This window comes from Janthinobacterium lividum (genome assembly GCF_034424625.1).
Taxonomy (GTDB): Bacteria; Pseudomonadota; Gammaproteobacteria; order Burkholderiales; family Burkholderiaceae_D; genus Janthinobacterium; species Janthinobacterium lividum.
The window spans coordinates 3,426,083-3,481,623 of record NZ_CP139976.1 but is presented as its reverse complement, the minus strand read 5'-3'; the positions used below and the strand labels follow the sequence as shown (position 1 = coordinate 3,481,623).

Annotated in this window: 58 protein-coding genes (2 of these 58 running past the window's edge); 36 read left to right on the top strand and 22 right to left on the bottom strand. The window is 63.8% G+C overall.

Annotated elements, in window-relative coordinates; translation table 11 throughout:
- The 3 genes from U0004_RS15685 to U0004_RS15675 all read left to right on the top strand — a co-directional run.
- On the top strand, positions 1-867 hold the 3' end of the coding sequence (locus U0004_RS15685; RefSeq protein ID WP_070254443.1) for a heavy metal translocating P-type ATPase. 1,437 nt of this gene lie to the left of the window's left edge; only the last 867 of its 2,304 coding nucleotides appear in the window; its start codon lies off the left edge, out of view; the stop codon is at positions 865-867.
- An 85-nt stretch (positions 868-952) separates the two neighbouring features.
- A complete protein-coding gene (locus tag U0004_RS15680; RefSeq protein ID WP_081345504.1) occupies positions 953-2,416 on the top strand; it encodes an alpha/beta fold hydrolase in 1,464 nt (487 codons plus the stop codon).
- 9 nt (positions 2,417-2,425) lie between these two features.
- Positions 2,426-3,478 (top strand): alpha/beta hydrolase, encoded by a 1,053-nt coding sequence (locus U0004_RS15675; RefSeq protein WP_081345503.1) that lies wholly within the window; start codon positions 2,426-2,428, stop codon positions 3,476-3,478.
- A gap of 4 nt (positions 3,479-3,482) precedes the next feature.
- Here U0004_RS15675 and U0004_RS15670 read toward each other — a convergent pair whose 3' ends face one another.
- Together U0004_RS15670 and U0004_RS15665 are read right to left on the bottom strand one after the other, a co-directional pair.
- Positions 3,483-4,970, bottom strand: a complete 1,488-nt coding sequence (locus tag U0004_RS15670) for an MFS transporter (RefSeq protein WP_269462264.1) — start codon at positions 4,968-4,970, stop codon at positions 3,483-3,485.
- Positions 4,971-5,098: 128 nt separating this feature from the next.
- Positions 5,099-5,683, bottom strand: a complete 585-nt coding sequence (locus U0004_RS15665; RefSeq protein WP_070254441.1) for a GNAT family N-acetyltransferase — start codon at positions 5,681-5,683, stop codon at positions 5,099-5,101.
- A gap of 97 nt (positions 5,684-5,780) precedes the next feature.
- On the opposite strand from U0004_RS15665, the gene U0004_RS15660 reads away from it, so the two are divergent.
- The 3 genes from U0004_RS15660 to U0004_RS15650 all read left to right on the top strand — a co-directional run bounded on the left by U0004_RS15660 (position 5,781) and on the right by U0004_RS15650 (position 7,477).
- Positions 5,781-6,662 carry a LysR family transcriptional regulator gene (locus U0004_RS15660; RefSeq protein WP_070254474.1) on the top strand — a complete coding sequence of 294 codons (882 nt, stop codon included), beginning with the start codon at positions 5,781-5,783 and terminating at the stop codon, positions 6,660-6,662.
- 100 nt (positions 6,663-6,762) lie between these two features.
- Entirely contained in the window at positions 6,763-6,999 is a 237-nt protein-coding gene (locus U0004_RS15655; protein WP_070254440.1) for a DUF6434 domain-containing protein, read from the top strand.
- Positions 7,000-7,018: 19 nt separating this feature from the next.
- Entirely contained in the window at positions 7,019-7,477 is a 459-nt protein-coding gene (locus tag U0004_RS15650; RefSeq protein WP_115057492.1) for a hypothetical protein, read from the top strand.
- A gap of 3 nt (positions 7,478-7,480) precedes the next feature.
- Here U0004_RS15650 and U0004_RS15645 read toward each other — a convergent pair whose 3' ends face one another.
- Positions 7,481-8,536: an NAD(P)/FAD-dependent oxidoreductase gene (locus U0004_RS15645; protein ID WP_070254439.1), complete on the bottom strand. Its 1,056-nt coding sequence runs from the start codon at positions 8,534-8,536 to the stop codon at positions 7,481-7,483.
- Between the two features lie 16 nt (positions 8,537-8,552).
- On the bottom strand, positions 8,553-9,098 hold the full coding sequence (locus U0004_RS15640; protein WP_070254438.1) for a GNAT family N-acetyltransferase: 546 nt from the start codon (positions 9,096-9,098) through the stop codon (positions 8,553-8,555).
- A gap of 100 nt (positions 9,099-9,198) precedes the next feature.
- Here U0004_RS15640 and U0004_RS15635 point away from each other — a divergent pair, with 100 nt between their 5' ends.
- The 8 genes from U0004_RS15635 to U0004_RS15600 all read left to right on the top strand — a co-directional run bounded on the left by U0004_RS15635 (position 9,199) and on the right by U0004_RS15600 (position 13,766).
- Positions 9,199-10,383 carry a citrate synthase gene (locus U0004_RS15635; protein ID WP_081345507.1) on the top strand — a complete coding sequence of 395 codons (1,185 nt, stop codon included), beginning with the start codon at positions 9,199-9,201 and terminating at the stop codon, positions 10,381-10,383.
- A gap of 134 nt (positions 10,384-10,517) precedes the next feature.
- The gene (locus U0004_RS15630; RefSeq protein ID WP_070254436.1) at positions 10,518-10,892 is read left to right on the top strand and encodes a hypothetical protein; all 375 of its coding nucleotides are present in this window, start codon (positions 10,518-10,520) and stop codon (positions 10,890-10,892) included.
- 81 nt (positions 10,893-10,973) lie between these two features.
- Positions 10,974-11,456 carry a MarR family winged helix-turn-helix transcriptional regulator gene (locus U0004_RS15625; RefSeq protein ID WP_052140589.1) on the top strand — a complete coding sequence of 161 codons (483 nt, stop codon included), beginning with the start codon at positions 10,974-10,976 and terminating at the stop codon, positions 11,454-11,456.
- Positions 11,457-11,487: 31 nt separating this feature from the next.
- On the top strand, positions 11,488-11,940 hold the full coding sequence (locus U0004_RS15620; RefSeq protein ID WP_034787481.1) for a PaaI family thioesterase: 453 nt from the start codon (positions 11,488-11,490) through the stop codon (positions 11,938-11,940).
- Positions 11,937-12,374 carry a GNAT family N-acetyltransferase gene (locus U0004_RS15615; protein ID WP_070254435.1) on the top strand — a complete coding sequence of 146 codons (438 nt, stop codon included), beginning with the start codon at positions 11,937-11,939 and terminating at the stop codon, positions 12,372-12,374. The genes U0004_RS15620 and U0004_RS15615 overlap by 4 nt, the downstream gene beginning before the upstream one ends.
- Before the next feature lie 209 nt (positions 12,375-12,583).
- Positions 12,584-12,823 carry a hypothetical protein gene (locus U0004_RS15610; protein ID WP_071653635.1) on the top strand — a complete coding sequence of 80 codons (240 nt, stop codon included), beginning with the start codon at positions 12,584-12,586 and terminating at the stop codon, positions 12,821-12,823.
- Between the two features lie 75 nt (positions 12,824-12,898).
- Positions 12,899-13,312 (top strand): hypothetical protein, encoded by a 414-nt coding sequence (locus U0004_RS15605; protein WP_070254434.1) that lies wholly within the window; start codon positions 12,899-12,901, stop codon positions 13,310-13,312.
- An 82-nt stretch (positions 13,313-13,394) separates the two neighbouring features.
- Positions 13,395-13,766 (top strand): hypothetical protein, encoded by a 372-nt coding sequence (locus U0004_RS15600; protein ID WP_070254433.1) that lies wholly within the window; start codon positions 13,395-13,397, stop codon positions 13,764-13,766.
- A gap of 22 nt (positions 13,767-13,788) precedes the next feature.
- Here U0004_RS15600 and U0004_RS15595 read toward each other — a convergent pair whose 3' ends face one another.
- Positions 13,789-14,808, bottom strand: coding sequence for a tyrosine-type recombinase/integrase (locus tag U0004_RS15595; RefSeq protein ID WP_081345500.1), 1,020 nt, complete (start codon positions 14,806-14,808; stop codon positions 13,789-13,791).
- 221 nt (positions 14,809-15,029) lie between these two features.
- Between U0004_RS15595 and U0004_RS15590 the strand changes: the two genes are divergently transcribed.
- Positions 15,030-16,040, top strand: coding sequence for a DNA-binding protein (locus U0004_RS15590; RefSeq protein ID WP_231958253.1), 1,011 nt, complete (start codon positions 15,030-15,032; stop codon positions 16,038-16,040).
- A gap of 130 nt (positions 16,041-16,170) precedes the next feature.
- Here the strand turns inward: U0004_RS15590 and U0004_RS15585 are convergent, their stop codons facing one another.
- Genes U0004_RS15585 through U0004_RS15570 form a run of 4 tightly spaced genes read right to left on the bottom strand, consistent with a single transcriptional unit; the run spans position 16,171 to position 18,239 of the window.
- Positions 16,171-16,617, bottom strand: coding sequence for a GNAT family N-acetyltransferase (locus U0004_RS15585; RefSeq protein WP_081345499.1), 447 nt, complete (start codon positions 16,615-16,617; stop codon positions 16,171-16,173).
- A gap of 3 nt (positions 16,618-16,620) precedes the next feature.
- A complete protein-coding gene (locus tag U0004_RS15580) occupies positions 16,621-17,172 on the bottom strand; it encodes a hypothetical protein (protein ID WP_070254431.1) in 552 nt (183 codons plus the stop codon).
- Positions 17,169-17,600, bottom strand: coding sequence for a DUF1801 domain-containing protein (locus tag U0004_RS15575; protein WP_070254469.1), 432 nt, complete (start codon positions 17,598-17,600; stop codon positions 17,169-17,171). Before U0004_RS15575 ends, U0004_RS15580 begins: the two co-directional genes overlap by 4 nt.
- 30 nt (positions 17,601-17,630) lie before the next feature.
- Positions 17,631-18,239, bottom strand: coding sequence for a hypothetical protein (locus tag U0004_RS15570; RefSeq protein ID WP_139144095.1), 609 nt, complete (start codon positions 18,237-18,239; stop codon positions 17,631-17,633).
- Between the two features lie 196 nt (positions 18,240-18,435).
- Between U0004_RS15570 and U0004_RS15565 the strand changes: the two genes are divergently transcribed.
- Together U0004_RS15565 and U0004_RS15560 are read left to right on the top strand one after the other, a co-directional pair.
- A complete protein-coding gene (locus tag U0004_RS15565) occupies positions 18,436-19,344 on the top strand; it encodes a VirK/YbjX family protein (protein ID WP_070254429.1) in 909 nt (302 codons plus the stop codon).
- Between the two features lie 138 nt (positions 19,345-19,482).
- Positions 19,483-20,847, top strand: a complete 1,365-nt coding sequence (locus U0004_RS15560; RefSeq protein WP_081345498.1) for a serine hydrolase domain-containing protein — start codon at positions 19,483-19,485, stop codon at positions 20,845-20,847.
- A gap of 3 nt (positions 20,848-20,850) precedes the next feature.
- On the opposite strand, the gene U0004_RS15555 is transcribed toward U0004_RS15560, so the two are convergent.
- The 3 genes from U0004_RS15555 to U0004_RS15545 all read right to left on the bottom strand — a co-directional run bounded on the left by U0004_RS15555 (position 20,851) and on the right by U0004_RS15545 (position 24,357).
- Complete coding sequence (locus tag U0004_RS15555; RefSeq protein WP_070254427.1) at positions 20,851-21,204, bottom strand: hypothetical protein; 354 nt, start codon at positions 21,202-21,204, stop codon at positions 20,851-20,853.
- On the bottom strand, positions 21,201-22,769 hold the full coding sequence (locus U0004_RS15550; protein ID WP_070254426.1) for an EAL domain-containing protein: 1,569 nt from the start codon (positions 22,767-22,769) through the stop codon (positions 21,201-21,203). Before U0004_RS15550 ends, U0004_RS15555 begins: the two co-directional genes overlap by 4 nt.
- A gap of 91 nt (positions 22,770-22,860) precedes the next feature.
- Positions 22,861-24,357 (bottom strand): MFS transporter, encoded by a 1,497-nt coding sequence (locus U0004_RS15545; RefSeq protein ID WP_070254425.1) that lies wholly within the window; start codon positions 24,355-24,357, stop codon positions 22,861-22,863.
- A gap of 63 nt (positions 24,358-24,420) precedes the next feature.
- Between U0004_RS15545 and U0004_RS15540 the strand changes: the two genes are divergently transcribed.
- Complete coding sequence (locus tag U0004_RS15540; RefSeq protein ID WP_070254424.1) at positions 24,421-25,317, top strand: LysR family transcriptional regulator; 897 nt, start codon at positions 24,421-24,423, stop codon at positions 25,315-25,317.
- Positions 25,318-25,319: 2 nt separating this feature from the next.
- On the opposite strand, the gene U0004_RS15535 is transcribed toward U0004_RS15540, so the two are convergent.
- On the bottom strand, positions 25,320-25,889 hold the full coding sequence (locus U0004_RS15535; protein WP_070254423.1) for an XRE family transcriptional regulator: 570 nt from the start codon (positions 25,887-25,889) through the stop codon (positions 25,320-25,322).
- A gap of 80 nt (positions 25,890-25,969) precedes the next feature.
- Here U0004_RS15535 and U0004_RS15530 point away from each other — a divergent pair, with 80 nt between their 5' ends.
- Positions 25,970-26,500, top strand: coding sequence for a GNAT family N-acetyltransferase (locus U0004_RS15530; protein WP_070254422.1), 531 nt, complete (start codon positions 25,970-25,972; stop codon positions 26,498-26,500).
- 27 nt (positions 26,501-26,527) lie between these two features.
- Here the strand turns inward: U0004_RS15530 and U0004_RS15525 are convergent, their stop codons facing one another.
- The 3 genes from U0004_RS15525 to U0004_RS15515 all read right to left on the bottom strand — a co-directional run bounded on the left by U0004_RS15525 (position 26,528) and on the right by U0004_RS15515 (position 29,508).
- The gene (locus U0004_RS15525; RefSeq protein ID WP_370452837.1) at positions 26,528-27,712 is read right to left on the bottom strand and encodes a low temperature requirement protein A; all 1,185 of its coding nucleotides are present in this window, start codon (positions 27,710-27,712) and stop codon (positions 26,528-26,530) included.
- Between the two features lie 55 nt (positions 27,713-27,767).
- Positions 27,768-28,718: a 2-hydroxyacid dehydrogenase gene (locus tag U0004_RS15520; protein WP_070254420.1), complete on the bottom strand. Its 951-nt coding sequence runs from the start codon at positions 28,716-28,718 to the stop codon at positions 27,768-27,770.
- Between the two features lie 112 nt (positions 28,719-28,830).
- Entirely contained in the window at positions 28,831-29,508 is a 678-nt protein-coding gene (locus tag U0004_RS15515; RefSeq protein ID WP_139144094.1) for a hypothetical protein, read from the bottom strand.
- A gap of 233 nt (positions 29,509-29,741) precedes the next feature.
- Between U0004_RS15515 and U0004_RS15510 the strand changes: the two genes are divergently transcribed.
- The 9 genes from U0004_RS15510 to U0004_RS15470 all read left to right on the top strand — a co-directional run bounded on the left by U0004_RS15510 (position 29,742) and on the right by U0004_RS15470 (position 40,425).
- Positions 29,742-31,949 (top strand): TonB-dependent receptor, encoded by a 2,208-nt coding sequence (locus tag U0004_RS15510; RefSeq protein ID WP_070254418.1) that lies wholly within the window; start codon positions 29,742-29,744, stop codon positions 31,947-31,949.
- Between the two features lie 98 nt (positions 31,950-32,047).
- Positions 32,048-32,923: a hypothetical protein gene (locus U0004_RS15505; RefSeq protein ID WP_070254417.1), complete on the top strand. Its 876-nt coding sequence runs from the start codon at positions 32,048-32,050 to the stop codon at positions 32,921-32,923.
- 67 nt (positions 32,924-32,990) lie between these two features.
- Positions 32,991-34,148, top strand: coding sequence for a sensor histidine kinase (locus U0004_RS15500; RefSeq protein WP_115057490.1), 1,158 nt, complete (start codon positions 32,991-32,993; stop codon positions 34,146-34,148).
- Between the two features lie 128 nt (positions 34,149-34,276).
- Positions 34,277-35,731, top strand: coding sequence for a circularly permuted type 2 ATP-grasp protein (locus U0004_RS15495; protein WP_070254416.1), 1,455 nt, complete (start codon positions 34,277-34,279; stop codon positions 35,729-35,731).
- Complete coding sequence (locus U0004_RS15490; protein WP_034787425.1) at positions 35,725-36,669, top strand: alpha-E domain-containing protein; 945 nt, start codon at positions 35,725-35,727, stop codon at positions 36,667-36,669. Before U0004_RS15495 ends, U0004_RS15490 begins: the two co-directional genes overlap by 7 nt.
- Entirely contained in the window at positions 36,669-37,478 is an 810-nt protein-coding gene (locus U0004_RS15485; protein WP_070254415.1) for a transglutaminase family protein, read from the top strand. Before U0004_RS15490 ends, U0004_RS15485 begins: the two co-directional genes overlap by 1 nt.
- Positions 37,479-37,569: 91 nt before the next feature.
- On the top strand, positions 37,570-38,448 hold the full coding sequence (locus U0004_RS15480) for a peptidase (RefSeq protein ID WP_034787421.1): 879 nt from the start codon (positions 37,570-37,572) through the stop codon (positions 38,446-38,448).
- Positions 38,449-38,556: 108 nt separating this feature from the next.
- Positions 38,557-39,897, top strand: a complete 1,341-nt coding sequence (locus U0004_RS15475) for an alpha/beta hydrolase (protein WP_070254414.1) — start codon at positions 38,557-38,559, stop codon at positions 39,895-39,897.
- 102 nt (positions 39,898-39,999) lie between these two features.
- Positions 40,000-40,425: a Fur family transcriptional regulator gene (locus tag U0004_RS15470; protein WP_034787417.1), complete on the top strand. Its 426-nt coding sequence runs from the start codon at positions 40,000-40,002 to the stop codon at positions 40,423-40,425.
- A 12-nt stretch (positions 40,426-40,437) separates the two neighbouring features.
- Here the strand turns inward: U0004_RS15470 and U0004_RS15465 are convergent, their stop codons facing one another.
- The 4 genes from U0004_RS15465 to zigA are packed head-to-tail and all read right to left on the bottom strand — an operon-like array spanning position 40,438 to position 44,059.
- Positions 40,438-40,956: a GNAT family N-acetyltransferase gene (locus U0004_RS15465; protein WP_070254413.1), complete on the bottom strand. Its 519-nt coding sequence runs from the start codon at positions 40,954-40,956 to the stop codon at positions 40,438-40,440.
- Positions 40,957-41,000: 44 nt separating this feature from the next.
- Complete coding sequence (locus tag U0004_RS15460) at positions 41,001-41,789, bottom strand: HoxN/HupN/NixA family nickel/cobalt transporter (protein ID WP_070254412.1); 789 nt, start codon at positions 41,787-41,789, stop codon at positions 41,001-41,003.
- Entirely contained in the window at positions 41,786-42,814 is a 1,029-nt protein-coding gene (locus U0004_RS15455) for a CobW family GTP-binding protein (RefSeq protein WP_070254411.1), read from the bottom strand. The genes U0004_RS15460 and U0004_RS15455 overlap by 4 nt, the downstream gene beginning before the upstream one ends.
- An 18-nt stretch (positions 42,815-42,832) precedes the next feature.
- Positions 42,833-44,059 carry a zinc metallochaperone GTPase ZigA gene (zigA, locus tag U0004_RS15450; protein WP_070254410.1) on the bottom strand — a complete coding sequence of 409 codons (1,227 nt, stop codon included), beginning with the start codon at positions 44,057-44,059 and terminating at the stop codon, positions 42,833-42,835.
- Positions 44,060-44,213: 154 nt separating this feature from the next.
- Between zigA and U0004_RS15445 the strand changes: the two genes are divergently transcribed.
- The 7 genes from U0004_RS15445 (at position 44,214) to U0004_RS15415 (ending at position 51,662) form a co-directional block, all read left to right on the top strand.
- The gene (locus U0004_RS15445) at positions 44,214-44,870 is read left to right on the top strand and encodes an ABC transporter ATP-binding protein (protein ID WP_070254409.1); all 657 of its coding nucleotides are present in this window, start codon (positions 44,214-44,216) and stop codon (positions 44,868-44,870) included.
- Positions 44,867-46,063: an ABC transporter permease gene (locus tag U0004_RS15440; protein ID WP_070254408.1), complete on the top strand. Its 1,197-nt coding sequence runs from the start codon at positions 44,867-44,869 to the stop codon at positions 46,061-46,063. The genes U0004_RS15445 and U0004_RS15440 overlap by 4 nt, the downstream gene beginning before the upstream one ends.
- A gap of 10 nt (positions 46,064-46,073) precedes the next feature.
- Positions 46,074-46,541: a DUF3299 domain-containing protein gene (locus tag U0004_RS15435; protein ID WP_070254407.1), complete on the top strand. Its 468-nt coding sequence runs from the start codon at positions 46,074-46,076 to the stop codon at positions 46,539-46,541.
- Positions 46,538-46,993, top strand: a complete 456-nt coding sequence (locus tag U0004_RS15430; RefSeq protein ID WP_081345496.1) for a TlpA family protein disulfide reductase — start codon at positions 46,538-46,540, stop codon at positions 46,991-46,993. The genes U0004_RS15435 and U0004_RS15430 overlap by 4 nt, the downstream gene beginning before the upstream one ends.
- Before the next feature lie 83 nt (positions 46,994-47,076).
- Positions 47,077-49,179, top strand: coding sequence for a bifunctional 2',3'-cyclic-nucleotide 2'-phosphodiesterase/3'-nucleotidase (locus tag U0004_RS15425; RefSeq protein WP_070254406.1), 2,103 nt, complete (start codon positions 47,077-47,079; stop codon positions 49,177-49,179).
- A gap of 56 nt (positions 49,180-49,235) precedes the next feature.
- Positions 49,236-49,928 carry a tetratricopeptide repeat protein gene (locus U0004_RS15420; protein WP_081345495.1) on the top strand — a complete coding sequence of 231 codons (693 nt, stop codon included), beginning with the start codon at positions 49,236-49,238 and terminating at the stop codon, positions 49,926-49,928.
- A gap of 297 nt (positions 49,929-50,225) precedes the next feature.
- Positions 50,226-51,662 carry a catalase gene (locus U0004_RS15415; protein WP_070254404.1) on the top strand — a complete coding sequence of 479 codons (1,437 nt, stop codon included), beginning with the start codon at positions 50,226-50,228 and terminating at the stop codon, positions 51,660-51,662.
- Between the two features lie 89 nt (positions 51,663-51,751).
- On the opposite strand, the gene U0004_RS15410 is transcribed toward U0004_RS15415, so the two are convergent.
- Together U0004_RS15410 and U0004_RS15405 are read right to left on the bottom strand one after the other, a co-directional pair.
- A complete protein-coding gene (locus tag U0004_RS15410; protein WP_070254403.1) occupies positions 51,752-52,099 on the bottom strand; it encodes a hypothetical protein in 348 nt (115 codons plus the stop codon).
- A gap of 170 nt (positions 52,100-52,269) precedes the next feature.
- A complete protein-coding gene (locus tag U0004_RS15405; RefSeq protein ID WP_231958252.1) occupies positions 52,270-53,451 on the bottom strand; it encodes a S1 family peptidase in 1,182 nt (393 codons plus the stop codon).
- A gap of 256 nt (positions 53,452-53,707) precedes the next feature.
- On the opposite strand from U0004_RS15405, the gene U0004_RS15400 reads away from it, so the two are divergent.
- On the top strand, positions 53,708-55,541 hold the 5' portion of the coding sequence (locus U0004_RS15400; RefSeq protein ID WP_081345494.1) for a serine protein kinase. The gene runs 131 nt beyond the window's last position; the window shows 1,834 of its 1,965 coding nt (coding positions 1-1,834); the start codon lies at positions 53,708-53,710; its stop codon lies off the right edge, out of view.

Sequence of the window (55,541 nt, the reverse complement as noted above, 5' to 3'; positions counted from 1 at the left end):
GAAGGCAGCAGCCGCGACGCCATCCTGCTGCTGGCCGCCAGCCTGGACGCCAATTCCGCCCACCCGCTGGCCGCCGCCATCGTCAAGGCCGGCCCGCCCGCCGGCAGCCATTTGCCCGTGACCCAGTTTGCCGCCCTGCATGGACGCGGCGTGCAAGGCACGATCGCCGGCCAGACGTATTACCTGGGCAATGCGCGCCTGATGACGGAATTGAATGTCCTGACGCCGGCATTGCAAGCCGTCCTGGCGCGGCTGGAACAGCAAGCCTACACGGCCATGGTGCTGGCTACTTCAAGCGGCGCGCTGGGCGTCATCGCCGTGGCCGATGTGCTGCGCCCGACGGCCGCGTCCGCCATTGCCAGATTGAATGCGCTGGGCGTGACCACCGTGATGCTGACGGGCGACAACCTGCTGACGGCGCAGCGCATTGGCGATGAAGTCGGTGTCAGCCTGGTCAAGGCGGAACTGCTGCCGGAAAACAAGCTCGATGAAATCAAGGCCTTGCAGCAGCAGTTCGGCGTGGTCGCCATGCTGGGCGACGGCGTCAACGACGCCCCGGCCCTGGCGCAGGCCGACATCGGTTTTGCCATGGGCGCGGCCGGCAGCGATACGGCCATCGAAACGGCGGACGTGGCCCTGATGGATGATGAGCTGGGCAAATTGCCCGAATTCATCAGCCTGAGCCAGCGCACGCGCAGCATCCTCGTGCAAAACATCAGCTTTGCCATCGGCATCAAGGCCGTGTTCTTCGGCCTGGCCCTGGCCGGCATGGCGACCCTGTGGATGGCCGTGTTCGCCGACGTGGGCGCCAGCCTGCTGGTGGTGGCGAACGGCCTCAGGTTGCTGCGCGGCAGTAAAGCCAAATAAATCCACGTGGAAAACTTTCCATCTGGACAATTGCTGTAAAAAACGCTACTTTGGCGGCTGATCTCCACCTCTGCCAAAGTAGCCGATGACCTTCCTGCCCCGCTTGACCCTGCTGGTAGTAACGCTTGCCAGCGCTTCCCTGCATGCCGAACCGATGTTTTTCACGCCCTGTTCCGATACGGCCGCTCCCGGCAGCCTGTGCTCGGGCTTGAACGTGCCTGGCAGCTACGATACCCAGGGCCGCGGCATCGGTGATCCGGACGCCATGCACGTTTTCGTGCGCAAGTTTTCGGCCGATGTGCCTGTCGGCAAGCCCGCCAAGGGCACCCTGTGGCTGGTGGCGGGCGGTCCCGGCGAATCGGGCGCTTCGTTCTACAACTTGCTGCCCACCTTGCGCCGCAGCTTTCCCGGCTTTGAATTCCTCATCCCCGACCACCGCGGCACGGGCAATTCTTCTCGCCTGTGCAAGGTGGAAGAGTCGGAACAGAGTCCCGGCGGCCGCGCCCTGGCTGGCGCCGAATGGGGCAGCTGCTTTGCCGGCCTCAACCTTGTACCGGAATACGCGGGCCAGTTTTCCATCACGATGGCGGCACGCGACTTGCAAGCCCTGATCGAAGGCGAACGCAAGGCCAAGGGCAAACAGCCGCCCGTGTATGTATACAGTGTGTCGTACGGCACGCAGCTGGTCTTGCGCGCCTTGCAACTGGGGCCGCTGCCCGTCAAGGGCGTCATATTCGACTCGCTGGTGCCGCCGCAAACGGATGCGCGCTGGGACTTGAGCCAGCGTTCGCACGTGGTCAACACGGTCGGCATGCAGGTGTTGGCCCGCTGCGACGCGGACCCGGCTTGCCATGCGGCGATTGCCGAACCGGCCGCAACCCTGTACCGGCGCGTGCTGGACAAGACGCAAGCCGATCCCGCCCTGCTGGTGAAGATTCCTGGCAAGAACCTGAAAAATTTCCTGGGCGGCATGCTCGACGTGCCGGCCGCCCGCGCCCGCATCCCGTATCTGTTGCGCGAGCTGGACCAGGGCAAGGATGGGGAACTGGCGTCCGTGCGCGCCACGTTGACGCAGGCGGCGGCCAGCCTGGGCAGCTATCCCCAGTCGCCGCTGTCGATTCCGCTGGTCAGCATCATCAGCAATTCGGAAAACACTCTGCAGCCATCGTTGCGCCCCGGCTGGGCCGCCACCGACATCGACCGCGACGAGGCGGACTTGCTGTTTACCAGTCCCCTGCCCCGCATCCTGCTGGGCGGCGGCTTGCCCACCTACCCGCGCGATGCCTTTTTCGGCACCTTGCCGGCGAAAATGCCGCCAACTCTGGTTCTGCAGGGAACCCTGGACCCGAAAACGCCGTACGCGGGCGCGCAGGCGCAGGTACAGGCTTTGACGCAGAGCAAGGCCGGCAAGGTGGCCCTGTCCACCGTGCAGAACGCCCCGCATTTCCTGTTGTGGACGGCGCCCGCCTGCTTTGCACAGGCCAGTACCCGCTTTATCGCCGGCAAGCAGGCGCAGGATTGCACGCTGCAGTTCCCCCCAACTATATAAGAGGACGATATGCGCATCACAGGCCTGGCATTGCTGCTGTTATCTTGTTACTGCGTGGCGCAAGCGGCGCCGCCCGTCTCGCCGTCCATCTGCGCCTCGCCCGCACAGTCCGTCCGCGAGCAAGGCTATGTGCCCATCAATGGCATCGAGCAATGGATCACGATCACGGGCGCCGCCTGCGGCAATCCCGTGATCCTGTTCATCCACGGCGGCCCCGGCAATGCGCTGAGTCCCTACGCGGATGCCATCTATGCCGGCTGGGAACGCCACTACACCCTGGTGCAGTGGGACCAGCGCGGCGCCGGCATGACGTATGCGAAACAGCAGCCCACTGAAGATGTGCGCTTGACGGTGGAACAGATGCGCGACGACGGCATCGCCGTGGCCCGCTATATCGAACAGCATCTGGGCCAGCGGAAAGTCATTTTGATGGGCAGTTCCTGGGGCTCGATCCTGGGCGTGCACATGGCCAAGGCGCAGCCAGAACTGTTCCACGCGTATATCGGCACGGCGCAAGTGGTCAATGCGCGCGACAACGAGAGCGGCATGTACCGGGAAGTGCTTGCGCTGGCGCAAGCGGCCGGCGATACCGCCACGGTGGACAAGCTGGCGGCGCTCGGTGCGCCGCCATGGACCGATCCGCGCAACTTCGGCATCCTGCGCCGCTTCGACCGCAAATATGAGGGATTGGCAACGGATGCGCCGCCCAAGCACTGGTGGCAGCCGGCGCCGTTCTATGCCACGCCGCAAGCGCTGGCCGATGCCGAGGGGGCCGATGACTACTCGTACATCCAGTTCATCGGCATGCAAGGGGACGGCATGTTCGCCAAGGTCGACCTGCCCGCGCTGGGCACGCGCTTTGACTTGCCCGTGTTTTTCATCATGGGCGAAGCGGATCTGCTGACCTCGCCCGCCATCGCGCGCACCTACTTCGACAGCATCACGGCACCGGCCAAGGATTTTACCGTGGTGAAGCGCGCCGGACACGACCCCAACCAGGCCGTGCACGACGCCCAATGGACGGTCTTGCGCGACAAGGTGGCGCCGCAGCTGGTGCGCTGAACTATCAAATCGCGCAGACCGCGCGGCGCGCCCGCAGATGCAGGTGGCGGATGGTGGCGGCTGCCAGCATCAAAATGGCGGACGCCGTTGCCAGCACGACAATAAACGCCTTGTCAAAGGCCGAGCGGGCCAGTTCCGACACTTGCAAGCCCAGTTCGGCCGGCAATTGCTCGGCGGCCAGCAGCGCCGCATCGAGGGTGTCATGGGCATTCGGCAACAGGCCCGCGCTTTCCGGGATCACCAGCGTGGCGCTGTAGACGGCCGACAAGATGGTGCCCAGCACGGTCACGCCGATCACGGCACCCAGCTCATACGACACTTCCTCGATCGAGGCGGCCATGCCGGCTTGCTGTGGCGCCACGTTCAGCATCACGGCGCTGGACGCGGCCGTCATGACGGCGCCCAAGCCCAGACCCAGGATCACCAGGCTGGCCACTTGGGCCGAAACGGCGGCGTCATGCAGCACCAGATACGATGCCATGCCGATACCGGACAGCAGCAGCGAACCCCACAGTACCTTGGCTTTGTCGGCGCGTGGCAGCATGAAACCCGTCAATGGCCCGGCAAACACGGACGCCAGCGGCAGCGGCAACAGCAGCAAGCCCGCTTCCAGCGGCGACAATTCACGTACCAGCTGCATGTGCTGGCTCAGCGCCAGTTCCATGCCGATCAGGGCGGCCGAGGCCACCATGGCGGCGGCCACGGCGCTGGAAAACGGCAGTTCGCGGAACAGGGCAAAGTCGATCAGCGGCTTGGCCTGGCGCTTCTGGCGGCGCACGAACTTCAGCATGAAGAAGGCGCCCACGGCAAACGAGGCGGCGGCCAGCGCATACGACGGCTGCGATTTGCCCAGCTCCTTGATCGCATATACGCCACCAAGCAGGCCCATCATGATTTGCAGCGAGCCCTTCAGATCCCACGGCTTGTCGCGGTTACCGGCCCGTTTCGGCAGCACGACGGCGGCCAGCACCAGGGTCAGCAGGACGATGGGCACGTTGATCAGGAAGACGGAACCCCACCAGTAATGTTCCATCAGGAAACCACCGAGCACGGGGCCAAACGCGGCGCCGCCGGAAGCGATGGCCGCCCACACGCCGATGGCGAACGAGCGCTCGCGGTTGTCCGTAAAGGTCAGGCGGATGATGGACAAGGTGGCCGGCATCATCAAGGCGGCACCGATGGCAAGCAGCACACGGGCAAAGATCAGCCATTCCGGCGCGGGCGAAAATGCGGCGCACAGTGAGGCGATGCCGAACACGGCCAGGCCGGCAAGGAAAACGGGTTTGTGGCTCAAGCGGTCACCGAGGGTGCCGAGGCCGGGCAGCAGACCGGAGACGACCAGCGCGTACACGTTGATGATCCACAGTTTTTGCGAAGAGGATGCCTGCAAGTCGCGCGTCAGCGCGGGCAAGGCGGTGTAGAGCACGGTCATGTCGACCACGATCAGGAACAGGGCGCTGGAGACGATGGCCAGCGTCAGCCATTTTTTCATTGGATGCATAAACAACTCATGGATTTTAGTATAACTTTTAACAACTATCGGTTTGGATGAATTTGGTGCTGCGCAAATATTTACGTTCCAGGCTGCCACGGGCCTGGGCTTGGCGGGGGCGGCGGGCGTCAGCCACGGTCGCCATCCTTGTCATCCACGGCGGCGGTTACCGCTGGCACGTCGAGTTCGCGCAGCATGACGACGGACACTTGCTTGAAGCCGCGTCCCTTGAAGAAGGTTTGCGCCGTCAGGTTGTGCGCGCCGCATTCGAGGAACAAACGGGCGATGCCGTGGCTGCGCAATTCGCCTGCTACCCACTCCACCAGCTGGCTGCCGATGCCGCTGCCGCGCACGGAGGGCAGCAAGACCAGGTCGTCCAGCGCGGCGAACGATTTCGAGGCGCGCTGGCGCGTATCGATGGAGACCAAGGCCATGCCGACGATGGCGTCACCGTCGGTGGCGACAGCCAGCAGGGTCGAATCGCCATGCGCCCAGTCATGCGACAGGGCGGCGCGGATTTCGCCGCGTATGACCTCAGGCAAGTCCGCGCGCCAGTTGCCGGGCGCATCGGCGCGCTCGCCCTGCAGCTCCGAATGGGAGATATAGTCGGCGCTGACGTTATCAAGGTAGAGCTGGCACAGCGCATCTTCGGCGGTGGCGTCGTGACACCAGCTGAAGCTGATGGCGGTTGAATTGGCTTGGGCGTTTTTCATGGCGGATCTCGTGTTGTTGAAAATGTAAATGCATTTTATGTCGCCCCTGAATGGCATTCAAGTTAAAATCCATCTGTAAAACAGATAGGTGGATGCCATGCAATGGACTTTGGAACAAATGCGCTACTTCGAGGCGGCCGTCGCGGCCGGCTCTTTCTCGGGCGCGGCACGCCGGCTGGGCCGCGCGCAATCGGTGGTCAGCACCTCGATCGGCTTGCTGGAAGCGGAATTCGGCGTGGAACTGTTCGACCGTTCGCGCCGCAGCGCCGTGCTGACGGAAGCGGGCAAGGTGATGCACCTGGAAGCGTGCGAATTGCTGCGCCAGGCCGAGCGATTGCAACTGCGCGCGCAGCTCTTGAGCGAGGCGCCCGAAGCGCAGCTGACCCTGGCCCTGGACGAAGCCCTGCCCTACCTGGCCATCGGCACCCTGGTGAAAGAATTGGCGGCGCGCTACCCGGCGCTGGAACTGGTGATGCTCAACGCCACGGCGTCGGAGGTGGCGCAATACGTGGAACAGCAGCAAGCCGATGTGGCTTTTCACTTCGACCGCGGCCCCATCTCTCCCGTGCTGGAACAGCAGCACATCGGCAGCGTGGCGCAAGGCGTGTTCGTGGCCAAAGGCCATCCGATGGCGCACGGCCAGGAAGTGAGCCGCAACGAGCTGACCCGCTACCGCCAGCTGATCATGGATTCCGAGCTGAACCGCGAACACGCCTTCAGCCCCGCCGTCTGGTTCTCCGACAGTTTCTACAGCATCGCGGAAATGGTCGCGGACGAGCTGGGCTGGGCGATTCTGCCTCTGAACATCGCCAACTACGACAATTACAAAGGGTATTTGCAGGAAGTGCCCTGCCCTGCGCTGGCTTTATCCAGGCTGCCGGTGCGGCGGCTGTCGATCCACGGCAAGAAGCTCAGCGAGACGAGTTTGTGGCTGACGACGAGGCTGGCGGAGTTGTTGGCGGATGGGCCGCGGGGCTAAGGCGTACTGCGGTCGTCCTGGCCATTAAATGAAGGAAAAGCTGGCGCGGGCATTTCGATGGCATGAGAATATAGCCAAAAGATGAAATAAAGGGAACAGCATGGATTTCAATTGGCACGGCGGCGTCCTTAACCGGCACACGGTCGTCGACGCCCACTATAAAAACACGCAAAACGTCCGGCGCTTCCTGTTGGACCAGTGCGGTCCCGAATTCAAGCTTGACCGTGATTTCATGGCCTGGATAGGCGATGGCGCCGCCAAAACCATGGGTGATGTCGCGGATGAATGGATGCGTCGGCATCATCCAGCCGGTGATGCGCAAATAAACAAATATTGATAAGTACTGAAAGTTTTACATGATGCACTCAACCGTCCTCAACAACTGGTTCAGCATGGCAAAAGACGATGCCGTGGAAATCGATCCCGACGACATCAATCACGAAGCCAGGACCAATATGTGGAGCTTTTCGCCCACGGACGAGGAAACGCCGCAGATTCATGCGGCCGATATCGTTGCATTCATCGGAGAATTGATCGCGGCACGCAGCAGCGCGCTCGTTGGCGAGGAGATGCTGTTCTATTGCTGGCACGATGCGCAATGCCGCCAGTTGCGCTTCAGCCTGGTGTCGCGCTCGCATGGCAGGCTGCCGTTTCGCTGCGAGCTGCGTGAAACGCAGGATCTGGCGCTGATCGCCGACCGGGTGGTGAACGGGGACTGGCGCAACGAGGATTTCATGCAGGCCCCGTCGGAGGAAGGCGATGCGCAGGAGCAAGCACCGTTCATCTTGCCCGTGTTTGTGGCGCCGGTGCCATAGGAATCAGCACGCCAGAAAGCGCGCGGGCCGGCAAGCTTCCAGGGCCGACGCGGGCTGTCCATCGACGATTTCCCCGCTGGCAAGCTGGCCCACGATGGCCGCCAGCACCACGCCAGGATGCATGGCGCACACGTATGCTCCTTCCACCTGCGACAGGTAACCGATGATGGGCACGCCATCGACGGGCATGGGGCGCAGGCCGACGCAGGCGAATTCTTGGGCGATGGAATCGGCGCCCGCAAGTTCACTCCTGATCGCGCTGGCCGTGCGCTGCGCCATGGCGGCGGGCTGGTTTTCCGCCGCCTCGTCCACATAGTCTTCCGCTGCCAGCATGGTCCCGTCCTCGGCTTGCCGCACTTCCATTGCATGGCTGGAGATGATGCCGCGCACGAGGCCGGGCGGCGCCGTGTAGCGCAGGAAGATGGCGGGCGAGGCGTGGATCGGCAGGCTGGCGCCCAGTTGCGCGGCCAGTTGGGCTGTGCCCGTGCCTGCTGCCAGCACGAGCTCGTCCGCCTCGATGACGCCCGCAGCCGTTTCCACGCCTGTCACCTTCGCGTCCCGGACCACAAAGCCCAGCACGGGCGTGTGCGTGCAGACCGTCGCGCCGAGCGCCCGGGCCGCTGCCAGCAAGGCGTGCGTGGCGGCAACGGCGTCGAGCGCGCCCTGCTCCGGTTCGTGGACGGCCTGTTCCGGCGGCTGCCGCAAATGAGGTTCAAGCCGGGCGATGCGCGAGCGGTCGATCAAGATGGATTCGGGCGACACGCGCCCATCCTGCGTGCCATACGACAAGGCGCCGTGCCAGCGCACTTTCAAGCCCGGCACCTGCGTTTCCAGCTGGCGCCAGGCGGCGATGGCGCCGCCGCGCAGGGCCGCGATGGGGTCCGGTCCGGCGCAGGACGTGTTAATCCACGCAAACGAGGTGCCCGTCACGCCGGACGCGATGCCGCCCGCCTCGAGCACGGTGACTTGTGCGCCCTTGCTGGCCAGGTGATACGCGAGCGACGCGCCGACGATGCCGGCGCCGATGACGACGACGCGTTTTGGGGTTGTGTGATTCATATCTGGCAATTTTGTTTTATAGCAGGACAGAGTCTACCCCAGCCGCCCGCAACTCCAGCGTATAGGCATGGCCATCGACAACATTGCCTTCCACGATGGCGATATCGGGCACGGCCATTCCCTGCACGAAACCGCAGCGTTCCAGCACGCGGATCGATGCTGCATTGCCGTCGATGGCGTAGGCAGACAGGCTGGCCAGCCGCCACTCGTCTTGCGCCAGGGCGATCAGGTGGTGCAGCGCTGCCGTGGCCAGGCCCTTGCCCGCTTGCTGCTGCCCGATGCGGTAGCCGACTTCGGCTACGCCTTGTTCCCGGTCAATGTCCTTGAGGTTGGCGCGTCCGATCAATTTTCCCTGCTCGCCGACGATGACGCACGGGTGCATGCGGCCCTGTGCGTGCTCATCCAGGAATTGCGCGACGTGGGCATGGATGCCGTCAACGCTGTAAAAAGTGTCCGGGCGCCGGTCGATATGGCGCTCGAACCAGGCCCGGTTGGCTTGCTCGAATGCCAGTAACGGGGCGGCGTCGTCCGGACGCAGGGTGCGTATGATAAATGTGCTCATGGATACTCCGGGAAAGGCATGAGTCTAGTGACGCGCCACCCGGGCCGTCAATCTTGATTCCATCAATCAATATAAAGTGACAAACGCTACAATGGCCGCCATGAACAACGATCTGTCCGCTCTTGACGCTGCGCGCCTGCTGGGCGTCAGCCTGCCCACCCTGTATTCCTATGTGAGCCGTGGCTTGCTCGCTTCCGTCAGCAATGGAACGTCGCGCCGCAAGCGCTATCCGCAGGAAGACGTGCTGCGCCTCGTGGCGCGCAAGAATGACGCCAAGCGCGGCGGCCAGACTGCCGTGGCTGCCATGCACTGGGGCTTGCCCGTGTTGGAGACGCGGATTTCCCACATCCTCGATGGCCGATTGCTGTACCGGGGCTGCGATGCGACAGCGCTGGCCCGGCACGCGACCCTGGAAGCGGCCGCAGGGCTGCTGTGGGACGATGGCGCAAGCGATTATTTCCGGCAAGACGCGCCTGCCCTGCCGCATAGGTTGGCCAGCGCGCCGGATACCACGCCGCTGGCGCGCGCCATGCTTGCCATGGCCATGCTGGGGGCCAAGCCCGCCCCAGCGGCCATGTTGCAATATGGCCCCGAACTGATGCGCATCCTGGCCGCCGCCCTGCTGCAGACGCCGCCGTCCGCCTTGCCGCTGCACCTACAGTTGGCCAATGCGTGGAACGCCGACGCGGAGCAGGCTGAATTGCTGCGCGCCGCGCTCGTGCTGCTGGCCGACCATGAATTGAATGCATCGACCTTTGCCGTGCGCTGCGTCGCTTCGACGGGCGCCAGCCTGCCGGCGGCATTGGGCGCGGGATTGGCGGCCTTGTCCGGTGACAAGCACGGCGGTGGCAGTGCGGCCGCAAGGCGCATGTTGACGCAGGCGCTTGCCGCGCCAGACGCCAGGGATGCAAGGGCCGCCATCGGCAAATACTACGCGGCCATCGCGCCGGAATTCGCCGGCTTTGGCCACCCGCTGTATCCGCACGGCGACCCGCGCGCCGCGTATTTGCTGGAGCGCTTGTCGGCGCTGTCGCACGCGCATCCGCAACTGCGCGCCATCCTGGCCGTGTGCGCCACGGCAGGCGAGCTGCTCGATACCAAGCCGAACGCCGACCTGGCGCTGGCCGCGATGGAGCTGGCTTTCGGCTGGCCAGAAGGCGCGGGCATGAGCGTGTTTGCGCTGGCCCGTTCGGCCGGCTGGATCGCGCATGCCGCTGAGCAAGCCGCCAGCGCAGCCCTGATACGGCCGCGAGCCCGGTATGTGGGGCGCCATCATCGCGATTAGAAACCAAAGTTCAGAATGCGTTGTGAATTGCCTCTCAGGTCAGCATGTGACATTATCGGTTTAGTAATTTTCCACTATAGGTAACGCTGGTTTGCCTATCCAGGATTTTTAAAATCACGACTTGAGAAAGTGCCATGCGCAGAAAATTAGTCATATCGCTGATTGCATTACCGTTGTTCGGCTGTGTGAAGCCCGAACCGCAAAATCTGACCGACTGGACGCAACTTGCTTTGGTTGGCAAGACGTTGACATTGATCGACCCGGATCTGCAGCAAATTTTCTCGTTCGACAAGGACGCAATAGTACGCGCGACTTTTGGCCGCAAAGGCGGTCCCGTCTCGGGTCCGATTCTGTACTGGCGGATCACAGACAACATGCTGGTCATTTCGATTTTTCCGGATTCGAACGTTGTAGACACGTTTAGTCACCCCGTAATACAGGGTGCTAATATTATCGCGACCCGTCAGTCAGGGGCAAAGGCAGTCTTCATCCTGGCGAATTCCCCGTAGACCGCCAGTCGATATTTGCCTCCCGCTGGTACTTGAGAATCGATGCTTGCTTTATTACGCATACGTAGTAGTATACTCCGCATGCGTACCAATACTGACCTCCCCGATACAACCGCCGCCTGCCCGCTGGGCGAGCGTTCGCCGCGCCTGTTCAATCTGCTTAACCTGGCGCGCCAGAACCTGTTTCGCTCGGCCGATGCCGTCTTCAGCAGCGAACTTGGATTTTCCGGCACGCAAGTCGTCGCCTTGTTTGCCCTGAAGGGCGAGGAAGGCTGCCAATTGAAGGATCTGGGGCGGGCGCTGCAACTGAAAAACTCGGCCGTCACGGGCCTGGTGGCGCGCATGGAAGAAAACGGCCTCATCGTGCGCGGCCAGTCGGCGCTCGACGCGCGCGCCGGCACCCTGCACATGTCGCCCAGGGGCGGCGAGGTGCTGGCTGCCGCTCTGCCCCTGCTCGACAGCCTGAATGAACAACTGAAGCAAGGTTTCAGCGAAGAAGAACTGGCCGTCGTGGCCCGCTTCCTGCTGCACGCCTCGCGCCTGCGTTTTGCGCAGGATGTCTGACCCATCCCACATCACCACCACAGGAGTTACCATGCACCCCAACGACATGACCGGCTTGCAACTGATGCAGGCTTTCGCGCAAGGCCTGTTCCCCCGGCCCGGCATTTCCAAGACCATGCCCATGGATGCGCAGACGGTCGAGCATGGCCGTGTCATCTTCACGGCGACGGCAAATGAAACGCACACCAATCCCATGGGCGGCGTGCACGGCGGTTTTGCCGCCACCGTGCTCGACACGGTCACGGGCTGCGCCACGCACACGGTCTTGCCGGCCGGCGAAAGCTACGGCACGACGGACCTCAACATCAAGATGTGCCGCCCCCTGCCCTTCAACGTGACGGTCTACGCTGAAGGCAAGGTCATCAATGCGGGACGCAACCTGGTCATTTCCGAGGGCACGATCCGCGACGAAGCCGGTAAAGTGTACGCGCACGCGACAGCCACCTGCATGATCATCCGCCCCCGGGAACAAGCGGCCGCATGATACGGCCCGGCAGCATCGCGGAAGCCTGGCACGTGCTGCAGGCGATACCCGAATTCGACCAGCGGCGCAGCCTGGCCCAGCTGCAGGAGCGGCTGCCCGCCAGCGCGCTGGTGCTCATCGCGGAAGCGGACGGCCAGCCCGTCGGCTGCAAGCTGGGATATGCCGCCGAGGATGGTTCCTTGTATAGCTGGCTCGGCGGCGTGCTGCCTGCGCACCGCAAGACGGGACTGGCGCAGATGCTGCTGGAAGCCCAGGAAGCCTGGGCCAGCGCACACGGCTTTGCGGCCGTCACGGTGAAATCGATGAACCGCTATCCCGCCATGCTGCGCTTGCTGATCCGCAATGGATACCAGGTACGGCTGGTGGAGCACTTTGGTGATCCTGCCAGGGAGCGCATTCATTTCATCAGGCTGCTGTCCAGGAACGCCTCGTAAAATCACTTTCCTGTTTTTTGCTTTTCAAAAAATCAACAATGCCATACATGGCAAACATATTCGGAGAGACTGGCGAACTGCGTTGAAATGCTGTCCTGAAGACTTAGGCTGAGTTCGGCCAAAAGCAGAAAAAACAAGGCATATGCGTCACCCACCAACAGCGACACTCGGCCATTTACAGACGAAGATAAAGCGCGAATCTACATCATATGAACGAACATACAAATTCTGAAGTTCACATAACACTTACTGCTGATGAGGCCCTTGTTTTATTTGAGTTTTTGAGGCGCTACTCTGATTCAGGCCAATTGAACATAATAGACCAAGCAGAACAAAGGGCGCTCTGGAATTTGTGCTGTATTTTTGAGAAGAAATCAGTAGCTCCATTTAATATGGAATATGGTCAAGCGTTGTCAGAAGCTCGGGCGCAATTGCGTGACGAGCAATAATTTCGGATGGTCGCCACCGACCGCAACCGGCCAGAAGCGGCCCCGATGTGGGCACCGAGCAATCACTGAAACTGAATGCAAATGTTGAATAAGAAACTTTTTGATGCTATCGCATCTGCGGTGGACTTGGATGACCCTGCAGAGCAATTTTTAGCTCAGCAATTCATGATTGAGGCGATAGGAAGCGTGACTTCACAATTGCCTGAGGCTGCTAAGTCAGCCGCAGCTGTGGCGAGTCGATTCATCACCGGCGCGGCGACGGCTGAGGAAGTCATTGCGGAGCGAGTGCGCCTCTGGCGAGCAATCGAAGGGCGCGATCAATCGGACGAGCCAGACGTTTTGAAAATAAGAACTGCCATCTGCGTGTTGCATCCTATGGATATGGACGCTTCTGCCGGAACATTGGAGTATTTTTTTGCGTTTTGGCAGCAAGGAGGCTTGCCGCAGGCTGAGCTTAAGGCCGCCGTTCAGAACAAGTATGGCATTTGAGGCGGCTTCAGCCGGCCAGGAGCGGACGTCCGAACCTGACGTGGCAAGAGGTCATCCATTTTAAATTTACACCAGAGGTTGCATGCGCCATTTTCAAAGTGGAAGCTATTTTACGGCTTGTCTGAACATTCGACCAACGCTGTCATTCGAAGCAACTGTTGTCGTTCTGGCCCAGGCACTTGGTCTCAGACTCTCGCCTGACCAGGAAGGGAAATACGAGGAATATCCGGCATATCGCGCCTTCGCGCTTGGACTGGAAATCGCGCTATTGGCGCCTCCGCCGCTGGATTTAGACACGCGGGAGATACGCGACAACTGTTTTCAGCTAATTATCGATACCTGCGCGGACGTATCCGACGGCGGTGCGGACGTTGATCTGAGCGCCCTCATTGCGGCGCAATTAAGCTCCGCTACCGAGTTGGAAATGGAGCGTAGCGAAGTAGCATCTACGTAATACCGGAGGTTGCCGGGCGCCCTCAGCCCGCCGGCTTCCTCTTTGCCTTCAACAAACTTCCCGCCGCATTTTCCTCGAAGCGCCCCGCCTCTTCTATATAGCCATGCACGGTGCCGTCGTGGCGCCAGCCGCCCTGGCGCTTGATGGCCTGGAAATCGGCGCCTGCCCGATGTGCGCTGGTGGCCATGCCGCGGCGCAGGCTGTGGCTGGACAATTCCGGCACGTAATCGAGCGCCGCCAGCCTGGCGCAGCCTTCCAGTATCGTGTTGATGCTGCTCGCGTGCAGCGCTTTCACGCTCACATGACCCCACTGATTGACGGTGCGCAATAGCGGCCCCGTGCGGATGTGCGCCGCGGCCAGCCAGGCGCGCAAGGCCGTGGCCGGACAACAGACGCCGTCGCCGAACGGGATCGCCTTGACGATGCCCTCCCCCAGCTGGTCCGTTTTCGAGCGTGGCAGGGTGATCACCATGCCCTGCGGCTCCCAGCTCACGTCTTCCACAGTCAATCCCACCAGTTCGCTGCGGCGAAAACCGCCAAAAAATCCCAGTTGCAGCAAGGCGCTGTCGCGCAAGGCCTTGACGCTGCCCAGCGCGGCCAGCCTGGCGACGATCAGCTCCAGGTCTTCCAGCGGCAGGGCCTTGGCCTTCTTCTTTGGCTTGCCGTGCAGGCGGGCGATGCCGGCCAGGGTCTTGCGCACGGTGGGCGTAGACGCAGGGTCGGCAAAGCCCTGGTACACATGCCATTGCGACAGGGCTGTCAGGCGCAGGGCCAGGGTGCGCGCGTTCAGGCTGTCCGCATACGCCAACAGATAGCGGATGACGGTGGACTCATCGGCGGGCAGCGCCCCGCCCCACGCCTGGAAGTGGCGGATGGCGGAACGGTAGGTGCGGCGCGTATTGTCCGACGTGGCGGCGGCGAGAAACGCCTGGTGGCGCGCGGCCAGTTCGGCATCGATCAGGGCGCCGTGTAACTGCACAGGAGCCAAGGCGGCGCTTTTGGGCGCGGCGACACGGCGTTTGGAAAGGGGCAAATCGGGCATGGAATCGCTGAAATCGGGCTGGTGTACTGGGAAATACGCAGAATACCATGCAAACCACCCCCATAACCCGCGATAAGCAATCTTATCGCGACTTATATTTTACAAAAATCATGGAAATTTATATCGTAATATCATTCGATATTACGTATCATGTAATACGTTACTAAATTTCGCTCATAGGTGGTTTTATGGCCCGCACCGGCATTCTGTACTCTGATGTTATGAAAGCAGCCCAAATCGTCGCGGCCGATGGGCGCAATCCCACGGTCGACAGCGTGCGCGAAGCGCTGGGCAGCACGGGCAGCAAGAGCACCATCGCTCCCCTGTTGAAGCGCTGGAAGGAAGAGTTCCAGGGCACGGGCGCCGTGAAAACGGAGGCAGGCTTGCCGGCCGAGTTGATGGAGGCGATGCGCGGCGTCTATGAGAAGCAGCAGCGCGACGTGGCGCAGCAGCTGGAAACGGGCATGCAGCAGAACCGCGCGGAACTCGACGCGGCTTTGGCGCAACTGAAGAAGACGGAAAACGAACGCTTGAAACTGACGGAGGCGCGCGCCGCTCTCACCCAGGAATTGCGCGCCACCCAGCATGCGCTGGCGCAATTGAAGGAAGAGCACCATTTCCGCGCCGTCACCCTGGCTACCTTGCACAGCGATAACGCAGGCTTGACGCAACGGCTGGCCGACCGGGGCGAGGAAATCGCGGCCCTGAACCGCCAGCTGGCGCAGGTGCGCTCGCAGTTCGACCATTACCAGGAAGCGGCCGCCGCGCAACGCAGCGAGGAACGGGCGCAGGCTCAGCAACAAATCAGCCGGCTGGAACAGGATAACGCGCAGCTGCAGCAGCGTTTGCAGGGGCAGCAAGCGACCCTGGTGCAGCAAGACATGCGCCTGGCGCAGTTGCAGGCGGAACACGCGCGCCTTGCTGACGACGCGGCGGCAGACCGCGAAGCACTGGCCACCGTACGCCCCGAGCGCGACCAGTTCGAATTTCAGTATCTGCAGGCGGCCGCGTCGGCCGACGCCCTGCTGGCCAAGCTCGATACGGCCCTGCTGGCGCTGAACGACGCCAGGGTGGCGCTGGCCGCGCAAGACCGGCAGCTCGACATGCTGGCGGAAAATGGGCAAGCATCGCAGCAGAAAATGGAAGCATTGGCGCAGGAGAGAGATGGTTTGCTGCGCGACAATGCCGGCATGGCGGCCAGGCTGGCCCTGCTTATGGATAGCAAAGCGTGATGTTTGAGCCCGTCCAATAGCCTGGACTCTAAATGATGACCCCAGGACGGGCATCGCCAGCTTTCAAGGCCTGCCACATTATTTCGCCTGTCCCATGACGGCGGACGGGGACGAGTATGCGCAGCATGCCTCACTGCCGGTAGCGCACCCGTATCCACGCGCCGATGGCGTCCACGCCGCTGTCTTGCGCATCTTCGACCCAGCCCGCGCGCGCATAAAAGCGCCGCGCGCCCGTATTGGCCAGCTGCGTCTTCAGGCTCAGACGGGGACCGAAGCGCGCCACGACGGCCGCCAGCAGTTGCGCGCCGATGCCCATGCCGCTGTGCGCCGGGTGCACGTACAGGTGGTGCAGGAAGTAATCGGGGGCGTCGCCCGTGAACACGGCGGCAAAACCGGCGACGATGCCGCCGCATTCAGCAACGAGGAGCTCTTCGCCCTGCGTTGCCGTCGTGAAAGTGGCGCTGCCGGCGACAGGACCGAAGGCGTCGCGTCCGGCCAGGGCCAGGATGGCGGTGCAGGGCTGCATGTCCGTGCTGGCGTAGGGACGAATCAGGCACATGGCTGGCGTACTATCCATTCCTTACAGGCGGCGGTTCAGCACGCTGTCGATATCGTGGGTTTTCAGCTCGACCTGGACCACGCCGTCTTGCAGCCAATAAGCGTCGCCTCCCCGTTGCAACGCATCCATATCGAGCGCGCCCAAGGCCGGCGGGATGGCGCCGGCAAGCAAAGCCGCCACCTCGTCCCATGCCGCATACGACAGTTTCAGATACCAGCCGTCGTCGTGGGCAAAGGCGAGAAAGCGGCTGCGCAAGGCTGGCAGCGGTGCGAGCGCGCCACGGTGGTCCAGCATCGCGGCCACGCCTGCATCCGGGGAAGCGGGCGGCATGCCCTGCCAATCGGCCCAGGCATGGCTGCCGCAGGCAGCGATATCTTCCTGCACCAGGGCTGGCAGTTGCTGCCGCGCCAAGGTCTGGTAGCTGGCAGGTTTCCTGGCCGTCCCGGCGCTGCCCTTGCGCAGCACGATGCCGCCAGCCTTGCCGAGGGCAGGAATAAAATCCTTGAATTCGATGCCGGAAGCGACCAGCATGCGCTCGGCCGGGTCGTGCCAGATATACAGATAATGTCTCAAGTAGAATTCCGTTTTGGTTTCGGCGCCGTATTCAGCGCCACGGCGGCGCGTATCAGCGCCTTGAATGCCGCGGTGTCGAGGTGCGCGCCTTCGTGCAGGTCGATGGCCCGGCGCGTGCTGCCGTCCAGGCTGGCATTGAACAGGCCGGCCGGATCGGGCAAGGCGGCGCCCTTGGCAAAGGTGAGTTTGACGGACAGCTTATACGTTTCGCCCGTGCAAATCATGCCCGCGTGCGACCAGACGGGCACGCCACGCCATTTGACTTCCTCGACCACTTCAGGATCCGCCTGGCGTATCAGCGCGCGCACGCTGGCGAGGGTTTTGCCGCGCCAGTCCGCCAGCGAGGCGATTTTCGCATCGATCTGGCTGGCAGCCGATGCGGTGTTCGCCGCTTCATGGGGCGGCGTGCCCGGTTCTGCTTTTTTCATGGCTGGCATCTCCTTCAATGCGCACACGCCTTACTGCGCAGGGCTGGCCATGCAGGCGACCAGCGCAGCGATGAACTGGTCGCGCAAGGCCTGGTACTGCGCATCCGTCGCGAATGCCCGCTTGTCTGCCGGCTGATTGAGCAGATAGGCGGTGGCGACCGTCCCGCTGGCGTCATGCAGCAGCGTGTACAGACTGATCACGCCGGACGATTGCGTGATATACGGGTTATTCAATCCTAGCACTTCCACGCCCTGGCGCGTGTCCGTTTCCAGCGGCACCAGCTGTGGCGGCTTGCTGGTGGCCGACATATGCTGCATTTGCGCCACGATGGTGTCGCGGTCGGCGGCAAACCTGCCTTCCGCGCTGCGTTCGATCTTCAGATTCACGAACGGTAAGCTGCTCTTGTGGAACAACATCAGCCGATAGCCATCGGCCACCGATACCTGGCCCTCTCCCGTTGCCAGCTTGACGCTGCGCGTCGTCACGTGCGCGGGCAAGCGGTCCTGCTGCCTGAACTGGAATTGACTGCGGTTGATGCATTGCGCCAGGGGCCCCAGGGGATCGGCCGTGCGGTCTTGCGCCTGGGCGCCCAGTGCGGCGACCAGCATGGGAATGGCAAGCAATTGGCGGTGATTCATGAGCGCCTCAGTGATTAATCAGGCAAGCAGAATAAAGCCCGTGTCGCCGGCGGGCAATGATTTAGTTGTCATCCTCTAAATGTTGGCCCCGGGTGGGCCTGCATCAGGTTTCTTAATATGAAATTCACCTGGCCCACGTAGCATTCAGATTGGCAAGGCTCTCATTGTGCAGCGCCTGCCATTTTCCGGCTGAACCATGAATGACATCGCTTTACCCCTGCGCCACGGCGCCGCCCTGCCACACCCTGCCAGCGGACACCGCCTGAAAGCAGCGCTGGGCGCCCTCTTCTTTCCCCGCCAGCGCACGCGCTGGCAAGCCTTCCTGGGCAGCATGCCCGGCTTGAGTTCCCTGGCGCAATTGCATCCTTGTTTGCGCTTCAAGATTTACCGCCCGTACGCATCGCGCCAGCTCGGTTGCACGGATCGCCTGGCCTTGCTGGAAGGGCATTACCGCTTCCTGTGGCAAGCGGGCGCGCGCGCGCTGGTCGAGCGGGCCGCGCGCCAGCCCGTCGTGCTGGCCGCGTTCGAAGGCAAGGATGCAGCGCTGTACCGCTTGCAGCTGACGGCCATCCACGACAGCTACCGCGAAGGCGAACTGTGCCTTCGCCTGACGCGCGATGGCCAACCCTTCTACCTGGCCAGCTTTTTGTTCGTGCCGCGCGCCGATGGCGTGTCCTTGCAGCTGGGCGCGCTGCAAGGCTTGCGCTCGGAAGCGGGCAAGCTGGCCGTCAAGGAAGCCACGCGGGCGCTGCACGGTTGCCGCCCGAAGAACCTGATGGTCACGGCCTTGCGCGATTTCGGCGATTTTTTTGCCTGCAATAACGTGTTTTTGATCAGCAATGACAACCGCATCGCCCTGAATGCCCGGCGCCGGCGCCATATCGCCGCCGACTACGACCTGGCGTGGCAGGAATTGCACGCCTTGCGCATGCGCGACGGTAATTATCACCTGCCCTGCGCGGCCTACCGGGCTCCGGACCTGGCTAACGTGCCGTCGAAGAAACGCGCCGATGCCCGCCGGCGCGGTGAATTGCTGCAATGCATGGCCAGAGGCATGCGCGCGCAGCTGGCCTGCCTGCTGGAAGCGCCGCTGGCTGAACATTGAGCAAGCGCAAGCCTTGCCATACCGGCAGCCATAAAACTCAGGCAGCCTTCATGTTGGGGCCGTATCCTTCACCAGGCATGCCAGAGACCTCATCCAGGCACCGGCGTGCATTCGATCCACTCTGGACAAGGTTTCCCCATGACACCCACTTTCGCCCTTCTCCCCCTTTGCCTCGCCAGCAGCGCCGCACTGGCCGCCCCTGCCCTGGACAACGCCGTGCGCCAGCGCGCGGAGGAACTGACACGCACGGGCATGCACGCCAGCATCGTCATCGCCGTGATCGACGGCAAGGACAGCGCCGTCTACGGCTTTGGCAGCATTCATGCCGGCAAGAGCGCCAAGCCGGGCGCCGACACCGTCTACCAGATCGGCTCCATTACCAAGACCATGACGAGCTTGCTGCTGGCCGATGCGGTCGTCGAAGGCAAGGTGAAACTCGACGAACCGGTGGCGGCATTATTGCCGGGCTATACCGTGCCTGCCTTCGACGGCAAGACGATCAGCCTGCTCGACCTGGCCACGCACTATTCCTCGCTGCCGCGCCTGCCCGACAACTTCGTGCCGAAGGACCCGGCCAATCCGTATGCCGATTACACGGCAGAAAAACAGCGGCAGTTTCTTGCCGCCTATCACCTGCCCCATGCGCCGGGCACGGCATTTGACTATTCGAACATCGGCTATGCCGTGCTGGGTACGGCCCTGGCCGCACAGGCCGGCACCAGCTATGAAGCCCTGCTGCACTCGCGCATCGCCGTGCCGCTGGGCATGCGTTCCACCACGAACACGCCTTCGGCCGGTATGCTGGCGCGCCTGGCGCCCGGCCACCTGCTGTCGGGCGAGCTTACGCCCGCCTGGGATTTGAATGTGGTGGCGCCGGCCGGCGGCGTGTATTCGAGCGCGCGCGACATGATCGCCTACCTGCAAGCGTACATGCACAGGCCGCTGCGCCCGTATGTGCTGGCGATCAAGCCGCAGCTGCCGCTGGCGCCCGATAGCGATACGAAAATCGGCCTGGCCTGGCTGCTGGAGCAGCAACAGGACCATGCCTACGCCTGGCACAGCGGCCAGACGGGCGGCTACGCCAGCTACGCGGCGTTTACGACGGACGGCAAGCGGGGCGTGGTGGTGCTGACGAACACGGCGCGCGACGTCGATGCGCTGGGCTTGTCCGCCCTGCTGCCCGGCACGCCCTTGCCGCCGCTGAAAAAGCCGCAAGCCGCCATCGAAGTGCCGCGCGCAACCTTAGCTGAGTACGTGGCCGAATATGTGCTCGAGCATTCGCCAGGCAAGAATTTCATATTGACGGTGTCGTTGGGCAAGCATGGCCTGGAAGCGGCCGGCACGGGCGTCGGTTCCGCTCCCTTGTTTGCCAGTGCAAAAGACCAATTTTTCTTCCGCGCCATCGACGCGGACCTGGCGTTTACACGCGATGGCGCGGGCAAGATCGCCAGCGCCGTGCTCAAGCAAGGCGGACAGGACGTCGTCTTGCCGCGCAAACCGTAAAACTCAGGCTGCAGGGTCTTGCATGAATTGCTCGACCCGGGCGACAAACGCCGCCTTGCTGCGCGTGCGAAACTCGCCCAGGAAGGCGTCGCTGCCCTGGACGATCTTGCCGTGCCGGTCATATTCCACCTTGCCCATCTCCAGCACGAATTCGCCTTGCGGATCGTCCTCAGGTTCAAAATGCGAGTTGAAGCAGTAACCCGTGTCGCGGCAGCTGCCCCACAGCAGCAGCGCGCTGCTGAACCACTGCATGGTCTCCGGACCCGGTTCCACTTCGAACAGGGTGTTGACGGTGATGTGCCAGCCGCCCGGTACGCGCAGCGGCTGCAAGGGATAGGGAAAGTGTGGCGGTTTCATGGGGATGCTGGCGCGCGGCGCGTTTGATAAAAGGCAAGGAATTCCGCGGCCGGCAGCGCTTTGGCGAACAGCCAGCCCTGGCCGAATTCAACTTTGCGTTCCAGCAAATAATCGGCTTGCTGCTGCGTTTCGATGCCTTCGGCGACGATCAGCATGTTCAAGGTGCGGGCCATGTCGATGATGTGCGGCGTGACGCTGCTGGTGGCCGCATCCGTGCCGATGGTGTCGACAAACGATTTGTCGATTTTCAAGGCATCGAGCGGCAGGTTTTGCAGGCTCGACAGGCTGGAATAGCCGGTGCCGAAATCGTCGATGGCCACGGCATGGCCGCGGGCTCTGGCCTTTTCGATGGTGGCGCGGGCCGCTTCCACGTTGATGAAGCCCCGCTCCGTCGCTTCCAGCCAGATCTGCTGCGCCTCGATGCCGCTACCGTCCAGCGCGCGTTCCAGCACGTCGAGCACCCGGCCCGTTTCGATATCGCTGGCGCACAGGTTGATGGCGATGTGCAGCTCGCGGTCGGCCAGCAGCGCGGCGCGCATGTCGGCGATGACGCAATCGATGACCTGGTCCGTGATGGGCAGAATCAGCTCGCCTTCCTCGGCCACGGGAATGAACAGGTCGGGCCGTATCATGCTGCCGTCGGGACGGCGCCAGCGTATCAGCGCCTCGGCACCCACGCACACGCCCGTATCGAGCGCGATGATGGGTTGGTAATGGACAAAGAATTCGCGCCGGTCGATGGCGATGCGCAATTCTCCCATCAGCGACAGGCGGCGTCGCGACAGCCACACGACGATGCCGACGATGAAGGCGGCCATCAGCAGGCCCAGCGGCAAGAGCAGCAGCTGTTCGCGCCGCAGCCTGTCGTTCAGCTTGCTACGTGGCTCGATCATGACGGCCGTCAAGCCATCGCGGTACAGCATCGCATGGATGCTGCCATCCGGGGTGGCGCCGTCCGCCGCCGGCAGGCCGGCAAGCAAGGCTTGCACCTGCGCGGGATCCGGATGGTGCAAGGTGTCGAGCACGCCTTCCTTGCCGATGGCCACGGCCATCTGGATGTCGCTGTCGACAATGACGTCGGAAAAACGCACGGGATCGATCAGCACTTTATAGGCGCGGTAAGTCAGTCCCACCATGCGCTTGCCACCGCTGACGACGGGGCGCAGGTTGAAATCGATGCCCATGCCATTGTCCAGCGTGAAGTCGGCGGGCGTGACGGGGATGCGCGCCTCTTCGATGCCCGTGGACGTGCATTTGAGCAAGCCGTTTTCCACATAGCCGATATCGTCGATGCTGCGCGTGGTGATGGTGATGCGGCGCAATTGCTGGATATGGGCTTCGGAACACGGCGCCAGGTCCAGCGCATCGGCGCTGCGCAGGGCCATGCTGGCCGAGGCGATCGAACGGTGGGCGCGCTCGAGCGCGTAGCCGGCCAGCAGGCGCAGGCGCTCCTGCTCGCCCTGCTCGGCGCGCACGGACGACAGATAGAAGGCCAGGCTCAGGGGAGCGGCCACGCCGATGACGGCCACCAGCACGCTCGTGACGATAATGCGTTTTCTGCGCATGCAATTCCCGCGGTAGTTGTATGATTGCCATGTATTGCTCGATGGCATCATATTACAAGCAGAGGCCGTGTACCTGAATATTGCTGAACAGTTACAATTTTTCCAGTGGCCGCGCCAGCACGAACACCAGCGCCGCCACCGTGGCCGCCAGTCCGCCTGCCAGGTACAGCACGCTGGCAAAACCATCGATGAAGGCGTGCCGCGCCGCTTCCTGTGCCACGGCCTGCATGGCGGGCGGCAGCTGGCCGAAGGCCTCGGCCGCGTTGCCGGCGACGATGCGGCCGATCATCTCGGGCGACGCCTTCAGGCCGTGCAGCCACGCCAGCTTCTCGAACGAGGTGGCCGTGCGCATGGCCAGCACGGCGCCCAGCGCGCCCACGGCCAGCACGATGCCGACAAAGCGCGTGGTGGTGCTGATGCCGGAACCCATGCCCGTGCGCTCGCGCGGGATGCAGGCCAGGATGGCTTTTTGCGTCGTGCCATTGAGCAATCCCGCACCCGCTCCCGTGACAATCATGCCGGCCGCCACCCAGCCATACTGCAGGCTGGCAGCGGCAAAGGCTGTGGCCACGTTGCCGCCAGCGACGATCAGCAAGCCCGTCACCAGAATGCCGCGGTCGTCCAGATGGCGCATGGCGCGTGGCGCCAGCCGCGACAGCACCACCATGGCGACGGCAAACGGCAGCATGGCGCAGCCGGCCAGCACGGCGGAAAAGCCGAAGGCGTTCTGCAGATACAGCGGTAAAAACGTCATCATCACTTGCGCGGCGATGGCGTAGCCGAACATGCCCAGCACGGCGCCGACGAACACGCGGCGGCCAAACAGGCTCAGATCGACCATCGGGGCGCGCTGGTGCCGCTCCACCAGCACGAACACGGCCAGCAGCGCCGCACCCGCGACAAAGCGCAGCACGGTGGCGCGGCTGGACCAGCCCGCCACGCTGGCGTCGATCAAGCCCCAGATGATGCAGAACAGGCCGGCGGAGAATAGTGCCGCGCCCGCCGGGTCGAAGCTGGCGTTGGACGCATCCTTCGACTCGTCCACATGGCGCTGCACCAGCCACATCAGGATGGCGACGACTGGCAGGTTCAGGTAGAAAATCCAGCGCCAGTTGATGGCGCTCGTGATCAGGCCGCCCAAGAGGGGCGCCACCGTCATGGCCACGCCCATGGCCGCGCCCCACACGGACCAGGCGCGCGCCCTCTCTTTTTCCGCATGAAAGGTGTGGCCGATGACGGCCAGCGCGGAGGTCAGCAGCAGCGCCGCGCCGAGGCCCTTGATGGCGCGCGCCACGTTGAGCACGAACGGCGTCCACGCCAGGCCGCACAGCAGGGACGCCAGCGCGAACACGCCCAGGCCGAACAGCATCACCCTGCGCCGTCCCAGGCGGTCGGCGATACTGCCGGCGGGCAACAGGAACGAGGCGAACGCCAGCATGTAGGCGCTGACCACCCATTCCACGTCGACGAAGCTGGCGTTGAGCGAGCGGGCAATCGACGGCAGCGAGACGGCCACGACGTTGGTGTCGAGCATGATCAGGGCGCACACGCCCGAGCACGTATATAAGGTCCAGTTGGTATTCTTCATGCCCCGATTGTAAGCAGGCTTGTATTATTTCCTGTTATAAGATGATCGCCTTATAATTCACTGATGGTGAATATAGTCAAAGACATGGAATTGCGGCATTTCCGCTGCGTGCTGGCCGTGGCGCACAGCCTGCACTTCGCGCGAGCCGCCGCGGAACTGGGCATTTCGCCGCCCGCGCTGACCAAGCAGGTGCAGGAAACGGAACAGCTGCTGGGTACGCGTTTATTCCAGCGCAGCAAGCGCGCCGTGGCCCTGACGGCGGCCGGGGAATTGTTCGTCATCGAGGCCGCGCGCGCGCTGGCGCAGCTGGCGCAGGCGCAGGAAGTGGCGCGGCGCGCGGGACGGGGCGAACTGGGACGCCTGGAAATCGGCTATGTCGCATCAGCAGCTTACTCAGGCGTGCTGCAAGATCAGTTTGCCCGCTTTCGCGCCAGCCACCCGGGCATCCACATCGGTGCGCGCGAATACGCGATGGATGCCCTGCCCGGCTTGCTGGACCAGGGCCGCGTCGACCTGGCCTTCGTGCGCCCGCCCCTGCACTTGCCGGACGGACTGGACAGCGTGGTCTTGCTGCGCGACCGCTTCGTGCTGGCCGTGCAGGCCGACAGCCCGCTGGCTCTGTCAGCTGTGGCGATGCCGGCCGCGCTGGCGCAGCAGGCATTCATCGTGCCGGAACAGGAATTGGGAACATTGGAAGCGAGCCGGCGCGGCGGTTTTGCGGCGCAGGTGGTGTCGCGCCCCGGCAGCCTGGTGGCCGTGCTGACGGAAGTGTCGCTGGGCGTCGGTTGCGCCATCGTGCCCCACTCGGTGATGGCCAGCGTGCAATTGCCCGGCGTGGTGTTCCGCGAGCTGGCAGGGCCGCAGATCAGCTCGGAAATCGCCGTGGCCTTCCGCCGCCACGAACAGGCGCCCGCCGCGCGCGCCTTCATTGCCCAGCTGCGCGCCGCGGCGCTGGCTTGACTTCAACTATTTTTCAATACGGCCACGGCATAGGTGCAGGCGGTGGCCGTTTCATTGCTGAACACGCAGTCGGCCGGCGGCCCCAGTTCCAGGCAGTCGCCCTCGTCCAGCACGTGGCGGGTCTCCCCTTCGAGGAAGACGAGGCTGCCGCTGAGCGACCAGATCAGCTGGCGCCGCGCCACATAGGCGGCGGCCGGCATGGCCACCACGGCGCCCGGCGGCAAGCTAATGTGCACGAGGTCGAGCGGCATGTCGGACGCGGGCGACACGTGCCGCCGCACATAGCCGCTCTGCGGGTCGATCCACACGGGTTGTTCAGCCTTGCGCAGCAAGCGCCCTGCGCGCATCTCGGCGCGGGCGATCAGTTCGGACATGCTCAGGTCGAAGGCGCCCGACAGCCGCGCCAGCAAGGTGGCCGTGGGGCTGCAGTCGCCCCGCTCCACCTTGTGCACCATCGCGCGCGAAACGCCCGAGCGGGCCGCCAGTTCCGTCAGCGACCAGCCCAGGTTTTCCCGCTCGAGGCGTACCCTGGCGCCGATGCGCTGGTTCAATTCGTCTGGTTTAGTGGACATAATCAGGATTTATTGGACAAAAGCGCGGGCGGCAATCTATGATTTGTCCATTATAGTAGATGCCTAGCAAGGAGAGCAACATGCAGATACGCGATGCCCATGCGGGCGACATCGAGGCCATCACGGCCATCTACAACGATGCCGTCAGCCATACCCTGGCCATCTGGAATGAACGGACGGTCGATGCGGCCAACCGCGCCGCCTGGCTGGCCGACCGCCAGCGGGCCGGCTATCCGGTGCTGGTCGCCATCGATGCGGAAGGAAATGTCGCTGGCTACGCCGCGTTCGGCGACTGGCGCCCGTTCGAGGGTTTTCGCCATACGGTCGAGCATTCCGTGTATGTGCGCGCCGATCGCCGCGGCGCCGGGGTCGGCAAGGCCTTGATGGTGGAATTGATCGCGCGGGCGCGCGGCCTGGGCAAGCACGTGATGGTGGCGGGCATCGAGGCGGGCAATGCCGGCTCGATCGCCCTGCACAAGCAGCTGGGCTTCGAGGAAGTGGGCTTGATGCGCCAGGTGGGCACCAAGTTCGGCGCCTGGCTGGACCTGGCGTTCCTGCAACTGCAGCTCGATGCGCGCAGCGATCCGGACGGCATTACGCCGCCCGGTTGAGGTTAAACCGACGTCAGAGATCGCGCATCAAAGATCGATCTCCGGTGGCGGACGGCGCAGCGCCATATGTTCCCACACGGCCACCAGGACCAGCACGCAGCTGGTGATGCAGGCCAGGGTCAGGGGCGCATACAGCCGTCCATACGCCATCGGGATCAGCGCCAGGATGATCAAGATGCCCAGCAGATGCGACAGCGGCGGCGCGGCGCGCTCGCTGCTGACCCATTTGAACAGCGCATTGCCCAGCAAATACAGGATCGGGCCGCCCAGCAAGGCGCTGATGCCGGCGAAGCTCGCCTCGTCCGGATGCACGAGGGCCAGCTCATCGGCCACGGCGGAAACGATCACGCCGCCGACGATCAGCACGTGGATATACGTGTAAGCCTTGCGGGCGATGCGGCCAGGGTCTTTCGAGTGGGCGATGCGGTGGTGACCCGCCTCGGCGCCCGTGTCGAAGTAGATCCACCACATGGCGATGCTGCCGACCAGGGCCGACAGGAAGCCCAGCCAGTTGCTGGCCGTCCATTCCAGGCCGGCGAAGGTGGCGCCCGTCACCAGCAGCGATTCACCGAGGGCGATGATGACGAACAGGCCGCAGCGTTCGGCCATGTGGCCGCCATCGACATCCCAGTCGGCCGTCGTCGAGCGACCCAGGCCCGGCAGGCCGAACTGCATCCAGGGGCCGGCCAGGTCGATCGCCAGTGCCAGCACCCACCAGAAGATGCGCTGCTCGGGCGACGCGACGCCGCCGGCGATCCAGAAGATACCGGACAACACGGCCCACAGGGCGATGCGCTGGAAATTGCGGCGGCGCGACAGCGCTTCATGGCGCACGGCCCACCAGGCGAACAGGGGACGCCCCACCTGCATGGCGACGTAGGCGCCCGCGAATGCCAGACCCCGCGTGCCGAACGCCTCGGGGATCGAAGCGGACATGATCAGGCCGCCCAGCATCAGCGCAAACAGGCTGATGCGCACGGGAATGCGCTCGGGGTCGAGCCAGTTGGTGATCCACGACGTGAAAATCCACACCCACCAGACGGCCATCAGCAGCAGTCCCGTCTGCAGCCAGCCCATGGCGCTCAGGTGCGCCAGCAAGCCGTGCGACAGTTGCGTCACGGCAAACACGAACACGAGATCGAAGAACAGCTCGATCATGCCCACCTTGCCGCTGTCCTGCCCGCCGCGCGTGCGCAACAGCGATTTTGTCAATTCCATAGCTACTCTTTCATTCATGCTTGATTAAAACGGTTCATCCCGGGCGTTATCATTTTACTGGCGTCAATAGCGGCAAACCGGCAAAGTGCGCGGCCAGGTTATAGACCACCAGTTGCCCCATCGCATGGCGCGTTTCCACGGTCAGGCTGCCCACGTGCGGCGTCAGCACCACGTTCGGCAAGGCGCGCAATGCGGCAGGCACCCTCGGCTCGTCGGCAAATACGTCGAGGCCGGCCGCGCCCAGGTGGCCATCCTGCAAGGCGGCGATCAGGGCTTCTTCATCGATGAGGGCGCCACGGGCGATATTGATCAGGGTGCCTTGCGGTCCCAGCGCGTCGAGCACGCTGCGGTCGATGATCTGGCGCGTGGCCGGGGTGCCCGGCGCGCAGACGATCAGGTAATCGCTTTCCTGCGCCAGGGCCAGCAGGGATTCGGCGCGCGGCACGCTGGCGCCGGCAATGGCGCGCGGCTGGAAGTAGCGCACGTGGATGCCGAAGGCGGCCAGGCGCAGCGCGATGGCTTGGCCGATCTGGCCGAAACCGAAGATGCCGGCCGTCTTGCCGCGCAGGCTGGACGCGGGGGCGATGGCTTCGCGGCGTTCCCAGCCACCATCGCGCACGAATCGGTCGAGTGCCACGATGTGCCGCGCGCTGGCCAGCAGCAAGGCCAGCGCCACGTCGGCCACGTCATCGGTCAGCACGTTCGGCGTGGTGGTGACGGCGATGCCGCGCTCGCGCGCCAGGTCCAGCGCCACACCATCGAGTCCGACGCCATTGACGGCGACGATTTCCAGCGTTGGCAGCAGGGCCATGTCGGTGGCGTTCAAGCCCAGCGCGCCCGTCGTGACAACGGCGCGGATGGACGGCGCCCGTTCGGCCAGCCAGGCGTGGCGTTCGTGCGCCGGCACTTGCCAGGCGTGATGGCAGGTATATTGCTGTTCCAGCTGCGCGTTGACGGCAGCCGAAGGGCTGGGAGCGAGGATGAGGAGTTCGGGGAGCATGGGCGTCCTGGGTCGTGTCACATGAATTGCAGACGCAACTTAGCATATTTGAGACCCAGCCGGGGATGACTGCCCCGCAATCGCCGTGATAACCCTGTGCCGAATGCGGTCTTTAGCCCGGGCAAGGCACGCGTTTCACCTTGCCGCCCGTCCTGGCCGGGTCGGCGCCAGAGCCGGGATTCTCGGCCATGCCAAAGCACGTGGCGCCGCCGGCACTGACGACGCGCGTGGCGGGCCGGCCATCGGCCGTGAGGAATTCCTCCACGCGGATGACGGGGCCGCCGCGCCAGGCGGAGGCGACCAGCTTCTGGAAAGTGCTTTCGCTCTTCAGGCCGGCAGAGGCCAGCCATGGCTGGTCTTGCTTGAGCTCGCTACGCAGGGCCTTGTCGGCGGCGCCCGCGGCCAGCCGCACGCGCGTGCGCAAGTCTGCCGTCGAGGGGGCCGTAGCCGGCACGGCGGGAAGCTCTTCGGCCGGTACGGTGATGGCTTCCACTATCACGGGAGATGGTTCGAGGATGGCGGACGGCGCGGCAGGCGGCGCCGTTGCCCGCGCGCGCGGCACAGGCATGGGCATCGGCACGGCCATCGGCGGCGCCTGCTGCATGGGACGGGGCGGCAGCAAGGTCATGAAAGCCACTTCCGTGTATTGCTTGAGTTGCCGCGGCGGCAGGAGCAGAAAATACAGGCCCAGCACGTGCATGGCCAGGATCAGCGCGACGGCGCCGCCTTTCAGGCTCAAGCCCTCCCGCATGCGCATGGAAGCGGACTGTAGATGGCGGTGCAATGGCATGCGGTTTCCTGTGGGCGCCGGGCGCGATGGCCCATTCTAGCGAAACTTGGATATGCGCATTAATAAATCCACAAGGTATCGCCTGGCGCGCCTTTTTCCGCCAGATTCCAGTGCCTTCGCATGCCGGCTGTTGTACAAATGGCGACTTTTTTATCACTTTCTCACACTTTTCCACGCAGCGCGCCACGCTGGAATATAATGATAATCATTCTCATTAATATCCAAACAACACCATGCGCACCTTCCACCTCGTCCCTACCCCGTTCGCCCTGGCCGCTTTCCTGCTGGCCAGCGCCGCCGCCCAAGCCCAAACCACGCCCGCCACAACGGCCGGCGACGCGCAAAGCATGCCGACGGTGGTGGTCAATGCGTCCGCCGATGCGTCGGCGGAAGGCTTGTCGAAGGCGTATGCGGGCGGCCAGGTGGCGCGCGGCGGGCGCATGGGCATTCTTGGCGCCGTGGACATGATGGATTCGCCATTCGGCGGCACCAGTTACACGCAGCAATTCATTGCCGACCAACAAGCGCGCAGCGTGGGCGATCTGCTGCAGAGCGATCCGGCCGTGCGCATGTCGCGCGGCTATGGCAATTTCCAGGAAGTGTATGTGATCCGCGGCTTCGCCCTCGATTCGGACGATGTGGCGTATAACGGCCTGTACGGCGTTCTGCCCCGTCAATATGTGTCGCCGGAACTGCTCGAGCGCGTGGAAGTGTTCCGGGGCGCCAGCGCCTTCCTGAACGGCGCGGCGCCTGGCGGCAGCGGCATCGGCGGCGCCATCAACCTGATGCCCAAGCGCGCCGGCAACACGCCGCTGACGGAATTAACGGTGGGCGTGGAATCGGGTGGCCACGCCTATGCGGCCATCGACGTGGCGCGCCGCTTTGGCGCGAACCAGGAATTCGGCGTGCGCGTCAACGCCGCCAAGCGCCAGGGCGAGACCAGCATCAAGCGCGAAGACCACGACGTGGGCATGTTCTCGGTGGGCCTCGACTACCGCGACCGCGGCTATCGCCTGTCGGCCGATGCCGGCTACCAGAATTTCAACTTGACATCGCCGCGCCCGTCCGTCGCCATTGGCAGCGTGGCCGTGCTGCCATCCGCACCCGATGCCTCGAAGAACTTTGCCCAGCCATGGAGCTATTCGAAGGAACACGATGTGTTCGGCACGGCGCGCGCCGAAGTGGACCTGGCCAAGGATGTCGTGGCCTGGGCCGCATTTGGCTCCCGTTCGACCAGGGAAGCCAACAGCCTGGCCGAGCCGTCGTTGACCTCGATCAATGGCGACGCCACGGTGTCGCGCTTCGACAATGCCCGCAAGCAGGAAATCCGCACGGGCGAACTGGGCATTCGCGGCAAGCTCGTTACGGGCGCCGTCAAGCACACCCTGGTGGCCAGCTGGTCCGGGCACTGGAATGAAGCGAAGAACGCCTATGCGATCGGCGACAAGTTTGCCACCAACATTTATGCGCCAATCAGCGTGACCCCGCCGCCAACGCCCTACACGGGCGGCATCATGAGCGACCCGCGCATCACCCAGAAAACCATCCTCAACAGCTATGCCCTGGCCGACACCATGGCCTTCCTGGACGACAAGCTGCTGCTGACCGTGGGCTTGCGTCGCCAGCAGATCAAGGATGCCGGCTACGACTACAACACCTCGGTGCTGCAAGGCAAGGCCTATGACGAGAGCGCCACGACGCCCGTGGCTGGCATCGTCTTCAAGGCGAACCAGAACGTGTCGCTGTACGCCAACTACATCGAGGCGCTGGTCAAGGGCCCAGCGGCCACGGGAACGTACGTGGAAAACGGCCAGCAGCTCAACGTCGACAACATGGGCGACGTGTTTGCGCCGTACAAATCCAAGCAAAAGGAAATCGGCGTCAAGTATGACGGCGGCAAGCTGGGCATGAGCGCCGCCCTGTTCACGACAAGCAAGCCTTTGCTGGCCGTGGTCAGCAAGCGGGCCGAACTCGATGGCGAGCAGCGCAACCGTGGCCTGGAACTGTCGATTTTCGGCACGCCGATGCAAGGCGTGCGCCTGCTGGGCGGCTTGACCTGGCTCGATGCAAAGCTCAGCAATACCGACGTGGCCGCGAATAATGGCAAGAAACCCATCGGCGCACCGGAAACGCAGATGAGCGTGGGCGGAGAATGGGACGTGCCGGGCGCGCCAGGCCTGACCCTGAACGCCCGCACCATCTACACCTCGACGCAGTATGCGGACCAGGCCAACACCAAGCAACTGCCATCGTGGACCCGCCTCGACATCGGCGCGCGCTACCTGACGCAAGTGGCGGGCCGTGACGTGACCTTGCGCGCCCGCGTGGACAACGTGACAGACCGCAATTACTGGTCCTCGGCCGTGTCGTCCTTCAACATCGGCTCGCTGGTCCTGGCCGCGCCGCGCACCGTGGTCGTCTCGGCCAGCGTGGCATTTTAAAGGCCGCGCCCCTGTCGTACTTTGAAAAGCTGCCCTCGGGCAGCTTTTTTTCCGCGTGCGCGCCTGTGCCGCAAGCCGTGCTTCGGCGACAATGCCGCATGAAACGATTCCCTGCCCTGCTGCTCCTGCTCTGCCTATCCCTGCCTGCCGCGGCCCAAAAGCAAGCCGCCTGCCCGTATGCTGCCTGGAAAAGCGGCTTCAAGGGCGATGCGCTGGCGCAAGCCACGTGTTTGCTGCGTCCCGTCAAACTGTATGCGCGCCTCGGCGACAGTGCGCCGCTGCCGGACTTCCTTGCCGCCCGCATCGGCCAGCGCACGGGCATCACTCCGGCCCGCTTGCGCGCCTGGCTGGCGGAACAAGGCATCGCCGAGGCAGATGTGGGCGGCGCCGTCGACGCGCCATTATCGCGCGCCGTGGGCCGGCTGGCCGCGCCCATGGCCCGCTATTTCGTCATCCACGACACCAGCTACCCGAATTTCCTGCTTGACGCCATTCCCGGCCACATCAACGATGCCAGCTGGGATTTCAACGACTTCAGCTTGCGCAATCCGGCGCTGGGCGGCGGTCCGAAAGGCCATGTCTACGTGAACCGCCTGGGCGGCTCCTTGCAGGTGCGCGACTTTGGCACGGCCAGCTACGCCAGCAAGCTGGAAAAGGACAAGCCGTCGCTGACGGGCCTGTTCCTGCACGTGGAACTGGTGCAGCCGCGCAACTCCGTGCCCGGCGGCGGCAAGGGCAACGATGGCCTGGCGCCCGATCCCGGTTTTACGCCGGCGCAATACGAGCGGCTGGCCCTGCTGTATGTCGCCGCCAGCGTGCGCAGGGGCACGTGGCTGATCCCCGCCTTCCACGCCGTGCTCGATACGGGTTTTGCGAACGGTCATGATGATCCGCAGAACTTTTCCCTGGCCGAGTGGTCAGCCTCGCTTTCCCGCCTCGATGCGGCCCTGCGGCCGGCCGATACTGGACAATAAGGCGTTTCCCTGGCGGCTGAATTGGCGCATACTATCGCAAGCATAGTCATTGCCGTCAGGAGTCCAGGTGAGTATTGCCACGGATCATCACGCGGGTCGCCAGACCAGCGCACGCCAGCCGTTGCAGCGCGCGCAGCGCATTTTTGCCATGCGCGACGCCGTCCTCAGCGCCTGGGAACAGCGCGTGCGCGCCAAGGTGCGCGGCGCCGACCAGTTGCTCACGCCCATACTCATCAATACCTTGCCCGCCTTTTTCGACAACCTGGCCGAAGCCCTCACCCCGGGCCACCCGCGCGAAAACGCCGCCAGCAACAGCAACGTGCCCGCCGTGCATGGCAATGAACGGGCGCGCATGACCAATTACGGCCCGGAACAGGTCATCCAGGAATACCAGATCTTCCGCGACTGCTTCGCCGCCACAGCGCATGAGTCCGGCATCACCCTGCGCAGCAAAGATTGGCAGGTGATCAATGTGTCGATCGACTCGGGCATCCGCGAATCGATACGCGAATTTACCAGCATGCATGAAAGTTTCCGGCGCCGCATCGCGGCCGGCCTGTCGCACGACATGCGCAATCCCCTGGCCGTGATCAGCACCAGCGCCCAGCTGCTGCTGCGGCCAGCCGACCCGGAACGGGTGACATTGCTGGCGCACAAGATTGTCGAGCACAGCAAGCGGCTCGACAGCATGATCGAGGAATTGCTCGATGGCCTCAGCTACCACCAGGGCCAGCAGTTGCCACTGGTGCTGAGCCAGTTCGACGTGCTGCCGCTGGTGCACGCCGTGGCCAGCCAGATCAACTTGCAGCGGCCGGGCAAATGCCAGGTCAGCGGGCAATCCGTCATCGGCTGGTGGTGCGAGAACTCGCTGCGGCGCGCACTGGAAAACCTGCTCGGCAATGCGCTCAAGTATGGCGACGACGCGCCTATCAGCGTGCACGTGGAAGCGACCCACGAACGCCTGATCGTCACCGTCCACAATAGCGGGCGGCCCATCGCGCCGGAACAGGCCGAACGCATCTTTGACTACCTGCGCCGCGAGAACGACAGCCCCGCGCCAGGCTGGGGCATCGGCCTGCCCTTCGTGCAGAGCGTGGCGGAAAGCCACGGCGGCAGCATCGCCGTCGATAGCGCGGCCGAAACGGGCACCAGCTTCATCTTCGACGTGCCCGTCGATTGCCGCCCCTTCGTCCAGCCCGCCGACGTCCCCAAGAGTGACGCCTAGCGCACCGAATTGGTGCAAGCAATGGCGCGACGCCACAAAAGTGGTCATATTTACACCTGTTCACGACCGCCTTGTTGGCACGCTTCCTGCTGAGCTATGCATAGACACGGCTCAAGGGAAATCACAACATGGCAAATTTTTTCAATGAAATGACTGCAAATGAAGTGGGTACGGACAGCAAGGTACGTGAACACTATCGTGAATTCAGCAACTGGCTGGAGCAGCAATCCCCCGAGACCATCGCCCGCAAGCGGGCCGAGGCCGACCTGACGTTCCGCCGGGTCGGCATCACGTTCGCCGTGTACGGCGACGATGCCGGCACGGAACGCCTGATTCCGTTCGACACCATCCCGCGCATCATCCCCGCCACGGAATGGGCGCAGATGCAGACGGGCCTGGTACAGCGCGTGCAAGCCTTAAACATGTTCATCCATGATATTTATCATGAGCAAAACATCATCAAGGCGGGCATCATTCCCGCCGAGCAAATCTACAAGAATGCCCAGTACCGCCCGGAAATGCAGGGTATTGCCGTCGCTTCCGACATCTACGCCCACATCGCGGGCGTCGACATCGTGCGCGCCGGCCAGGGCGAATTCTATGTGCTGGAAGACAATCTGCGGGTGCCGTCCGGCGTGTCCTACATGCTGGAAGACCGCAAGATGATGATGCGCTTGTTCCCGGAACTGTTCGCCCGCAACCGTATCGCCCCCGTCGACCATTACCCGGACATGCTGCTCGACAACCTGCGCTCCGTCGCGCCGATGGGCGTCGATGACCCGACGGTCGTCGTCATGACGCCCGGCATGTACAACTCCGCCTACTTCGAGCATGCGTTTCTGGCCCAGCAAATGGGCGTGGAGCTGGTCGAGGGCAAGGATCTGTTTGTCAACGACAATTCCGTGTACATGCGCACCACGCGCGGGCCCAAGCGCGTGGACGTGATCTACCGCCGGGTCGACGACGATTTCCTCGATCCGCTGGCCTTCCGCTCCGATTCCTCGCTGGGCGTGCCGGGCCTGCTGTCCGTGTACCGCGCCGGCCGGGTGACCCTGGCGAACGCCATCGGCACGGGCGTGGCCGACGACAAGTCGATCTACCCTTTTGTTCCCGACATGATCAAGTTTTATTTGTCGCAGGAACCGATACTCAACAACGTGCCCACCTACCAGTGCCGCAAGAGCGCCGATTTGTCGTACGTGCTGGCGAACCTGGCGAAACTGGTGGTCAAGGAAGTGCATGGCGCGGGTGGCTACGGCATGCTGGTGGGGCCGGCGTCCAGCCTGGCGCAGATCGAGGATTTCCGCCAGCGCCTGCTGGCCAATCCGGGCGGCTACATCGCCCAGCCCACGCTCGCCCTGTCCGCCTGCCCCACGTATGTCGAGGCCGGCATTGCGCCGCGCCACATCGATTTGCGTCCGTTCGTGCTGTCCGGCAAGACGATTTCCATGGTGCCCGGCGGCCTGACCCGCGTGGCGCTGGGCGAAGGCTCGCTGGTGGTCAACTCCTCGCAAGGGGGCGGCACCAAGGATACCTGGGTACTGGAACCAACATCCGTGTTTGCAGGAGAAAAAGCATGCTGAGCCGCACCGCCGATCATTTGTTCTGGATGGCCCGCTACACGGAGCGGGCGGAAAACACGGCGCGCATGCTCGACGTCAACATGCAAACCTCGATGCTGCCCCAGTCAGAGCAGGATGCGGAACAGGGCTGGCGCGCCACCCTGGGTATTTCCGAGCTGCAAAGCGCGTACGACCACAAATATGGCCGCTTCCACACGCGCGACGTGCTTGACTTCATGGTGCGCGATCCGAACAACCCGTCGTCCATCCTCGCCTGCCTGACGGGCGCGCGCGAAAATGCCCGCGCCGTGCGGGGCACCTTGACGACGGAAGTGTGGGAAATCCAGAACGCCACCTGGCTCGACATGCAGAAGCGCCTGAAGAGCAATCTGCTGGAAACGGACCCCAGCCAGTTCTTCGAATGGGTCAAATACCGCTCGCACCTGTCGCGCGGCGTGACCCTGGGCACCATGCTCAAGGACGAAGCCATCCATTTCATCCGCCTGGGCACCTTCCTCGAGCGGGCCGACAACACGGCGCGCATCCTCGACGTGAAGTTCCACGGTGCGCGCGACACGTCGAAAGACATCACGCAGCGCGATTTTTACTACTGGGCGGCGCTGCTGCGCTCCGTGTCCGGCTTTGAAATCTACCGCAAGGTGTACCGCGACGTCATCACCCCGGCGCGGGTGGCGGAATTGCTGATGCTGCGCGGCGACATGCCCAGGTCGCTCTTGGCCTGCATGGATGACGTGGTGGAAAATCTCAAGCATATTCGCAACGATGTGTCCGCCGATACGGAGCGTTTCGCTGGCAAACTGCACGCGGAGCTGAAATTCGGCCATATCGACGACATCATGAAGGCGGGCTTGCACCATACATTGACGGAATTTCTGGAAAACATCTATGACCTGGGCAACCGGGTCAGCCGCGATTTCCTCGTTCCCTTGGCGGCCTGATGCAGCTCACCATCCGCCACGAAACCCATTACGCCTACAGTGCGCCGCTGGCCTACACCATCCAGCAGCTGCACCTGACGCCGCGTATCGAGCCGCAGCAGCGCGCCCTGTCCTGGCAAATCACCACGCCAGGCCGGTGCCACGCCTACACGGATGCCTACGGCAATCTGTCGCACATGCTGACGATCAGCGGCAGCCATCATTCCCTGAGCCTGGTGGCGCATGGCGTTGTGGAAACCATCTACCCGCACAAGGGACGGCTGAACCTGGTCGATACTTTGTCGCCGCTGCTGTTTACCATGCCGACACCGCTGACGCAGGCCAATCCCGCCATCCTCGAGCTATGCGCCGCCAGCCTGCCGGACCGGCGCGTGACGGCGGGCACGGGCCACTTGCTGCGCCTGGCCGAGCACATCGTCGGCAAGGTGGCGTATGAAAGCGGCGCCACCATGGTCACCACCACGGCCGGCGACGCCCTGGCGCTGGGGCGCGGCGTGTGCCAGGACCACGCACATCTGTTCCTCGCCTGCTGCCACGCCTGGGGCATCCCGGCCCGCTATGTCTCCGGCTATATCGATCCGGGCACGACGGGCCACGCGGCCAGCCATGCCTGGGTCGACGCCTGGACGGAGGACACGGATTTCGCGGGCTGGGTCAGCATCGATGTCACGCATGCGCGCCTGATGACGGATGCGTATTGCCGCCTGGCCATCGGACGCGACTACGATTCGGCGGCCCCCGTGCGCGGCGTGCGCCAGGGTGGCGGTACAGAAACATTACGCGTCGATGTGCACATCGTGCCGGTATAAACACGCAGGAATGAGGCGGGCCGGGCCTTGCCAGCAAATGGCACGGGCCGGCTGGTGTAGAATGCTACCCCTTTTGACTTGATTTACGACGATGACTTATTGCATAGGCATGCGCCTGAACGAAGGCCTGGTCTTCCTGTCCGACTCCCGCACGAATGCCGGCGTGGACCAGGTGGGCACCTTCCGCAAGATGAGCGTGTTCGAGAACCCGGGCGACCGCATGCTGGTGCTGATGACGGCCGGCAACCTGTCGATCTCGCAGGCGATCCGCCAGATCGTTTCCGAACACGTCGATGCGGATGGACGCAGCATCTGGAACGTGGCCAGCATGTACGACGCGGCGCGCATCGTGGGCGAAGCCGTGCGCACCGTGCACCTGCGCGAAGCGAAGGCCCTGGCCGACTGCGGCATCGATTTCAATGTCAGCATCATTTTAGGCGGCCAGATAGGCGCCGAGCGCTGCCGGCTGTTCCAGGTGTATTCGGCCGGCAATTTCATCGAATCGCATGATGAAAACACGTATTTCCAGATCGGCGAAGCGAAATACGGCAAGCCCATCATCGATCGGGTCATCAACCCGTTCACGCGCCTGGACGAGGCGGCCAAGTGCGCCCTCATTTCCATGGATTCGACCTTGCGCTCGAACATTTCCGTCGGCTTGCCGCTTGATCTGCTCGTCTACGAGACGGGCAGCCTGGCCGTCACGCGCTTTGTCACCATCGATGAAAAGAACCAGTATTTCCGCATGATCCGCGACACCTGGGGCGAGCAATTGAAACATGTGTTCGAAGGCATCGTCGACCCCGTGTGGAATGCGGCGCCGGAGACCACCACGAATGTGCTGTCGTCCACCAACATGCACAGCAAGCCAGTGCGCGTGGCCATCCCCGAACACGTGAGCCGCGGCGGCCTGACGGTAGCACCCCTGCAGTCGCTGGCGCAGCAGTTCAGCGACGACAAGCAGCATTGACCGTAGCCGCGCCCGCTGCATGGGACGCTGGACAAATCGCTTTTCGCGTGCTTTTATGGCAATATGGATTGACATTCGATCCAGATTGACCTGAAAGGCAGGTGGCGCATGGACTTGATCACTTCCGCTGTCGTGGCAGGCATCGGGCATGGCGCGCCCGGCCGCGCTCCCGAAGCCGTCGCCAGCCACTATGCGCGGCTCAAGCAGGCCATCGCCAAGTTCGACAGCGCCGCCGCCATCCTCGCCGCCATCGCCGCGCTGGAAGCCGACCCTGCCGATACCCGGCTGCAACTGGCCCTGTCGGCCGCCCTGTCCAGCGCGAAAGTGCCCGATGACATGGAAACCCTGTTTGCCGCGCAAGGCTTGCTCGATGCGCTGCAGCGGCCCATTCCCCAGGTCCCCGACGTGGAAGCCGTGCCCGACCCGGCCGATAAAAGCGCCGTCATCTCGAATTATGCGGTGCTAAAGGTGTATTTCGCCACGGACCGCCAGCGCGACGTGGGCAAGCCGCCGGCCCAGCGCTTCAGCGGCGAACGCAACATCATGGGCGGCAATGGCCCGCTCAGCTATGGCAGCTGCGACATCAGCATCCCCCGCGACCATCGCATGGGCCAGCTGGAATCGCCGTCGCTGTGGCGCCTGGAGTTTCGCGACGACCCGGCCAAGCACGTGGTGCTGCTGTCGGCCGAGGTGCAAGACCGCGACAACTTCTTTGCCGCCTTGAAGACCCAGATCCGCGCCTCGGCCGGCAAGAGCGCCTTTATCTTCGTGCATGGCTATAACGTGAGTTTCGAGGATGCGGCGCGGCGCACGGGACAGATGGCCTACGACCTGGGCTTTGACGGCGCGCCCGTGTTCTACAGCTGGCCGTCGCGCGGCGAGGTGGCCGGCTACACCATCGATGAAAACAATATCGAGTGGAGCACGCCTCACCTCACCAGCTTCCTGGCCGACTTTCTCGCGAGCACGGAGGCGGCGCAAGTGTATCTGGTCGGACACAGCATGGGCAGCCGCGGCCTGGCGCGTGCCGTGGCCGACTTGCTGGCCGCGCAGCCGCAGCTGGCGCAAAAGATTACGGAAATCATCCTGTCCGCGCCCGATATCGACGCCGCCATCTTCAAGCACGATATCGCGCCGAAACTGGCCGCCGCGCGCAACCCCGTCACCTTGTATGCCTCGTCGCAAGACCTGGCCCTGGCCGCTTCGAAAGCCGTGCACGGCTACCGGCGGGCGGGCGACAGCGGCGCCGGCATGCTGATCGTGGCTGGCGTGGAAACCATCGATGCCAGCGGGGTCGACACGAGCTTCATGAAACACGCGTATTTCGCGGAAAAGCGCTCCGCCCTGTCCGACATGTTCTATCTGATACGCAACCATGCGCGCGCCGACCAGCGCTTTCTCGACCCCGTCGATACGGTGGCCGGCCGCTATTGGACGTTCAAACCATGACGCCGTTCCATCCGGTGCGGCACGCATGCTAAGATACGGCCCAGAGGGTGGCAAAGGCACGGCGATGACGCCGCCAGCCGATCCCCCGCAAGCAGGCCTATCATGTTGACATCATCTTCTACACCGCAAGCCGAATCGCTGATCCGCAACACCAACGCCCGCGTCACCAAGACGCGCGTGAAGGTGCTCGACTTTTTAATGGCGCAAAGCCGTTCGCTGACCCACCATGAAATCCAGCAGGCGCTGTCGCAGGACAGCGATATCGATTCCGTCACCCTGTACCGGGTACTGGAATGGCTGACGGAAAATGAACTGGTGCACCGCATCGCCGGTGCCGACCAGGTGTGGCGCTTCAGCGCGGGCGCAGGCCACCAGGCGCACGAGCACGCGCACTTCCAGTGCACCAAATGCGCGAACGTCACCTGCTTCAATGAAGTCAAGCTGCCCCCGCCCGTGCTGTTGCCGGAAGGTTTCAGCGGCGGCGAAGTCGATTACCTGATCAAGGGGCTGTGCCCGCGCTGCAAGTAATCGGCAGCAGCATTACCTGATCAATAAAGCCAGGTGATGCTCGTCGTAAAACAAGTCGCCCACGCGCATCGAGCGCGGTTCCGTGCCATACGCGATAAATCCCAGCGATTCATACAGGCGCAAGGCGGCATTGTTTTCCGCATTCACGCTCAAGTGCACTTGCATGACGGCAGGATCCGTCTCGGCCTGCTCGATGCAGGCGTTCACGAGACGCCGCGCCACGCCCTTGCCCCGCTGCTGCACATCGACAAACACGCCCCATAGCAAGGCCTTGTGCGACAGTTGCCGCATGGATTCGCGCCGCAAGCCGGCAAAGCCGACGAGGCGTTCGCCATCGAAGGCGCCAAACGCCCGGTGCAACGGGCCGTCGGCGATGCGCTGCGCGTGTTCTTCCGGCGTGCGCGCCAGTTCATCCTCGCGCGACGAAGAAAACGAACTGGGCGAATCGAGAATGGCGCGCAGGCGCAGCGCGCAAAAGGCGGCGGTGTCGGCCGGCGTCAGCAGGCGAATGACGATTTCAGGTGCGGGCATGGCGGAATCCGGCAGTTTTTTTCCATTATACCCACGCCCCCGCCTCAGGCACGCACGCGGCGCAAGCCCAGCAAGGTCCAGCCATACAGGGCCGCCATCAGCAATACCATGGCCGCGCCCAGGGCCGCCGTCCAGCTTTCCGGCAGCGACCATGCCGGATCGAGCTTGCCGGCAACCATGTAGGCGGCCATGGCCACGCAGATGGCGACGATGGGCCAGCCCAGGCGGCGCCGGAAGGCGCGCACGAGGTCAATCTGGCCGGTGCGCATGACTTTTGCCGTGACCCAGCCATCGAAGGTATCCGTCACGCCCATGCCCACGGCAAACACCAGGCCGGTCAGCAAGGCTGGCTGCATGCCGCCCAGCGCGACGGCCGCATAGCCCCAGGCGGCGGCCTGCAGGGCCGTGTCGAAGACCAGCGCGAACAGCATGCCGACGAGGATGGCGGCGAGCGGCCCGGATGCGCTCCGCAGCCAGCGTGGCAGCAGCCGCCCGCGCACCTCGGCCAGTTGCGCGCCGGCCAGCAAGCTGCGCGCATTCATGCCGGCGATGAGCAGCAGCAAGGCGATGGGCAGCCATTCCAGCCAGCCGAACACGGTTTCTGACGGCGTGAATTGCGCCGACGCCGCGGCGGCCACGGCCACGATGGCCAGCACGGTAAGGCCATGCCCCAGCGCAAACAGCGCGCCCATCCACGGCGCCCAGCGCGGCGATGCGGCCTGGCTGCGCAGGGTCAGGCCATCGACGGCGGCCAGGTGGTCCGGTTCCAGCCCATGCCGCATGCCGAGCAGAAAGATCAGCGCCAGGGCGGGCAAGCCCGCTTCCACGCTCATGCCGCCTCCCCGGCCATCACCTCGGCCATCATGCTCGCTGGGCTGGCGGCGCCGGACACGCAACGGTCCAGGCCCCGCGTCAGCATATCCCGCGGCAAGTCGCGCCCGATAAAGATCATCTTGCTGGCGCGCGTCTCGCCGTCGCGCCACGGCGCGCCCAGTTCCGAGCCCATCAGCATGTGCACGCCCTGGAATACGGCCCGGCATGGCAGATCGGCAACATACAAAATGCCCTTGTAGCGCATCAGCTGGGTGCCGAACAGCTGCACCACGGCATCGAGAAAATTTTCCACCTGCAGCAGATCCAGGGGCTGGGACTGATGGTAGACGAACGATTGCACGCCGTCGCCATGGCGGTGCCCCAATTCTCCCAAGAAATCCGGCTCCAGCTCGACGATGGCGTTCAGGTTGAAACCACGGATGTTCAGGATGTCGCGCAGCGGCACATTGCCAAAGCGCACTTTCTGTATGCTGGCGCGACCATTGATGGTGATCAGCCGTTGCCGCAGCGCGGCCAGCTCATCCTTGCTGACCAGGTCCGTCTTCGACAGCAGGATGCGGTCGGCAAAGCCCACCTGCTCCTGCGCTTCCTTGTGCGCCGTCAATTGCTGCTGCGCGTGGCGCGCGTCGACCACCGTCAAAATGGCGTCGAGCATGTAGAATTCGCTGACGGACGGCTCCGCAAAGAAGGTTTGCGCCACGGGGCCAGGCGCGGCCAGGCCCGTCGTTTCGATGATCACGTGGTCGAAGGCGATGGTGCCCGATGCGCGCTTGGCGTGCAATTCCCCCAGGATGCGGATCAGGTCGCCGCGCACGCTGCAGCAGATGCAGCCATTGTTCATTTCCACGATCTGCTCGTCGCTGTCCTGCACCAGCAAGCCATGGTCGATGCTTTCGGCGGCGAATTCGTTTTCAATCACGGCGATGCGCACGCCGTGATCGCCCTGCAATATGCGCTTGAGCAAGGTGGTTTTCCCGCTGCCGAGAAAGCCCGTGATGATGGTAACGGGGATCAGTTCTGTCATATTCTTTCCTATCGATGGTTAATCTTCCAGTTCTTCCATGCGCTGCCATTGGGGAAACGGGTCGGGCAGCTTGCGCCAGGCGGCCATGCCCTGGCGCGTTTCCGTATAGTTGAGTTGACATTTCTTCAAGTCCGCCTCGATGGCGGCCTGGTCCATGTCCTGGCCGATGAAGACGAGCTCCTGGTAGCGGTCGCCATACGTTTCGCTCCAGCCCGCTTTGACTTCCGCCAGGGAGGCGGAGTCCGTGGGCCAGCGCTCCTTCGGCACGGAGGCCCACCACAGGCCCACGGGTTCGATATTCATCAGCTTGCCCGCGCCGGACAGGCTGGCCACCCATTCGGGACGGCTGGCCAGCCAGAAATAACCCTTGCTGCGCACCACGCCCTTGATCGGCTGGGCAATGTAGTCATGCAGGCGCTGCGCGTGGAACGGCTCCTTCGCCCGGTAGACAAAGCTGCTGATGCCATACGTTTCCGTCTCCGGCGCATGCACGCCGGCCAATTCCTGGGCCCAGCCCGGCATGCTGGCCGCCTGCTCCAGGTCGAACAGGTTCGTGCCCAGGATGGCGTCCAGCGGCACGATGGACTGGTTGGTTTCGATGATGCGCGCGCCGGGATTGAGGGCTTTTAAAATGGCCAGCACGCGCAGGCGTTCGGCCGCATCGACCATGTCGACCTTGTTGAGGACGATGACATTGGCAAATTCGATCTGTTCCGTCAGCAAGTTGGCCAGCTGGCGGTCGTCGCCCTCGCCCGCGATCTCGCCGCGCTGCTCCAGGCTGTCTTCGCTGTGGAAATCGTTGAGCAGGTTGGCGCAGTCGACCACGGTGACCATGCAGTCGATGCGCGCCACGTCATTCAGGCTGTCGCCGTGCTCGTCCTCGAAGTCGAAGGTGGCGGCCACGGGCATCGGTTCGCCCACGCCCGTCGATTCGATCAACAGATAGTCGAAGCGGTCTTCCGCGGCCAGGCGCCGCACTTCCAGCAACAGATCGTCGCGCAGGGTGCAGCAGATGCAGCCGTTGGACATTTCCACGAGTTTTTCTTCCGTGCGCGACAGGGCCGCGCCGGCCGCCTCGGCGCTGTCCTTGACGAGCGAGGCGTCGATATTGACTTCGCTCATGTCGTTGACGATGACGGCCACGCGCTTGCCTTCGCGGTTGCGCAGTATGTGGTTGAGCAAGGTGGTCTTGCCGGCGCCGAGAAAGCCGGACAGGACGGTGACGGGGAGTTTGCGCTGGGTCATGGATATCTTTCGGATGGGGTGATCGGGTTGTCAAGCAAGGGAGAAATGGACGGTCGCATTTTAAATGCAAGTCGATTGCGTTTGAATTATAATGCAGCTCAGTTGCATTTGTGCGGCAATCTTTGCCGGCCGGCCAGTTACCCGAAAGAATTCCATGCTCCACCTCGCCTCTTTGACCTACGGCTATAACCCCGCCAGCCCCGTGCTCGATATCGCCGCCTTTCACTTGCCCGCCGGGCGCCACGCGTTGCTGCTGGGGCCGTCCGGCTCCGGCAAATCGACCTTGCTGCACTTGCTGGCCGGCATCCTGGCGCCGCAGGCGGGCCGCCTCGACGTGGCGGGAACGTCCCTGCCCGGCCTGACGCCACGCCAGCGCGACAGCTGGCGCGGCCGCGCCATCGGCTTGCTGCCGCAGCAACTGGCGCTGGTGCCCAGTTTGAACGTCCTCGACAATGTCTTGCTGCCTGCCTACGCCAGCGGCCAGCGGCCCGATCCGGCCCGCGCGGCCAGCTTGCTGGGCCAGCTAGGCCTGGCCAACAAGCTCGATGCCTACCCGCATGCCCTGAGCGGCGGCGAACGGCAACGGGCCGCCATCGCGCGCGCCGTCGTCATGCGCCCGCAACTGATCCTGGCCGACGAGCCGACGGACAACCTCGACGACGCCGCCTGCTCCGCCGTCGTCACCCTGATGGCCTGCCAGGCCGCGCAAGTTGGCGCCTCGCTGGTGATTGCCAGCCACGACGCCAGGGTGCTAGCCGCCCTGCCCGATGCTCTCGTGCTGCGCCTGCCCCGCGCCAAGAGTGCGGCATGAACGCGGCCACCCTGGCCTGGCGCGCCCTGCGCCACAAGCCGCTGGCGTCCAGCCTGAACCTGCTGCTGGTCGCCATCGGCATCGCCATGATGACCTTCATACTCGGCGTATCGAGCCAGCTGGAAGAGCACGCCGAACGCGATGCGCAAGGCATCGACCTGGTGGTGGGCGCGAAAGGCTCGCCCTTGCAGCTGATCCTGTCGTCCGTGTATCACGCCGATATTCCGACCGGTAACATTCCCGACGGCGCGCTGGCGGCGCTGGCCACGCAGCCGCTGGTGAAATCCGCGATCCCGCTCGCGCTGGGAGACAACTTCCACGGTTTCCGCATCGTCGGCAGCACGACGGCGCTGCTGGACCACTATGGCGCGCACCTGGCGCAAGGAAAACTGTTTACGCAAGCCATGCAAGCCGTGTTCGGCGCCAGCGCCGCCCGCGACACGGGCGCCACCCTCGGCGCCAGCTTTGCCGGCTCGCACGGACTGGCGGCGGGCGGCGAAGTGCACGAACACGCGCCCTACACGGTGACGGGCATCCTGGCGCCCACGGGCACGGTACTGGACCGGTTGATCCTCACGCCCATCGCTTCCGTATGGCAAGTGCATGAAACGGATCCCGATGAGCAGCCAGCCGTGCCAGCGGCCGCGCCCGAGCGCGAACTGACTGCCGTGCTGGTGCAATACGCATCTCCCCTGGCCGCGATCAGCCTGCCCCGCTGGGTGAACAGTCAGGCCCGGCTGCAGGCGGCGCAACCCGCTTTCGAGGCGGCACGGCTGTTCAACCTGCTGGGCGTGGGCATCGATGTGCTGCGGGCGATTGCCGCCGGCGTACTGCTGGTGGCGGCCCTGTCGCTGTTCGTGGCGCTGTACGGCGCGCTGGAAGAGCGCAAGACCGACCTGGCCATCCTGCGCACCCTGGGCGCCTCGCCCGCCAAACTGCTGCGCTTGCTGCTGGCGCAGGGCTTGCTGTTGTCATTGACGGGCGCGGCGCTGGGCTGGCTGCTGGGCCATGCGGCCGTCGGCTTGCTGGGCTGGCTGGCATCGATGCAGGACCTGAACCTGCAAGCCTGGCGCATTGTCCCCGGCGAAGCGTGGCTGCCCGTCATCGCCGTGGCAGTGGGTTTGCTGGCCGCCGCCATTCCCGCCGCGCGCGCCTACCGCACCGATATCGCGGCCACCCTGGCGCGTCCCTGAAAGGAAAGACATGTTGAAAATCATGCTATTGGGTGCTGGACTGCTGCTGGCCGGCAGCGCCGCAGCGGCCCCCGCCGACGAACCACCGTCGTTCTTCGCCCCCTTGACGGACTTGCCCGGCGTCGTCTCGTGGAAATTGCTGGGCCAGGCCACCACGGTGAAGGCGAAAAAGGGCCGCATGGTGCCAAAATACACGCCGGAAATCAGCGCGCTCGACAATACTGACGTGAAAGTGCAAGGTTTCATGATGCCGCTGGAACCTGGCCAGAAGCAGAAACACTTCCTGCTGACCGTCACCTCGGCCAGCTGTCCCTTTTGCCTGCCGGCCGGCCCGGAAGGCGTGGTGGAAATCAAGAGCCGGACACCCGTGAAATTCAGCTACGCCCCCTTCATCGTGCAGGGCAAGCTGAAAGTGCTGGCCAGCGACCCCATGGGCCTGTATTACCGCATGACAGACGCGGCCGTGGTGCCGCAATGATGCGCTGGCCGGCGTTATTGCTTTTGCTGGCCGGCCATGCGGCTGCCGCGCCGCTGTCCTTCGACCTGCCCCGTCTGGATGCCGGTGGCAAGCTGCGCCTTGATCAATTCCACGGCCGGGCCGTGGTGGTGAACTTCTGGGCCAGCAACTGCCTGCCGTGCATCCAGGAGTTGCCGATATTCAACGCCCACGCCGCCAGCCAGCCGACACTCCCCGTCATCGGCATCGCCATCGACACGCGGGCGGCCGCACAAGCGTTCCTGCGCAGCCACCCGGCCAGCTATCCCCAGGCCCTGGCCGCGCCCGCCTTGCTGCCCATCTTTGGCAATCAAATCAAGGGCTTGCCGTACACAGTGATTCTAAATTCTGAACATCGCATCTGCACCCGGCGCCTGGGCGCCATCGATGCGGCCTGGCTTGCCAAGGCCGTGGCCGCCTGTGCGCGCCCCTGAATCCATGCGCCCTGCACGACTGTCATCGCCGCGTCATATGGCGGCGTTACAGTCGCGTCCTTTGAATCTCTCCGAGGGCGGTAATGAAAACAAATTGGGTCATGCTGGCGGCGCTGGCAAGTGCGGGTCTGGTCGGTTGCAACGGCAGTTCGAATACGCCGGCGGCACCGGCCATTCCCGAAGGCACGACGGTTACCGTGGCATTGCTGGAAACCACCGATATCCACTCGAATGTCCTCAGCTATAACTACTATGCGCTGGCCGAAGACACGAGCCTGGGCCTGGAACGCACGTCGACCCTGATCCAGGCGGCGCGCGCGGAAAATCCGAACAATGTGCTGCTCGACGATGGCGACGTCATCCAGGGCACCTTGCTGGCCGACTTGCAAGCCGTGGCGGCGCCCGTGCCCTGCTCCGGCACGCTGGCCGTGCACAAGGCCATGAACGCGCTGAAATACGATGCGGGCGGCATGGGCAACCATGAATTCAACTATGGCTTGCCCTACCTGAGCCAGATCACCAACACGGATTTCGGCATTCCCGGCGTGGCCAAGCCGACGGGCACGTGCGGCGCGCCAGCCTTTCCTTCCGTGCTGAGCAATGTCGTCGGCGTGTCCAGCGGCAAACCCATCTTCCAGCCCTACACCCTGCTGCCCCGCGATTTCGCCGCCACGGCGCCCGATGGCAGCAAGCTGACCGTGAAAATCAATGTGGGCGTGCTGAGCTTTGTGCCGCCGCAAATCCTCGAATGGGATCAAAAAGTGCTCGCTGGCAAAGTCAGCGTGACGGGCGTGCAGGAAGCGGCGAAACAATACGTGCCGGAATTGCGCAACAAGGGCGCCGACCTCGTCGTGGCCCTGTCGCATGGCGGCCTGGACACGAGCGCCTACAGCCCGAAGATGGAAAACGGCAGCTATCACCTGACCAGCACGGGCATCGACGCGCTGATGATCGGCCACTCGCACTTGATCTTCCCGAAAGGCAAGGAAGAAGGCGCGGCCGCACTGGACGCCTCGTTTGCCGCCTTCCCCGCCAGCGCGAAGATCGACGCCGTCAACGGCTTTGTGAACGGCGTGCCCACCGTCATGGCGCAAAGCTGGGGCCGCCGCTTGGGCATCATCAAGCTGACGATGGCTTATCAGGGCGGTAAATGGGTGGTGCAGCCGGCCAAGACGACGGTGGAATCGCGCGGCTTCAAGTACACGGATGGCAAGACCCTTGTGAAAGCCGACCCGGCCATCGCTCCTCTCGTGGCCACCGAGCACGCAGCCACCATCGCCTACGCCAAGCAGCCGCTGGGCATCAGCACGGATTTCGAGATGTCCGCCTACTTCGCGCTGGTGGGCGACGTGAGCGCCATCCAGCTGGTGAACCAGGCGCAACTCGACTACGTGAAGAACTTCATTGCCACCAGCACGGATGCCACCTTGTCCAGCTACAAGAACATCCCCGTCATTTCCTGCAGCGCGCCGTTCAAGGCGGGCCGCAACGGGCCATCGGACTTCACGGACGTGGCCGCTGGCGCCTCCCCGGCCGCGCCGGTCGGCTTGCAAGTGCGCAATCCGGGCGACCTGTATTTATATAGCAATAACAACCTGCAAGCCGTGAAGATCAAGGGCGCGGACTTGAAGGCGTGGCTGGAAACGTCGGCCAAACAATTCAACCAGATCGATCCGGCCAGCAGCGCCGAGCAAGACCTGGTGCCGTCGTATGGCACGATCTATAACTATGACGTGTTCTACGCGGAAAACAATGCGCTGACGTACCAGATCGACGTGACGAAAAAGCCGGGCAGCCGCATCGTCAACCTCACGTACAAGGGTGCGGCGGTGGCCGATGGCGATGACTTCATCGTCGCCACCAACGACTACCGCGCCGGTGGCGGCGGCGCCGTGCCTGGCATCGATGGCAGCAAGACCATCATCAAGTCGCCCGATGCGAACCAGGCCGTGGTGAGCAACTACCTGGCGTCGCTCAGCACCAAAGGCGGCAAGGTCACGCTGGCGGCCAATGGCAGCGCGCGCAGCTGGAGCTTCGTCAAGACGGCCACGGCCGGTCCCGTGATCCTGCGCTCGGCGCCCGGCCATCTGGCGCTGGCGCAAGGCAGCGGCATCAGCAACGTGGCGGCCGAAGGCGGCCTCGACGCCAGCGGCTTTGCCAAGTACCGCATCGACCTGAGCAAATAAGGTCCGAGGGCCGGAACCGCGGCAGTTCCGGCCTGTTTTGATGAAAGGTAATCCAGATGAAACACGCACTCTCCCTCCCCGCCGTCGTGCTGGCTGCAGCCCTGGCCGCCTGCCAGGCGTCGCCACCGCCCACGGCGGCGGAAATCGAAGCCGTCGCCATGCATGCGCGCCAGGCGGGCGACCACCAGGCCGAGCGCAAGGTCCGCAGCTGGGCCGGCAAGGACATGCCCGTCGCCGAGCGCGAACTGGCGCTGATTTACCAGCCCCGTGCCGAACGCCGCGCCGAGGCCCTGGCCTTGTTCGAACAGGCGGCCCGCGCCGGCGACACGGAAGCGGCCTTCGAACTGGGCCAGATGCTGCGCGCGGCCACGCCGGCCCAAGCCTGGCTGTGGTACCGGCAAGCGGCGCAGCAAGGCCATGCGAAGGCGGCATTGATGCTGGGCTTGCTGGCGGCGAATGGCGAAGGCGTGCCGAAAGATCAAGGTGAAGCGGCGCGCTGGCTGGACAAGTCGAGCGAGCTGGGCAATCCACACGCCATGTTCCTGCTGTACAACGCCTACCGCGAAGGCCGCGGCGTGCCGCGCGACCTGGTAAAAGGCCGCGAATTGCTGGAGGAAGCGGCCCACCATGAATACCCGCCCGCCATCCAGGAACTGGCTATGACGGTGCAGGCGGACGACGCCCTGCGCGCCGGCCACCTGATGAAGGAAGCGACGGAGCACCGGCATAACAATTGGAACCGTTTTTAAAAAACTGGGTTTTAAAATCTGGACAAAAGGCCAGTGGCGTGAGCTAGGCCTGTCTTTATATACTTGTAACTTGCAAGCGTGCGGGAGCGGCAGCCAATCAGCGCTTATGATACAAGGACGCCGCCTGTGCTTGCATGGGCGGCGTGGCAAGCCGTCTCGCACAAAAAGGTTTACACTGGTTTGCATTTTAGAAATTTTACTCTGGACCAGCCCCGGTGAGTGTTCATTCAACCCAGCCAGTGTTTGAGTAGCGCCGGTGCGTCCATTGCTCTGCCTAGCCATGAAAGAAAGAGTCCAATGAAAAAGCTGACCACCGCCTTTGGCGCGCCTGTAGTCGACAACCAGAACATCCAGACGGCCGGCCCACGCGGCCCCGCCCTGCTGCAAGATGTGTGGTTCCTGGAAAAGCTGGCCCACTTCGACCGCGAAGTCATTCCCGAGCGCCGCATGCATGCCAAGGGTTCCGGCGCGCACGGCACGTTTACCGTCACGCACGATATCACGCGCTACACGCGCGCGAAAATCTTTGGCGAAGTGGGCAAGAAAACGCCGATGTTCGCGCGCTTTTCCACGGTAGCCGGCGAACGGGGCGCGGCGGACGCGGAGCGCGATATCCGCGGCTTCGCCCTGAAGTTCTACACGGAAGAAGGCAACTGGGACCTGGTCGGCAACAATACGCCCGTGTTTTTCATGCGCGACCCATTGAAATTTCCCGATTTGAATCACGCCATCAAGCGCGACCCGCGCACGGGCTTGCGCAGCGCCAACAGCAACTGGGACTTCTGGACTTCGCTGCCCGAAGCCCTGCACCAGGTCACGGTGGTGATGAGCGACCGTGGCTTGCCGCGCAGCTTCCGCCACATGCATGGCTTCGGCAGCCATACCTTCAGCTTCCTGAATGCGCAAAACGAGCGTTTCTGGGTCAAGTTCACGTTCAAGACCCAGCAAGGGATTCAAAATCTGACGGATGCCGAAGCCGAAGAACTGGTGGGCAAGGACCGCGAAAGCTCGCACCGCGACCTGTACGAGAGCATCGAAAACAAGGATTTCCCCCGCTGGACCCTGTACGTGCAGATCATGCCGGAAAAAGAGGCAGGCACGTATCACCTCAACCCGTTCGACCTGTCGAAAGTATGGCCGCACGGCGACTATCCGCTGATCGAAGTGGGCGTGCTGGAACTGAACCGCAATGCGGACAATCACTTTGCCGAAGTGGAACAAGCCGCCTTCAACCCGGCCAACGTGGTGCCAGGCATCAGCTTTTCGCCGGACAAGATGCTGCAAGGCCGGCTGTTTTCGTATGGCGACGCGCAGCGCTACCGCCTCGGCGTCAACCACAGCCATATCCCTGTCAACGCGCCGAAATGCCCGTTCCACAGCTATCACCGCGATGGCCAGATGCGGGTCGACGGCAACCAGGGCGGAACCTTGGGCTATGAACCGAACAGCGAGCAGGAATGGGCCGAGCAGCCCGATTTCCGCGAACCGCCGCTGAGCATCGAAGGCGCGGCCGACCACTGGAACCACCGTGTCGACGAGGATTACTATTCGCAGCCGCGCGCCCTGTTCCGCCTGATGACACCGGCACAGCAGCAAGCCTTGTTCGACAACACGGCGCGCGCCATCTCGGGCGCTTCGGAACAAGTCAAGCAACGCCACATCGGCAACTGCACCCTGTGCGATCCTGCCTATGGCGCGGGCGTGGCTGAAGCGATCAGCCGCTTGAGCAAATAAGGCGGGCGGATAAGCGAAGCCGAAGGCCTGGCAACAGGTCTTCCTGCGGCTATGCGCAGCCCGGTGGCCTGGCCGTCGGGCTCGCCTACCTACCAGCGTTGGATGTCGATCTGGCCCGTGATGCTCGTCTCCACCGGATAGCCCTCGACCTGCAACGGTACGCGCCGCTTGACGGACGAGTCGCGCAAATACACGACGAGCGCTTCCTTGCCCACGGCCGTCTGCCCCAGGCCGACACCTTCCACGCCATCGATGGCCATCAGCGCCCGCTCGTTGCGCCGCTTTGCCGCTTCCAGGCGGCCCGGGGGCGCGGCAGGGGCGTAGTATCCCTGACCCGTGCCGCCCATTCCCTGTCCAGTGGCCTCATCCGGCAAATACGGCATGGCGGCGTCCTCGAAGACGGCATGGGGCGATTGTGCAAATTTACTGTTTGACATGACAGACCCTCCTGATGCATTCCATGATACACCCGGCCATCCGGCATTGCAGCACGCTTCGCCTGCCAGCACCATGCGTGGCTGCTGCCCTTGACTCATATCATCATCGTGCAAAAGACAGCGTGATGCAAGGCGGCGCAACGCCGCCGCGCCATGCCCTTGCAGCGGGCTCAGGTGTATAAATTGATGTCGAGCGCCACCACCACCCGCCGCATCTGGTTGGCAAACGTGATATTGCCGCCACCGGCAAACAGCAGGCCGACGGGATTGCGCTGCTGGTTCCACGTCCAGATGGACGAGCCGGAATCGCCGCCCGCGCTGAATGCGCCGCTGACGCCCGTGATGGCGATCTGGTCCTGGAACAGCGCGATCCTGCCGCCGCCATAATTGACGTTGATGGTGGCCCCCAGGCCCGTGATGCGGCCCTGCGTCAGCTGCGTCGTGCGACCGGACTTGCCAACCATCATGCCCAGCGCGGGCGCCACCAGCGCATTGCTGATGCGGAAGTACGCCGGCACGCCGCCGCTCAGGTAGACCAGTTCGGGTCGCACGCGGTCTGGCCAGGCCCAGCCGGTGGCGCAATCGACGAAGTTGACGCCGCCGCTGAAATTGATGGGCACGAAGCGCTCGAGCACGGCAACCTGGTCTTGCGGGCAGCGGCCGCCATCGATGGGGCCCGGCTGCACGATGCAGTCGTTGAACACGCCGCCATTGGAATTGGCCAGCACGTGATTATTGCTAAGAATCATCAAACGACTGTTGCGCGGCGCGCTGCGCCCCACGGCCAGGCAGCCGATGGTGCCGGCCGTGATGCGGAAATGCCCGACCGACACGCCGCCCGGCGCAGGGCGCAAACGGAAGCGGTGCGGTTGCGCATCGATCACGCCCGTGACGACGATGTTGACGGGCACCCTGTCGCTGGACACGGCGCGCACGCCCATGGCCCCCACAATGGCGGCCTTGGCGCGGTCGACGGAAGTGGGCTCGGCCACGTACAGGGTCAGGGCCGGCAAGCCCGGTTCGCCGGACGAACTGTCGCTGGCGCCCTCGCCCAGGCCGATGGACACGCCCTGGATATTGCCGCCGTCGCTGAAGGCGTCGGCCGCGCGCACGCCGCCCGCCTGGGAAATGCTTTGACGCATGCCATCTTCGATGCCGCGCTTGATTTCCAGCAATTCCATGCTGACGCCGCTCAAGGCGTCGGGCACGTCCGAGACGGACGCGCTCTCGATCGTATTATCGTCTTCGCCAGGGACGGAAAATTGGCCGACGGCCTCTTCATCGTCCGCGCTCTGTCCCCTGCCGCCGGCGCCAGGCGGGGCGCTGAAGCCATTCTCGTTGCCTATCATCATGTTCTCCTCGTGGGTCGCCGCAAACCATCAGTCTGGACGGACCGCGCCGGCCGGTATTGATCTGGATTGAACTGCGCTGGTGCATGGCGGCCCTGCCCCAACGGGGGCAGCGAGGATAAAAATAGTTCCCTCGTCAAGGTTGAGCGAGATCAGGCGTGCGGCCAGAGGTGGCGCCGTATACTTGGCTGACAGGCTGGAACCGGGCCTGCTCCACGGCAGCAACGGTATGGATGGGGAAACAATGACGAGCCCTGGTATGACACGCCACGACGACGCGCCCGCGGGCGAGCAAGCAGGCCAGCATGCGGGTTTTGTGCACGGCATGGCGGCCTGGGCGGCAAAACACCGCATCCGCCCATGGGGCGGCAGTTTTGCCGATTTCATCGAGCAGATCCTGCCCGGTCGCGCGGCCCTGCTGACGCGCAGCGCGCACCAGTACCTGTGGGACATGATGCGCTGGAACGGCCAGACCGATGACAACGGGCGCTTCCGCTGCCGCCTGTTCGACGACGAGCTGTTCGGCATCGACGAGGCGATCGACCGGGTTGCCGCCTATTTCAAGGCAGCCGCTGTCGGTTCCGAGGTGGGGCGGCGCATGCTGCTATTGCTGGGCCCGCCATCGGGCGGCAAGTCGACCATGGTGATCCTGCTCAAGCGGGGGCTGGAAGAATACAGCCACAGCAGCGAAGGCGCGCTGTACGGCATCGCCGGCTGTCCCGTGCACGAATCGCCGCTGCATCTGGTGCCGCACAGCATGCGCGCCGACTTTCGCGCCAGCTATGATGCCGAGCTGCAGGGCGAACTGTGCCCGCATTGCCGCGCCCGCCTGGAAGAACAGTACGCAGGCGATTTCCTGCGCATGCCCGTCGAGCGCATCCACCTGTCCGAGGCGGGCCGCTGCGGCATCGGCACGTATGCGCCGCACGATCCCACCACGGCCGACCTGGCCGACCTGGTCGGTTCCGTCGACCTGTCGAAAGTGGCGCAGTACGGCGACGAAGGCGATCCGCGCGCCTGGTCATGGTCCGGCGCGGTATACGCGGCCAGCCGCGGCATGCTGGAAATGATCGAGATCCTCAAGGTCAAGCGGGAATTCCTCTATTTACTATTGACCCTGACGCAGGAAAAGAATGTCAAGGTGTCGCGCTTTCCCCTCATCTATCTCGACGAAACCATCCTCGCGCACACGAATCTGGCCGAATTTCGCAAATTCCTGCAAGAAAGCGAAAACGAGGCGCTGCTCGACCGCATGGTCATCGTGCAAGTGCCGTACACGCTCAATTACCGCGAGGAAGCACGCATCTACCGCAAGTTGATCCTGGCGGCCGCGCCCGCCTTTCGCGACGTACACCTCGATCCGCACGTGCTGCATGCGGCGGCCGTGTTTGCCATCCTCAGCCGTCTGCCCGAAGGCGAGGACAAGGAGGCCGAGCTGGTCAAGAAACTGCGCATCTGCGCCGATGAAGACGTGGACGACTTGCAGCCGGCCGACATCCGCCGCATGCGCGAGCGCGACAAGGCGCCCGACGAGGGCCTGTCGGGCGTGTCGCCCCGTTTCGTCATCAATGCCCTGTCGCACGCCATCATTTCCGCCCAGCGCAACAGCCTGTCCACCATGGACGTGCTGCTGGCCCTGAAGGACGGCATCGAAAACGATGCGCGCATCGAACCACGGCGCAAGCGCAAGTGGGTCGATTACCTGGTGCTCACGCGCAAGGATTTCTATAACCGCTGGGTCAAGGCTGACGTGCACAAGGCCCTGTTCGTGTCGTTCGAGCAGGAAGCGCAAGACTTGCTGAACAAATATCTCGATGAAGTCGAAGCCATGCTCGACAACCGCCAGATCCGCGATCCCATCACCAGCGAAGAGCGCCGTCCCGACGAACGTTTCCTGCGCGCCGTGGAAGAGAAAATCCACATCAGCGACTCGGGCAAGCAGTCTTTCCGACAAGAGGTGGTGCGCAAAGCCATGAGCGCCTTCAAGCGGGGCGAGCCATTTGGCCTGGGCAGCCATGCGCAACTGCACGACGCCATCCAGCAATACCTGTTCGAGCAGCGGCGCGACGTGCTGCGCCTGGTCGGCTCGGCCA

Bases quoted from the DNA above. Each gene is read 5' to 3' on its own strand.
- U0004_RS15485 (WP_070254415.1), top strand. From the start codon at position 36,669: ATGCAGCTCACCATCCGCCACGAAACCCATTACGCCTACAGTGCGCCG.
- U0004_RS15545 (WP_070254425.1), bottom strand. From the start codon at position 24,357: ATGAAGAATACCAACTGGACCTTATATACGTGCTCGGGCGTGTGCGCC.
- U0004_RS15490 (WP_034787425.1), top strand. From the start codon at position 35,725: ATGCTGAGCCGCACCGCCGATCATTTGTTCTGGATGGCCCGCTACACG.
- U0004_RS15460 (WP_070254412.1), bottom strand. From the start codon at position 41,789: ATGAGCGTGGAAGCGGGCTTGCCCGCCCTGGCGCTGATCTTTCTGCTC.
- U0004_RS15415 (WP_070254404.1), top strand. From the start codon at position 50,226: ATGAAAAAGCTGACCACCGCCTTTGGCGCGCCTGTAGTCGACAACCAG.
- U0004_RS15565 (WP_070254429.1), top strand. From the start codon at position 18,436: ATGAATGACATCGCTTTACCCCTGCGCCACGGCGCCGCCCTGCCACAC.
- U0004_RS15635 (WP_081345507.1), top strand. From the start codon at position 9,199: ATGAACAACGATCTGTCCGCTCTTGACGCTGCGCGCCTGCTGGGCGTC.
- U0004_RS15660 (WP_070254474.1), top strand. From the start codon at position 5,781: ATGCAATGGACTTTGGAACAAATGCGCTACTTCGAGGCGGCCGTCGCG.
- U0004_RS15555 (WP_070254427.1), bottom strand. From the start codon at position 21,204: ATGAAACCGCCACACTTTCCCTATCCCTTGCAGCCGCTGCGCGTACCG.
- U0004_RS15475 (WP_070254414.1), top strand. From the start codon at position 38,557: ATGGACTTGATCACTTCCGCTGTCGTGGCAGGCATCGGGCATGGCGCG.
- U0004_RS15570 (WP_139144095.1), bottom strand. From the start codon at position 18,239: ATGAATCACCGCCAATTGCTTGCCATTCCCATGCTGGTCGCCGCACTG.
- U0004_RS15625 (WP_052140589.1), top strand. From the start codon at position 10,974: ATGCGTACCAATACTGACCTCCCCGATACAACCGCCGCCTGCCCGCTG.
- U0004_RS15665 (WP_070254441.1), bottom strand. From the start codon at position 5,683: ATGAAAAACGCCCAAGCCAATTCAACCGCCATCAGCTTCAGCTGGTGT.
- U0004_RS15575 (WP_070254469.1), bottom strand. From the start codon at position 17,600: ATGAAAAAAGCAGAACCGGGCACGCCGCCCCATGAAGCGGCGAACACC.
- U0004_RS15515 (WP_139144094.1), bottom strand. From the start codon at position 29,508: ATGCCATTGCACCGCCATCTACAGTCCGCTTCCATGCGCATGCGGGAG.
- zigA (WP_070254410.1), bottom strand. From the start codon at position 44,059: ATGACCCAGCGCAAACTCCCCGTCACCGTCCTGTCCGGCTTTCTCGGC.
- U0004_RS15470 (WP_034787417.1), top strand. From the start codon at position 40,000: ATGTTGACATCATCTTCTACACCGCAAGCCGAATCGCTGATCCGCAAC.
- U0004_RS15430 (WP_081345496.1), top strand. From the start codon at position 46,538: ATGATGCGCTGGCCGGCGTTATTGCTTTTGCTGGCCGGCCATGCGGCT.
- U0004_RS15560 (WP_081345498.1), top strand. From the start codon at position 19,483: ATGACACCCACTTTCGCCCTTCTCCCCCTTTGCCTCGCCAGCAGCGCC.
- U0004_RS15630 (WP_070254436.1), top strand. From the start codon at position 10,518: ATGCGCAGAAAATTAGTCATATCGCTGATTGCATTACCGTTGTTCGGC.
- U0004_RS15435 (WP_070254407.1), top strand. From the start codon at position 46,074: ATGTTGAAAATCATGCTATTGGGTGCTGGACTGCTGCTGGCCGGCAGC.
- U0004_RS15510 (WP_070254418.1), top strand. From the start codon at position 29,742: ATGCGCACCTTCCACCTCGTCCCTACCCCGTTCGCCCTGGCCGCTTTC.
- U0004_RS15620 (WP_034787481.1), top strand. From the start codon at position 11,488: ATGCACCCCAACGACATGACCGGCTTGCAACTGATGCAGGCTTTCGCG.
- U0004_RS15600 (WP_070254433.1), top strand. From the start codon at position 13,395: ATGCGCCATTTTCAAAGTGGAAGCTATTTTACGGCTTGTCTGAACATT.
- U0004_RS15680 (WP_081345504.1), top strand. From the start codon at position 953: ATGACCTTCCTGCCCCGCTTGACCCTGCTGGTAGTAACGCTTGCCAGC.
- U0004_RS15670 (WP_269462264.1), bottom strand. From the start codon at position 4,970: ATGAAAAAATGGCTGACGCTGGCCATCGTCTCCAGCGCCCTGTTCCTG.
- U0004_RS15540 (WP_070254424.1), top strand. From the start codon at position 24,421: ATGGTGAATATAGTCAAAGACATGGAATTGCGGCATTTCCGCTGCGTG.
- U0004_RS15585 (WP_081345499.1), bottom strand. From the start codon at position 16,617: ATGGATAGTACGCCAGCCATGTGCCTGATTCGTCCCTACGCCAGCACG.
- U0004_RS15495 (WP_070254416.1), top strand. From the start codon at position 34,277: ATGGCAAATTTTTTCAATGAAATGACTGCAAATGAAGTGGGTACGGAC.
- U0004_RS15610 (WP_071653635.1), top strand. From the start codon at position 12,584: ATGAACGAACATACAAATTCTGAAGTTCACATAACACTTACTGCTGAT.
- U0004_RS15440 (WP_070254408.1), top strand. From the start codon at position 44,867: ATGAACGCGGCCACCCTGGCCTGGCGCGCCCTGCGCCACAAGCCGCTG.
- U0004_RS15590 (WP_231958253.1), top strand. From the start codon at position 15,030: ATGAAAGCAGCCCAAATCGTCGCGGCCGATGGGCGCAATCCCACGGTC.
- U0004_RS15615 (WP_070254435.1), top strand. From the start codon at position 11,937: ATGATACGGCCCGGCAGCATCGCGGAAGCCTGGCACGTGCTGCAGGCG.
- U0004_RS15530 (WP_070254422.1), top strand. From the start codon at position 25,970: ATGCAGATACGCGATGCCCATGCGGGCGACATCGAGGCCATCACGGCC.
- U0004_RS15465 (WP_070254413.1), bottom strand. From the start codon at position 40,956: ATGCCCGCACCTGAAATCGTCATTCGCCTGCTGACGCCGGCCGACACC.
- U0004_RS15520 (WP_070254420.1), bottom strand. From the start codon at position 28,718: ATGCTCCCCGAACTCCTCATCCTCGCTCCCAGCCCTTCGGCTGCCGTC.
- U0004_RS15480 (WP_034787421.1), top strand. From the start codon at position 37,570: ATGACTTATTGCATAGGCATGCGCCTGAACGAAGGCCTGGTCTTCCTG.
- U0004_RS15640 (WP_070254438.1), bottom strand. From the start codon at position 9,098: ATGAGCACATTTATCATACGCACCCTGCGTCCGGACGACGCCGCCCCG.
- U0004_RS15420 (WP_081345495.1), top strand. From the start codon at position 49,236: ATGAAACACGCACTCTCCCTCCCCGCCGTCGTGCTGGCTGCAGCCCTG.
- U0004_RS15455 (WP_070254411.1), bottom strand. From the start codon at position 42,814: ATGACAGAACTGATCCCCGTTACCATCATCACGGGCTTTCTCGGCAGC.
- U0004_RS15645 (WP_070254439.1), bottom strand. From the start codon at position 8,536: ATGAATCACACAACCCCAAAACGCGTCGTCGTCATCGGCGCCGGCATC.
- U0004_RS15605 (WP_070254434.1), top strand. From the start codon at position 12,899: ATGCAAATGTTGAATAAGAAACTTTTTGATGCTATCGCATCTGCGGTG.
- U0004_RS15550 (WP_070254426.1), bottom strand. From the start codon at position 22,769: ATGCGCAGAAAACGCATTATCGTCACGAGCGTGCTGGTGGCCGTCATC.
- U0004_RS15425 (WP_070254406.1), top strand. From the start codon at position 47,077: ATGAAAACAAATTGGGTCATGCTGGCGGCGCTGGCAAGTGCGGGTCTG.
- U0004_RS15650 (WP_115057492.1), top strand. From the start codon at position 7,019: ATGATGCACTCAACCGTCCTCAACAACTGGTTCAGCATGGCAAAAGAC.
- U0004_RS15655 (WP_070254440.1), top strand. From the start codon at position 6,763: ATGGATTTCAATTGGCACGGCGGCGTCCTTAACCGGCACACGGTCGTC.
- U0004_RS15445 (WP_070254409.1), top strand. From the start codon at position 44,214: ATGCTCCACCTCGCCTCTTTGACCTACGGCTATAACCCCGCCAGCCCC.
- U0004_RS15595 (WP_081345500.1), bottom strand. From the start codon at position 14,808: ATGCCCGATTTGCCCCTTTCCAAACGCCGTGTCGCCGCGCCCAAAAGC.
- U0004_RS15505 (WP_070254417.1), top strand. From the start codon at position 32,048: ATGAAACGATTCCCTGCCCTGCTGCTCCTGCTCTGCCTATCCCTGCCT.
- U0004_RS15535 (WP_070254423.1), bottom strand. From the start codon at position 25,889: ATGTCCACTAAACCAGACGAATTGAACCAGCGCATCGGCGCCAGGGTA.
- U0004_RS15405 (WP_231958252.1), bottom strand. From the start codon at position 53,451: ATGATGATAGGCAACGAGAATGGCTTCAGCGCCCCGCCTGGCGCCGGC.
- U0004_RS15410 (WP_070254403.1), bottom strand. From the start codon at position 52,099: ATGTCAAACAGTAAATTTGCACAATCGCCCCATGCCGTCTTCGAGGAC.
- U0004_RS15675 (WP_081345503.1), top strand. From the start codon at position 2,426: ATGCGCATCACAGGCCTGGCATTGCTGCTGTTATCTTGTTACTGCGTG.